Genomic DNA, 57671 nt, shown 5'->3' with positions numbered 1-57671 from the left:
GAGAGGTAATATTATTAGACCCGGAGGAAGTACCTGACGATGCATTGGTTGTCCCATCATCAATGATGGGTGCACCCACTGTTATGTTAGAAAAAGCACCAAGTGGTGAGGAAGCTATTCGTGCTTTTAATCAATTAGAGGAATATTTAGGTGAAAAGATATACGGGACTTTTCCTATTGAAGCGGGTGGTGTAAATAGTATGTTACCTTTTGCATTAGCTGCAAGATTAGGAATTCCAGTAATAGATGCTGATGGGATGGGACGAGCATTTCCAGAACTCCAAATGGTAACCTTTTATTTAGACGGGATATCAGCAACTCCTGCAATAATAGCTGATGAAAAGGGAAATACAGCGCTATTGTCTACAATTGATAATGTATGGACAGAGAGGATTGCTAGATCTGCAACTATACAAATGGGTGGTTCTGTCATGTGTGCGATGTATTCAATGACAGCTAAAGACCTTAAGAAAAGTGGGATTACAAATATTCTTAAGCTTGAAGAGGAAATTGGGAAAAGTATTAGATTAGCCAAAATAAATAATGTGAATCCTATAGAAAAAATTTTAGAAACAGTCAATGGCTTTGAGTTATTTAAAGGGAAAGTCATTGATATAGATAGGAAAACTGAATCAGGTTTTGCAAAGGGTGTCGCTACTTTTGAGGGGCTTGAACAAAATAAAGGTGAAAATTTAAAACTCCGCTTTCAAAATGAACATCTTATTGCTCAAACGAATGAAAAGGTTTTATGTATGACGCCGGATTTAATAGCTGTACTCGATTCAGAAACAGGTTTACCTATAACAACAGAAGGCATACGCTATGGATCTAGATGTGTTGTAATTGGCATCCCTTGTCATCCAAAATGGAGAACAGAAAAAGGCATAGCAACAGTAGGGCCAAACTACTTTGGCTATGATATGGCATATACACCTGTAGAGGAACTTGTAAAAAAAGGAGTGACACAATGATGGCAACATATAGAATTGGAATTGATGTAGGTGGTACTCATACTGACGCGGTCTTGTTAAATGACAAGAATGAAGTCATATCAGAAACAAAAGCTTCAACTACTGAAGATGTAGCTAGAGGCATATATCATGCAATGCACAAAATTGTTTCTCATGCGAATGTGCCAAAAGAAAATATAAAATATGCAATGTTAGGAACAACTCATTGCACGAATGCGATTGTTGAAAGAAAGAGACTAAATCAAGTGGCGGTAGTACGAATTGGTGCGCCAGCGACACTGGCAGTCAAACCTTTAATAGGTGTCCCAAACGACCTTAGAGAATTACTAGGTGAACATGTCTTCTTAGTGCGAGGGGGTCATGAATTTGATGGAAGAGAAATAGTTGAACTTGATGAAAATCACTTATATGAAATCGCAAATGAATTAAAGGAAAAAGTGGATTCCATAGCAATTACTTCTGTTTTCTCTCCGGTATCAAAGGCACACGAAGAAAGAGCAGCCGAGATTTTTCAAGAAGTATTGGGAGACTCTATCGCATTATCGTTATCTTCTGAGATTGGTTCTGTAGGGCTATTAGAAAGGGAGAATGCGACCATATTAAACGCTTCAGTTATTAATGTCGCAAAGATGGCTGCAGAAGGGTTTATCGATGCATTAAAAAATGAAGGGATTCAAGCGAAAGTATTCTTTGGACAAAATGACGGAACATTGATGTCTGTAAAATATGCAATGAAATACCCTATTTTCACAGTAGCATGCGGACCTACTAATTCTTTGAGAGGTGCTTCATATTTAAGTGAATTATCTGATGCCATAGTCGTAGATGTAGGAGGAACAACATCTGATGTAGGTGTGTTAGTGCAATCATTTCCACGAGAATCTTCTCTTGCAGTTGAGATTGGTGGAGCAAGAACGAACTTCCGTATGCCGGATTTAGTTTCTATAGGCTTAGGGGGAGGAACAATTATAAAAATAGAAGACGAACATTCTTTTACAATCGGTCCTGAAAGTGTGGGGTATCGATTACCAGAGAAAGGATTGGTCTTCGGTGGAGATACATTAACTACTACTGATGTTGTTGTGGCACTTGGGAAAAGTAATTTAGGAGACGTTAAAAAAGTGTCACATCTTGATAAAAATTTATTAGATAAAATATACGTAAGAATGGTTGAGATGGTCGAAGAAGCAATAGACAGAATGAAAACAAGTGCTGATCCAGTTCCCGTTATTCTTGTTGGAGGAGGTAGTATTTTACTACCAGAAACCCTTAAAGGCGCCTCTCATGTTATCCGCCCGAACCATTCAGGTGTAGCAAATGCCATTGGCTCAGCCATTGCTCAAGTAAGCGGGCAAGTGGAAAAGATATTTGTACTAGATGAGATTGGCAGAGCTGCTGCGTTACAAAGCGCAAAAGAACAAGCAATAAAAGAAGCTGTGGAAGCTGGGGCTGAACCAAGTAGTGTAGAAATTGTAGATATTGAGGATGTCCCATTGGCCTACTTGCCAGGAAATGCAACTAGAGTAAGGGTGAAAGCGGCAGGGGACTTAAAATATCAAAGCGAGGTTGCTATCCATTAATAGCAAAAGGTACAAATAGTAGGTAAAACACAGACTGATGCTTTTAACAGAGTCAAATTCAAAACCAGTCATCTATAGTGTTGATGACTGGTTTTGTTGATTCTTACTACCGTAATGAGATATGAACTGCAAGTCCCGCTCTAATAGAGCTGAAGTATAATAGTTAAATTCATTGCGGTAAAAAAATTGAGATGATTTAGCTATGCTACCTAATGACTTACTGGATAATAGGGGATTCTTAAATGCATTAAGTGAAGTAACCTCAACTACTTTTGTTGTTTCGCTTCTACCACAGAACGCTTATTACCTTTAAATATGAAATATAAGGCTATTAACATAAATAAAAGAGCAAACCATCGTTTAGTATCCAGTGGAATAATTAAACTATTAAACCATCCAAAGTGATCAATTACAACACTAATGACTAATTGCCCGATTATCACCGTAATACTAGTAGCTATAACGCCAATTTTTGTAACAGCAAAAACATTAAAGAGCAAAAATATAACTCCTAAGAAAACTGCACTTAGTTGCCAAAGAGGTGCGTCAAATATGGCAAATATATTTCCTTGACCAAAGAATAATATGATAAGGGCCAATAACATACTGCCTGTTATAAATGTTAAAAACGTAGTTTCGATTGTACCTGCTCTACGGCTGAATGATCCATTTATTGCTGATTGTGCACTTAATGTTATGCCACCAATTAAAGTAAACAAAATCATAATAATTCCCATAATAAAAACCTCTCCTAGTTAACTAATATGAGTGCTATCATCATTGAAATGACAGCTAAAACTTTCTCTCTATTAATTTTCACTTTATTTGTTCCTAACCATCCAAAATGCTCAATTACCATACTCATAATCAATTGGCCAAGGATTACAGCAACCATAGTGATCCCAACTCCAACAAATGGGATACTAATTACTATTGCTGTTAAGTAAACAACACCTAATACTCCTCCTAAAAGGGACCATTTAGGTGCTTTAACTGCGTATGATAAATTACCTTTTCCAAAAAATAACCATAATAGACCAAGAATGATTGCACCTACAATAAAGTTATAAAAACTAGTCTCTAATTTTCCAATATTTTTACCTAGTTCACCGTAAATAGCTCCTTCAAAACTAAGTGCCATTCCAGCCAATAATGCAAAAATATATGCAATAAACCGCATGATTAAATCCTCCTGTCTTAAATTTAAATATCTAGAATTATCGATATATGCATTAAAAAAAATACGAAAATCATAAAAACTTAGATTTCCGTTTTAAAATATTCAGCAAATTGACTAATAGCTTCCTCATTTCTTCGATAATAAGTCCATTGACCATAACGAACAGATTCTAATAATCCTGCTTTCTGCATCATATTTAAGTAGTGTGACACTGTAGATTGGGAAACTTTAGCCTTTTCTTGTATATCTCCAACACATACTCCGCCTTTGTAACTCACTTCCTTAGGTAGGTGAGCACCCTGTTTAGGAAAGTGCTTCTCTGGATCTTTTAACCACAGTAAGATATTTAGCCTCGTTTCATTAGATAATGCTTTAAAAATATCGATAGGTTCCATATTGCTATTATATCGATATTTCTATATATGTCAAATTGATGTATTAAACGTTGTTAGTAAAGGCAGAAGAAGGGAGGGAGAATTTACATAAAATTAAAGATATGCAAAATTTACTCTATTAGAAAAATCACCAGCTGTGTATAAACATATTAACTATAAGTGGGGGAAGAATATAGTACACTATTAGTTAATCTCATGTTCTTATATTTAACTATTTAAGCCCAGCGTTCTTAAATGAATGAAAATCTTTTTAAAGTAGCATTCGAGCAATACTTATTATGTAAACTGAGGAATGAATTTTATCATGAATGACAAAAAAATATCCAATACTCAGCATAATTAAATCAACGTCAAAGTTAATGGGAAGGTACCACGGTATCCGAAAACAAATCATTAGTTTATCATCCTGACCATTCGAAAGAATAAGGATTATGAAAGGTTAAAGAACTTTGGCATAGAAAAATGAACATAGTTGCTATTTTTGCATAGATCGAAGTGAAGACGTAAGCGGGAAATCGCAATGAAATGAAAGTAACTACTTTTCTTATCATTTTTATCTAGTTTACATAATATATATTATAGGAAGTTAAGTAATTTTAATCATTTCTGTCTCAATATCTAAGTATACTTAAAACATTGAGACAGAATAAAATTTTATGATTCCTGATCTTATTTTTGTGATAAATTGTTTTCCATTGTAATCAAAAATTGCAAATCTATATGTAATCCTATTTAATAACTTTAACAAAATGATTGATTCGCATATGATTCAAGTTTTAGTGTATCAATCAATCTATTATCCAATTAAAAAAAATCGCAGTTAACTCAATGATTTTATTTACGTTCTTGCTCTATCTAAGTTGTATCCGATTAAAATACCGTATTAACTCTTTCTTAGCTACCTTTTCTATTCTTGCTTCAGCATTGCCAGCTGCTGAACGCTCATAACTAAGTTTAGATGTAACAGAAAATAGCTTTATCCATTATCATGTTTTTCTGCATGATATAAAAATTACTCCTTAATCACTAAGGTCATTCACAATTTTAATTAACTGCTAGATATTTTTAATTGGAAAAAGTTATAAACCATGCTTCGATTTATAACTTTTAGTTTACATAATAATATTATTGTCTTTGTAAAGCTTTGCTTAAAAACTGTCTTACATTTCCATAATATTGTATCTTATTAAACGCAGGATAATCAGATTGAAACTGTACGTAGATTGGTGAATCGAGTAACCATGGATAATGCTGTAAAAAATGTTGATCCCCATAAACCAGCGCTGTTAACCAAGTATTGATTTCTCTTTCATAAATAAGATATCGTATCTTAGCATACGGTTCAGTATACTCTCCTTTGCTAATTTGAAATCGGCAGAACAATACATATTGCCCCATTTGCGGTATCCACTGTGCCTGAAGCGCGTCAGAATGAGTGTTCTCATTGCTTTTTACGTTCTCAATAGAAATGCTTAAATAAGCTTGTTCATCTCCATAAGGCTGTCGAAAGTAATAATTTCTATATTCAACTGGCTTAACATTTGTTGCAGGAGCAAGAATATCAACCTTTAATTTTGTTAAATCTAATTCTTGATTCATTGAATCCTTCCCCTTCATTAAAAGATTGTTACTTCTATACATCATATGCCCATTAGCTAAAGTTGTGCTAGCTAGAGATTTGTACCCCATTCTCTACCCATATCATAAAAAATGCTTATAGTTTATCTTTAAAGAAGATAAACTATAAGCTATTTAGCCATAACCGCTTATTTGTTTCTTACATCCAAAATTTCTACGTTCACTAATTGCCATTTTTCATTTTCTCTTTTCCAAAAAGATTGCAAATAAGCTATAGTATCATTTTGGTCTATACCTGTGACCCTTTGCATTCCCTTCAAGCCCTTTTCTCCCTTTGTATTTTCAAAAGGAGTAAGCATATTGTATGAGTTAACAGTTAGTTCAAATGGTTCGTTTAATTTCCCTTTATGATATATACCGAGTTTTTCATATGCTTTTGCATTCCCAGCCAAATCAAAAGTTACTTCCCTATTTTCATTTTCTACTGCAATAACAGCTTCGTAATTATCCTCTAATTGCGCAGTAGAAATGACTGGGTCAGGTACACCTAAGTTAATTAGTTTTCCATCTTGATAACTATAAAGATAGAATGAAGCATTTTCTCCACTATCTTCGCTGTTGATTTTCACTAGCAATTCCTTTTCACCATCATCATTAAAATCAATTATCTTTAATCGTGGGTCAAACCCCGGTTCTAAATCTACTTTGACAGTTTTTTTAAGATCATCTTCTACTTCTAATGATAATTCTTTAAAAAAACCAGCTTCCTCTTCATAACGGATACCTTTAATTTTTATCGTCTCTTTTAACTCTTTTCCAGAAAGCTCTGCTTCTTGGGTAATGATTGTTTTTTGCTCTTCATTCTTGTCTACACCGGCATATACAGCGGTCATCGTGGATAAACTCATCAAGAAAAAGGCAGTTAATGCGACAAGCACTTCTTTCTTCATTATAAAGACCCTCCTAACATTATTACAAGGATGCCCTTTATTGGAAGAATAATGCAAAAAGAGACTTGAAAAATTTATTTTCTTTTTATTGGTCCGTAATGATCACTCATGGCCTGATTTAGCAGTCCTAAACAACGGTCAAGCTCCACTTTCATTTGCTTTCTATATAGTTCGTATTCTTGCTTCCCCTTATCCGTAAGATGATAAATAATAATTTCTTGAAAATCTACTCCAGGTTCACCAAGTAACTTTTTTTCTCTTCTCACCCATCCCTCTCTCGTTAACTCATGTAATGTTTTATAGATTTCGGAATGAGTAGGATGATATCCATATGGTTTAAATTCGGTTCTCAGATCATCTAAAAACTGAGTACCATAACGTTTATTCGCTTCAATCATTTTTAGTAAATACAACTTCAAAAATGCTCTTTGTCTTACAAGAAAGCCCCTCTTTAATTCAGATTCCATTGTTCTCCCCTACCTTTGCTATGAAGAATCCTGTTATTTTTTTATCATTGATTGAATATACCGTTTATTTGCTTTATAACTAAAGAATAAATAGGATAGAACAGATAGTGGAATGAATGTCCAAGCTGCCCCTCTTAACAAGGCAAAAGGTGTCTCAAAAATGAACGAAAACCAAAATGAGGTTCCACTTTTGTCCCATAGCCCCGGCGTTAAGTAAAGTTCACTTGGTCGAATGAAATAGACTGGATCAATAATGTCTGTAAAATAAAGAAAGATTATTAGTGGGAAGTTACCAATGGCAAGCATGAGAGAAGAATGAGCGTAGCGCTGATACCTTTTTGCCTTTGAAACATTATCAGAAAAAATGTCATCTATGGCTTGGTCATCGATTTTCTCAAAATATTGAATCCCTGAATATTTTGATCCCGCTATATGTCTCCACCCACTATCCTCAAACAGTGTAATATAATCCAAAAAGTCTGCTGATTGCTTGAACTTTCTGAAATCTATTTTAATTTTTTTCTCTTTTGGATCAACTAACCGAAATTTGTAGCCGAAATAAGTGCTTTCTAATTGGTATCCTTCACTCGCCATTCTCTCTAACCATTGTTCCTCTTTATCAAAGTCATTAAAAACCTTGAATTTGCGCATCTTCTCCCCTCCACTACTTATCTGTATTAGAGAATAAGTTATTAGTAATGCGAATCATATGGCTCATCCTCTTATAATCTTGTCTTAGTACCTCAATTCCTTTCTCTGTGATCACATACGTTTTTCTACGTTTATCATCACTTTGCACAGATTGTATTAACCGTTGTTTCACTAAATTTTCTATTGCTCCGTACATCGTTCCTGCCGCTATTTTCACTTTGTTGTCACTTAATTCCTCCACTTTTTGCATCATCACATATCCATGGGAAGGTTCAATTAATGATAATAAAATGTAATAGGTTGTTTCGGTTAATGGAGAATATTTATTTATGTCCATGGAATCACCCCGACACTATATATACAGTTAAACTATATAGTTCAATTATATACAGTCTAACTGTATATTGCAATAAAACATTTTTCAACTTTCGCCCTTTTCTTACTTAATTGCATTTTTTGTTTTTTCTCTATCTATTGAATATTTGGAACATAGTTCTGTTAGAATTATTTTCGTTAATTTTTGTATGCTTATAAATTCGGACATTAAAAAAGCCACCTAAAAGGTGGCTAAAAGATTCATTGTTCACGTAAATTGTTTGCTATAAGCGAACAAGTCTTCTTGTGCTTGTTTATATTCCTGTTTTAGTTTATTGACATAATTAGCGGTAGTTGTCACCGCGGAAATGGCAGCAATCCCTTGTCCACTTCCCCAAACATCTTTCCATGCTTTTACTCGATTTTCCCCAAAATTCATTTTGCTTGGATCACTATCTGGTAGATTATCAGGATCCAAACCAGCCGCTTTTATGGATGGTTTTAAATAGTTACCATGAACCCCAGTAAATAGATTACTATAAACAATATCATCGGACGAACCATCAACAATAGCTTGTTTATACTCTTCTGAGGCTCTAGCTTCCTCTGTAGCGATAAATGGCGAGCCGATATAGGCTAAGTCTGCTCCCATCGCTTGCGCAGCTAAAATGGCTTGTCCGTTCGCAATAGAGCCCGATAGCGCTAATGTTCCATCAAACCATTGTCTAATTTCTTGAATGAGCGCAAACGGACTTTTATCACCAGCATGGCCACCCGCTCCTGCAGCAACAGCAATTAAACCATCTGCCCCTTTTTCTATCGCTTTATGTGCAAAAGTGTTATTGATTACATCATGGAGTGCAATACCCCCATAACTATGAGTAGCGGAGAATACTTCCTCTCTCGCTCCTAGAGAGGTAATTATAATTGGCACTTTATATTTCACGCATAGCTCCATATCTTTTTCTAATCTTTGATTTGATTTATGTACGATTTGATTAATTGCAAAGGGTGCAGCCGGTTTATCCGGGTTTTGTGCATTATAATCAGCAAGCTCTTCTGTAATTTGCGCTAACCATTCATCTAACTGAGAAGAAGGTCTGGCATTTAATGCTGGCATTGATCCAACGATACCAGCTTTACATTGTTCAATAACTAGCTTTGGGTTACTAATAATAAAAAGTGGTGATCCAATGACCGGTAACTGTAATTGCTGAAATTGTTTTGGTAAACGAGACATTTTCTTTTCTCCCTTCAAAGAACGAATGAAAACGGTAACACTTATTTCATCTGTTTTCTATATGTCCAATTTAACCCATATTTCTGTTACCCGTCAATTAAATATCAGATATTTCTAAATTAACAATATTATTTTCTGTAAAAATGAGCTGCGATTCAATCTCGCAGCTCATTCTTTTATTTCATGATTTTAACTTTTGGGTTAAGCGCTTTCTTTAATGCTTGAATATAGTTTTGAATTGCTGCACTACCCAAATCAGAAGTTGGATTTAATAATTCAAAGGCATGATAAGCGCCAGGATAAATATGAAACTCTACATCGACTCCGTCTTTCGCAAGTCGCGAGACATATTCAATTGTTTCATCTCTAAATGGATCCAATTGACCCACACATGTATAGGTTGGTGGTAGGCCAGAATAATTTTTTGCTCTTGCCGGCGCAGCATACGGTGAAATCTCGCCATTGATATTTTTACCTAAATACATCCTCCATGCTGCTAGGTTATTGCCACGATTCCATATCGCTTTTTCATCGGTGATTTCATAGCTTGATGCACTCGTATTACGATCATCTATCATTGGATAAAGTGGCATTTGAAAGGCTATTTTCGGACCGCTTCTATCTCGTGCTAACAATGAGAGGGCAGCTGTTAATCCTCCGCCCGCACTCTGACCAGCTACTGCGATTCTACTCCTATCAATCTTTAATTCTTCACAGCTCTCATGCATCCATAACAAGGCAGCATAGCAATCTTCTATTGCACAAGGATAGCGATGCTCTGGAGCTAACCGATAATCCACTGACACAACCACACATTCAGCTTCTTTTACAAACGCTTGACAAATAGCATCACTACCATCTGGATGACCAGTTACATAACCTCCACCATGTATGAAAAGAACAGCTGGAAGTGCCTCTTCATTTCTATTAGAAGGTTCATAAATCTTCACTAACATTCTTTGTTTATCTCCACCTTGAATAGATAATTGATTGATTCTTACATAAGGGGATGTTTCGACTGGGACGAATGCAGCCTGCCTTGCTGCTTCTAATCCCTCTGGTAACTTAAATGGTGGGAAAACCTCACAGATTTCTCTTATTTCTTCTGCTACTCTACTCATAAAATCCATTAATAGCACTCCTTTACATACTTTTTGTGATGGAGGAATGTTGGTCAAATCCACTATACTCACTAGTAGCACAGTTCTCGAGGATTTTCCCGTATTGTCCTAGTCCACCCAGATAAATTAAAAATGCTTCAGGCTTTCCTTCTACATTTGCTCCAGAATACCAAGAAGGGGTTTTGCTATATAATGTTTGTCTATATACTTCTTCACAGTGGATACGCCATGTTTCTTCTTGTTGCGCATTAGCTTCTACCATTTCGAGCCCCTCTGCCTCTATATAAGCAATAAAACGGTCAATCCAATCCACATGCTGTTCAATACTTGTCGGCATATTTGTTGCTACAGATGGACTTTGTGGTCCAGTAATCATAAACATATTCGGGAAGAGGTTAGTGGCCACACCTAAATAAGTTGATACATTAGCTCCATGTTCCCATTTCTCCTTAAGTGATTCTCCTCCACGTCCTTTAATATCCATCGTTAATAATGGTCCGGTCATTCCATCATAACCTGTAGCGAACACAACCATATCTAAGGGATACTCTCTGCCTGTTGTGCAAATACCCTTTTCACTGAATTGTGTTATAGGCGCAGCTTTTACATCGACAAAATGAACATGTGGTAAATTAAATGATTCATAATAATTTGTATCAAGAACTAGACGTTTAGTGGCAATTGGGTAAGTGGGTAACAATTTTTCTGCTAACGATTGATCCTTAACAACTTGTTTTATCTTATCTCGAACAAATTGACTAAGTGTTTCATTAGAGGTTTCATTTATTAATAAATCATTATAAGTGGCACTTATCTCAAAGCCGCCTTTCTTCCATGCTGTTTCATAAACTTCCTGCCGTTTATATTGATTTTCCTCTAAGGCAGAAAACGGTCGTGAAAAAAAGGGATAACCAGTATGAGATTGAAACATTTTCTTTCTTGTATCTAATCGATTTGCTTTATATTCATTGATTTCTTCTTCTGTGTAAGGGTGATTTTGTGCGGGAATCGCATATTGAGGAGTTCTTTGGAAGCTATATACTTCCGCTGCTGTTTCTGCAATAACCGGTAAACTTTGAATTCCACTTGAGCCATTACCAATAATCCCTACTTTCTTGCCATGAAAATCTACTTCGTGATGTGGCCAAGTACCTGTGTGATAGCTTTCACCTTTATACTGGCTATAACCTGCTATTTTCGGTATATTCTTCGCATGTGCTGATAGACAACCGACAGCTGTAATGAAATATTTACATATCAATTGTCGACCATCTTGTAAAAACACTCTCCATTGTGTAATTTCTTCATCAAAATGAGCGGCTCTTATTTCTGTTTCTAACTCAATATCCTCTCTCAGTTGTAAGCGATCTGCTACAAAGTTTAAGTATTCGAGAATTTCTGGTTGTGTCGGATAACGAGAACGCCAAGACCATTCTTCATATAACGTTTCAGAAAAGGTAAAATTATACGTATGGCTTTCTGAGTCACACCTCGCACCAGGATAGCGGCTCCAATACCAAGCTCCCCCTACACCAGCACCTTTTTCAAACACCCGTACCTTCAAGCCACGTTCACGTAATCTGTAGAGCATATACATGCCAGAAAACCCAGCACCAACAATAATTGCATCATAGGAAGGGAAATCTTGATGATTGTGATTGTCCATCAATTACTCACACCTTTCTACTTGAATGATTGCGCTTACATTTCATAGGTTTTGTTGAAAATATTCTGACTATTAATAGTATTAGACCTCCTATTGTAAAATTCCTCTCTCCTTAATTAAATTTTTTCTCACTATAATAGCTCAGTAAAAGGAAGCCCATTAATTTTAGAAGTAACAGCATTACTTATGAAATATATTCAGTAAGATCTATTATTTTAAATAAATTTGTTTAATACAATTAAACTCGTTACAATCAAATGCTATAATTTGCGTAAAAAACAAGGGTGGGGGATGATGATGCTAAAGAGGAAGTTCGGAGATCGTTCAGATTGGAAAAGAAATGATAAAAGGAAATATTCACAGGCTTTCCTCAATACCAAAAACTTTAAGGGACACATAACTTTATTACATACACTTTCCGTTACATCTCCATTATGTGTAAGTTATGGTAGAAAGAAATTATGTATAGTGGATGATGGATATATGTGGCTTCAACAATTTCCTTTAAGAAAAAACCATACAGTAACTACGATGTTCGATTCTAAAGGGAATATCATTCAGTGGTATATAGACATATGCCTCCATTATGGAATAGACAATACTATTCCATGGATAGACGATTTATTCTTAGATATTGTTATACTACCAACCGGGGAATTATATGTTTTGGATGACGACGAACTTGAAGATGCTCTAAAAAATAATATTATTAATCAATCTCTATATGATTTAGCTTGGAAAGAAGTAAAAATCATTAAAAGTTTAGCTAGAGCTGGAAACTTTAATTTGTTAAAATTGTCAAACGCCCATAAAAATTTTCTATCTAAAATTTTGAAGTAACTAAGATTAAATGAACAGAAGTTCTGTCTATTTCCGTAGATGAAAATTAGTTAACTAGAAGACTTAACATTAATATAAAAAAATGATTTACTAACACAGTAATCTTCCCTGTTGACCAAGAAGCGTTAGAAGGACACCTTCAGAGTTTTTAAAAAAAAGATCAACTAAGAGAAGGATAATGACACATAAAAAAAGTACATCACTTTTATGAGTGTGTACTTTTTTTATGTGTCATTTAAGTTAAATACAACCTTTCAACTTTTGGAAGAAGCCATTTATGTTTGTTCCTTTTTCTCAGTCCATAAATGAATAATTGTACCATTTTCTTCTTCATCCAAAATGAACGATCCGTTGGAGTAGCGATCATTGTATCTAAGTTCATTCATTGCTATGGACTCGATTGTCCCTTTTTCACTTTCAACAAATGCCGTTTCATGGTTATTTGTTATAACCATACCGACAATGCGATGCGGATGTTTTTTCAATTCGCGTAACATCACTACACCTCGTTTTGCCCTTGATGTTTGTTCAAACTCTTGCAGTTTCATCTTTTTCACTGCCCCGCGTTGCGTCGCAATAACAACTGCTTCTTCTTTCTCATTACTAATCATTTTTCCAGAAACAACATAATCATCATCTTTTAGATTGATTCCTTTTACACCCGCAGCTCTTGGACCTACTAAGTTTACTTCTGTCTCATGGAACCTGAGACCATAACCTAAATGACTTGTGAGAAACACATCATGCTCGCCATGTGTTAGGTGAACATCGACAACCTCATCATCACCTTTTAGGTTAAGAGCAACGAGCGCTTTTGAAAAGCGTTGAGCTTTATATGATTTTAATTCGGTTTTCTTCACCATACCGTTTTTCGTAATAAATAATAATGTCGCATTCTCTTGTTCAAAATCAGTAATAGGGATTGCGTGAATGATACATTCATCACGATCGATGGCAATGATATTGGCAATATGTTGACCCATGTCCTTCCAGCGGATATCAGGTAATTGGTGCACAGGACAATATAAGTAGCTGCCTTTATTCGTAAATAGAAGTAGAACATCCGTTGTATTCATCTCTAGCTTTGTTAATAAACGGTCGGATTCCTTCATCGCTAAATCTTGTCCATTTGAAGCTGAATAAGAACGCTGGCTTGTCCGTTTAATATACCCATCTCTTGTGACAGTAACAATCACATCTTCATTTGCTACAAGAACTTCTAGGTTAATTTTAATTTCTTCTATCTCTGCTTGAATTACTGTTCTTCTATTGTCTTCAAATCGCTTCTTCACTTCACGAAGTTCTTTTTTTATCACTGATGCGAGTTTCTTGTCACTGGCAAGAATCGATGTGAGTTCCTCTACTTTGGCCGCTAGTTCTTCTGCTTCTGCACGCAATGCTGTGATATCCGTATTCGTCAAACGATAAAGTTGTAATGAGACGATCGCTTCTGCTTGAGGCTCTGTAAATTGATACTCTCTCATCAAATTCTCTTTCGCGTCACGCTTATCTTTTGAAGCACGAATCGTCGCAATGACTTCATCTAATATAGATAACGCCTTAATTAGTCCTTCAACGATATGCTGACGTGTTTGTGCCTTTTCTAAATCGAATTGCGTTCTACGTGTGACAACCTCTTTTCGATGGTCAATATAGGCATCTAATAAGGGAACTAACCCCATCGTTTTCGGATGACGGTTATGAATAGCCACCATATTAAAGTTATATGGGATTTGCAGATCAGTATATTTATATAAATAGTGTAAAACACCTTGTGGGTCAGCATCTTTCTTTAATTCAACGACAATTCTTAACCCTGTACGATCCGTTTCATCACGGACTTCGGCGATTCCTTCAATTTTACGATCGAAGCGAAATTCATCCATTTTCTTCACTAAGTTTGCTTTATTTACTTCATAAGGGATTTCAGTAATGACTATTTGCTTTCTACCACCACGAATATCCTCGAAATCTACTTTACCACGGATAATAATTTTACCTTTGCCCGTTTCATAGGCTTTCTTAATGCCTTCCACACCTTGTATGATTCCACCGGTAGGAAAATCAGGTCCTTTTATATACTGCATTAAGTCATCGACAGTACTTTGTGGACGATCCATACGATGAATAACAGCATCAATAACTTCTCCAAGGTGATGAGGTGGAATTTCCGTTGCATACCCGGCAGAAATCCCTGTTGATCCATTTACAAGTAAGTTAGGATAACTAGCCGGTAAAACGGTTGGTTCATTCGAAGTATCATCAAAGTTCGGAATAAAATCAACCGTTCTTTTTTCAATATCATTTAAGAGTGCAGAAGAAATAGAAGATAATCTCGCCTCTGTATACCTCATTGCAGCAGGTGGATCATTATCGATACTACCATTATTGCCGTGCATTTCAATAAGAAGCTTGCGCAACTTCCAATCTTGACTCATACGCACCATGGCATCATATACAGACGAGTCACCATGTGGGTGAAAATTACCAATCACGTTACCGACCGTTTTTGCCGATTTTCTAAAACCTTTATCATGCGTATTTCCTTCAACATGCATGGCATATAAGATACGACGCTGTACGGGCTTTAGCCCGTCTCGCGCATCAGGTAATGCTCTATCTTGTATAATATATTTACTATATCTGCCAAATCGGTCACCAAGGACATCTTCTAACGGCAGATCACGAAATTGTTCTGCTTTGTTCATGAATCTAACTCCTCAAGCGTCGAAATGTTTTCATTTTCTAAAATGCTGCCATCTTCTTCTAACCCAAATGCGACATTGGTTTCAATCCATTTCCTCCGCGGTTCAACTTTATCACCCATTAAAGTGGTAATTCTACGTTCCGCTCTCGCAGCGTCATCAATTTTTACACGGATGAGCGTTCTCGTTTCTGGATCCATTGTTGTTTCCCATAATTGGTCAGCATTCATCTCACCAAGTCCTTTATAACGCTGAATAATATAGCCTTTACCGACCTTTTTAATCGTATCAGGAAGCTCTTCATCACTCCATGCATACTCTATTACTTCTTTCTTTCCTGAACCTTTACTCACTTTATACAATGGTGGTAAAGCAATATAGACTCTACCAGCTTCGAGTAACGGCTTCATATAGCGGTAGAAGAAGGTCAGTAAGAGCACTTGAATATGGGCTCCATCGGTATCAGCATCCGTCATAATAATCACTTTATCGTAATTAATATCTTCAATCGTAAAGTCACCACCGACACCCGCTCCAACAGCGTGTATAATCGTGTTTATCTCTTCATTTTTAAAGATATCTGCGAGCTTTGCCTTTTCAGTATTTATTACCTTACCTCTTAATGGCAATACCGCTTGAAACCTTCTATCGCGCCCCTGCTTTGCTGAACCACCTGCAGAGTCACCCTCTACTAAATATAATTCGTTTCTTTCTGGGTTACGTGATTGAGCAGGTGTCAATTTCCCTGACAGAACCGCTTCAGCCCGTTTCTTCTTCTTCCCGCCTCTAGCGTCTTCCCTCGCTTTACGTGCTGCTTCTCTTGCTTGAAAAGCTCTAATTGCTTTCTTAATTAATAAAGAGCTTGTATCTGGATTTTCTTCAAGGAAGTAAGAGAGATGCTCTGATACAACGGCATCGACAGCTGAACGCGCTTCACTTGTTCCGAGCTTGCCCTTTGTTTGTCCTTCAAATTGTAACAGCTCTTCAGGTACACGTACTGAGACAATCGCCGCAAAACCTTCTCGTAAATCAGTTCCTTCTAAGTTCTTATCTTTCTCTTTTAGAAGCTGAACTTTACGGGCATATTCATTGAACACCCTAGTCATCGCTGTTTTAGCTCCAGCTTCATGTGTCCCTCCATCTTTCGTACGAACATTATTGACAAAAGAAAGGACATTTTCTGAAAAGCCATCATTAAATTGGAAGGCAAAATCAACTTCAATACCGTTATGCTCCCCTTCAAAACTAACTACTGGATGGAGCGTATCTTTTTCTTCATTTAGGTACTGAACGAATGCTTCAATCCCATTTTCATAATGATAAATCTCTTTAAGATCATGACGTTCATCCGTTATTTCGATTTTCATTCCTTTTAAGAGAAAAGCGGATTCACGTAATCGTTCACTTAGAACTTCAAAATTATATGTAGTTGTTGAGAAAATTGTCGGATCTGGTTTAAAGTGGATCGTTGTCCCTACTTGATTCGTTTTACCAACCTTCTCAAGTGTGGTTACTGGCTTTCCACCGTTTTCAAATCGCTGTTCATAAACAAGTCCATCGCGTTTAATTTTAACGACTAACCATTGTGATAAGGCGTTAACAACTGAAGCACCCACACCATGAAGTCCACCACTTGTTTTGTATCCACCTTGGCCAAACTTTCCTCCAGCGTGCAACACAGTCAATATGACTTCGGTTGTAGGTTTGCCCATTTTGTGCATTCCGGTCGGCATTCCTCGACCTTTATCTTGAACACTAATTGAATTGTCTTTATGTATTTTGACAATGATATGATCGCCGAAACCTGCAAGTGCTTCATCTACAGCGTTATCGACTATTTCGTATACAAGATGGTGTAACCCTCTTGCATCCGTACTTCCAATGTACATTCCGGGACGTTTTCTAACAGCTTCTAATCCCTCAAGTACTTGTATGGCATCATCATTATAGTCAAATACTTCCTGATTTTTTGCCACAAGCATTCCCCTTTCATCTCTTCAAAAACCATCTATTGTCTATCAATCCGAGTCGGCAATAGAGTTTGATTATATCATAACCGCGCCTTTATGCACCTCTCTACAATAGATATCGGTTTATTATTCCATTCTTATTCACTATATTCCTTCTTATCATGCGAGCCGTATGCATATATGTTCCCCATTGTAACATGCATTAAGATCATGTATATACTGTTGCAAGAGGCAAACAAGAACAAACGTTCTAATCATTATATCATATTTTCACTTCTAAACCGCATATGAAAGAAAAAGCATGAAATCAATGTCATGATCCCATGCTACAAATGTTATTTTGTTAGCGCATGCTCTACTTTAATGCATCGATCCATGATTACGGTATAACCAGCATCGCTTAACTGCTGAAATACGTCTTCATCTACAACACCTAGCTGAGTCCAAAAAATGGGACAATCAATATTTTGAAATTCATTCGCAAGACTTGGCAAATATTCCGACCGTCTAAAGACATTAACAATATCCACTTCGCCTTCTATTTCAGCTAATGATGCAACCGCTTTTACACCTAATACTTCCTTAACTTTGGGATTAACAGGGATAATTCCATAACCACTTTTTTGCATTGCTTCACTTACCATATAGGATGTACGATTAGGGTTATCACTTAAACCTACGACGGCAATCCTCTTTGCTTGTTTTAACATCTTTCCGATTTCAGTTCTTGATGGGTTTTCTATACTCAATACATTCACCTCTTATTTTGAACTCTACACTATTTTATCTGAATTAAAGTATAAATGCGAATGGATCGCAATACTGTTCTTTCTATCTTTTATTATAAAGCTTTCCTTTTAGCTAAATATCACGTAATACCTCTTAACAAAAAGTTCTTTTCTACTAATTTTAATCATATATCTATTTAACATTCGTTTCATATAGCGTAATCTTTGCAATAAAAAAGATAATTTAAAAGCAACATAGTACATTCACTTATTTACGTGGTACAATATAAGAACTGTATTTTTATTCCGTGGGGGAGAGTTTATGACATTTGAAGTAATTATCGTTTTTCTTATTGCTTATTTAATTGGTTCCATTCCATCTGGATTAATCATTGGTAAAGTGTTTTATGGCATTGATATTCGTGAGCATGGTAGTGGTAATCTTGGTGGGACAAACACTTTCCGAACGCTAGGAAAAAAAGCAGGTTTTACCGTTACACTGGCCGATATCCTGAAAGGTACCATAGCTGCTGGATTATTACCAATCTTCTTTGATATAGATATACATACAGTGATTATAGGAATTTTTGCTGTTATTGGCCATATGTACCCGATATTTGCAGGATTCAAAGGTGGTAAAGCTGTTGCTACATCTGCAGGCGTTGTGCTGGCGTTCGTGCCCGTCATGTTTGTGGTCATATTAGCTGTTTTTTTCATCTCACTTCTCACTTCTAAATATGTTTCATTATCATCAATGATTGCTGGTATTGCAGGATTGATTTATTCACTCATTCTTGGTGATCCAATTTTAATCATAGTGATTGCCCTAATGACATTGTTCATCATTTATCGACATCGTACAAATATTAAAAGGATTATCAATAAAACCGAACCAAAAGTCAATTTATTTAAAAAGAAAAGATAACATTCAAAAGACAGCGTTAGAGCATGCTGTCTTTTTTTATCTATTCATTTCTATACTAGGTAAATCGAAGCTATACTTTTTTCTAGTAATCTATCATTTTTTAACAATTCCTAAAAAATTCCTTTATCGAATGAAAACGGTGATTGAAAGCCATTGAATGACTTTGGTATGATAAGATTAATAATTCCAACATTGCGGTTTAATTAAAAATATGACATTTTAACTCATATACATAACAAGATATGTAGAGATGATTCGTGTTTTATTCTCAATATACATGTTTTTCTAACATATATTGCAATTTCTTCTAATAGAATAAAAGAGAATGACATTAGATACTACTTCCACATGACAAACAATGGTAAGGATGATAAGAAATGAAATTAACTGAGATTGTCTTAAAAGAACTACCATTTCCATACTTCTTAATTGACAACAATAATCACGTGGTTTCAACATCTATAGTTAATCAGCATACAATCATTGGTACCCCATTCACACAATTAATGAATTACGAAGATGTCGAACAATTTAATGAAATACGGAAGAAAAAAGCAGTTCTTAATTTACAGCTATTTTTCGGTAACGGTTATCACAATTATCGCGTCTATACGATTCCTGAGGAAGAATCATGTCATTTATTTTGCTACCCTTTATTTCATTCATTAACTGCTGACTATAATTATCAAACACAACAATTAGAACAGAAACTCCTCAGATTTAGCTTAGAACTAAATGAAAAAAAGAAAATCATTCATGAAACTGCGTCTCAGATTAATGAAGCAAATTTTACAAATGAGTACGCCCAAAATTTAAGTACACTTGCAGCATCGATGGCACACGAAATACGTAATCCGCTTACAACAGTTAAAGGTTTTTTACAATTGTTAAAACCCTATCTCAACGAGTCAGGAAAAAATCAATATGTTGATATTGCTCTAGATGAGATTAATCGTGCCAATGATATTATTCATGAGTTCCTAAATGCAGCAAAGCCAACGGACAAAATAAAAGAAGGTATTTCTATTAATAAACTTGTTCACGATACTTTCCTGTTGTTTCAGAGTGAAGCGATTTTAAAGAATACTGCACTCTCCTTCCAATTATCAAAAGACGACCCATATATTTATGGAAATGCCAAACAATTAAAACAAGTACTAGTCAACTTAATTAAAAATGCACTGGAATCATTTGATACACAAGAGCAGCATCAAGATAATACGATTAATATCTCTGTTAGAAGTACAGCTGAAACATGTTTAATCGTTATAAAGGACACGGGTTTCGGAATGAATGAAGAGACATTAGAAAAGCTTTTTCAACCTTTTTATTCTACTAAAACGACGGGCACAGGCATTGGGTTATCCATTTGTAAAAGAATTATCGAACAACATAATGGCTGGATTAACATTTCATCTGAAATGAATGTAGGTACAACGATTAAGATTACTTTACCGCTCGATAAAGAAAATACATACAGCAATTGAGAGATTAACTTCACATCCGAATAATTGGCATCGTTTTATAGCAAAAAAAAGCCTCCGTTTTAGTCGGAGGCTTTTTTTTTCTTATTATATTAATTGTTCTTTTTCATCCTCAACCTTTTTATTTTGAAATAAACCAATGATTATTCCTAGAACCGCTCCTAAAAATGCAGGTACTAACCAACCTAACCCTACATCATATAATGGAAGAATACTAGTGAATAGATTATCTACTGAGGCAATCGTATATCCTGCTGCTTTAAAGCCATCAAAGATACCAATAATAAACGTAAATAACATACTCATTTGATAAACAGTTTTCTTACCATTAAATAATGGGTGTAAAAACGTAAGGATTAATAATACAATCGCTAATGGATAAATAGCTGTTAATACCGGTACTGAAATAGCGATCAATTGAGTTAATCCAAAGTTAGCAATCGCTGCACTAAATACTGAGAAAACAATAACAAACGAATTATAGGAGACTTTAGGCATGATTTTACTAAAATAAGCTGCACATGAAGAGATTAAGCCAATACTAGTCGTTAAGCATGCCGCAATGACAATCACACTTAGAATAACTCCTCCAAATGAGCCGAAATAATGCCCGGAAACTTGAGATAAAACTGCACCACCGTTTCCTAATATACCCAATTGAGAAACACTACTAGCACCAATATAAGAAAGTGAGCCATAAATCACGGCAAGCAAACCGGCTGAAATTAATCCTGCTTTAATCACTGAAAGCATCACTACTTTAGTTGATTGAACGCCTTTAGAACGAATGGCATCAATTACGATAATTCCGAATACGAAAGCAGCAAGGGCATCCATTGTTAAATAACCTTCAGTAAAGCCGTTAAAGAAAGAGTTAACAGTATATGCCTCACTTGGTGCTTGTAGAGATCCTAGTGGATTAACAAATGCTACTACAATTAAAATTAAAATAAATAATAGTAGAATAGGTGTTAAAACTTTACCAACAATATCAACAATTTTCGATGCATTCAGAGAGAAGAATGCGGTAATTCCAAAGAAGATGATAGAGAAGATAACTAATCCAATCGTACTCCATTCATCAGAAATGAATGGTCTAATACCAATTTCATAAGAGACCGTACCAGTTCTTGGTATCGCAAATAATGGTCCGATAGATAAATATAATACAACTGTAAAAAGTAGACCAAAGAGTGGACTTACACGACTTGCAAGCGATTGCAAGTCACTTTTACCAGAATAACCTAGAGCGATTACACCCAATAAAGGAAGACCAACACCTGTTATAATAAAGCCCGCTACTGCGGCCCATACGTTCGTTCCTGCTTCTTGACCCATCATTACTGGAAAAATTAAGTTCCCAGCACCGAAAAATAATGAAAATAACATAAAACCTACTGCAATAATATAAGAAGATGGAACCTTTTGATTCATATCTTCTACCCCCTTCTGCCTCTACTGTTGTAGTTAACAATCATCAAATACTATAATTTACTAATTCTTCAGAAAATTCATATTTAAATATAATATTGTATGAATTACAATCTCTGAAAAAATTCAAGCAATATATTGCATTATTAAAGTAACATATCCATGTAATGAATGCAATATATTATTTTAAAAAAATATAGTCATATGTAATATATTAATAGAATGATTCTTACTTATATTACTAGTATGGACATCGATAATTTTTACGTTCTTAATTAGAATGACTAAGGATAATCCTTCTAGATATCAAAAAAATAGTGAATATTATTGGTTACATAAAAAAAACCCTTACAAAAGGAAAATCTTTTGTAAGGGTAAAAAAACAGTTAAATTACTTCTTCATTCTCTTTTATCTTTGTCTCTCTTTTAAACAGATCTATAACAATACCTAAAATCACACCAATAATAGCTGGTACAATCCAACCTAATCCCACTTCATACAACGGAAGAATGTTTGCGAATAAATGATAAACAGGCTCTATTTGAACTCCTGCCTCTTTTAAACCATCAAAAACACTAACAATAAACGTTAAAATCATACTCACTTGATAGACAGACTTCTTCCCATTAAAGAACTGATGGAAAAATGTTAAAATTAATAATAAAATCGCCAAAGGATAAATCGCTGTAAGTACTGGAACAGAAATAGCTATTAACTCTGTTAAACCAAAGTTCGCAACTGCAGTACTGAAAATTGCAAATGCAATTACATATGTCTTATAGGAAAATTTAGGCATGATCTTATTAAAATAGCTAGCACATGAACTGATCAAACCTACACTTGTTGTCATACAGGCAATAATCATAACAGCACTTAGAACGATTCCTCCATAAGAGCCAAAATAGGCATAGGCTACACCCGAGAGAACAGCTCCACCATTTTCAAGGATACCTAATTCCGCAACACTACTAGCACCCATATAAGCCATCGCACTATAAAAGAATGCTAATAAAACCGCAGCAATCAAACCAGCCTTCATCGTAGCAAACATAATAGAGCGATTTGACTCTATACCTTTTGCCCGAAGTGCATTAATAACAATTACACCAAAAACAAAAGCAGCCAGTACATCCATAGTTAAATAGCCTTCTGAGAAGCCATTAAAGAATGAGTGTTGTGAATAAGCTTCTGTTGGCTCCCCAAAAGATCCTAGAGGATTAAAAACAGCAACAAGAATTAATAGTAGTATAAAGCTAATTTTAATAGGCGTTAAATATTTACCAACAATATCAACAATCTTTGATGAATTTAATGATAATATCGTCGCAACACCAAAGAAGCAGATTGAGAATATTAATAAACCAATCGTCAGTGAAGATTCTGGCAATAATGGTCGGATGCCAATTTCAAATGAAACACTTCCTGCTCTCGGAATGGCAAATAATGGACCAATAGCTAAATACAATATAATAGCGAAAATCAGTCCAAATGTTGGATTCACTCGACTTGCAAGCGATTGCAAATCACTTTTACCTGAAAAGCCAAGAGCAACAACAGCTAATAATGGCAGTCCGACACCAGTTATAATAAACCCAGCTGTTGCTGCCCAAACATTTGTACCCGCTTCTTGACCCATCATAATCGGGAATATTAAATTACCCGCTCCAAAGAACAAAGAGAATAACATTAAACCTAATACAACCACATAAGAATTTGAAGATTTTTGATTCATATTTACAAGTTTACCCCTCTCAATTACAACTAGCAGATGATGTTCTCACCGCTAGTATTTTTCAGAATATTTATTCTTCATAAAATTAAATATTCTGAAATAATTTTAAAAAATTCTGTCTTTTATCTAATTCCAGTTAATATATTGCATTAATAAGATAACATATCACTATAATGAACACAATAAATTATCTTAAGAAACTAACGGACGAGGTGATATATTGCATTAAAAACTATATTATTATATAATTTTTTCTATATATTACTAATATGGATAGAATATTTCCGTATTTATTTCAGCAAGTTTGAAAAATCACACTATACTAACAGAGTAATTTACAGATATTTGATACGCAAAGGTGGTTTATTATGCCAATTCCAAGTAATTTTTCAACTCCACAACGACTTTCAGCCAAAAAACGAGCTTTCTTGCAAATTCAAGAATGGATTATTGATGGCACGTTAAAACCAAAAGAAAAGTTGAATGATGCTGATCTTGCGGAAGCTTTAGGAGTCAGCAGAACACCCATTAGAGAAGCATTACAATTATTAAATTCCCAAGGATTTGTAGAAATGTATCCTGGTGTCGGGACACAAGTTACGGCAGTAAATCACGAAGATATAACGAAAATCCTTCCTCCATTAAGTGTCCTGCAAGCATTGTCTTCTGAATTAGTAGCAGGCAATCTGGGGCAAGAGGTGATTAATCGTTTAAAAGGAATTAATCAGAAATTTGCTGAAGCTATTAATACTGAGGATTCATTCTCTGCTCTTAAATATGACGAAGAGTTCCATCAATTAATAGTAGATGAAACAAACAATCCTTATATAACTCAGGCAATTGAAGGTCTCCAACCTCACGTTATGAGACTTTACTATTACAAAGCCATTATCTTAACAGAATCATCTATCGACGAGCATGAACGGATCATTCAAGCGCTAGAAGCAGGTGACAAACAAACAGCCTCTGATGTAACAAGAATCAATTGGATTCGTGCCATCAATGAATATTTTTCTGAGCATAAATAAGGTTCCCTTCTCTTTCCAATCAAAATCTTAGCAGTGTGTTTCGCTTTCGTATACAATAGGCTTATAAAGGTAAAAGGAGTGGGGACCTTGGACATTCGATTGAGTGAGAAAGCCATTAATTGGTTTAAAGATGAGATGCTTTTAACTGCTGGAGATTACGTTCGTTTTTTTGCCCGTTATGGAGGTTCAAGCCCGATACAACAAGGTTTTTCTTTAGGTATTTCTAATGAAGAACCGGTCAATCCTATCGTTACGAAAGAATCTGAAGGTATCCAGTTTTTCATCGAGGAAAAAGACTTATGGTACTTCGATGATCATCATTTGATTGTGCATTATGATGAGGACTTAAACGAACCGCAGTATAAATATGAAAAATAAACATCACCCCTAGCTCTTAAAACTAGGGGTGATGTTTATTATCTCCAAATATGCTCTTCTTTTCCCTCTAACTTCATAATTTCGATTTGTTTATCTCCTAATAAATCAAAATGAGAGTATCCATCCTTACGATGATGAATCCACTCCGGCTTCAATCCGTATTGCTTCCCCCATAAAATGAGCTGATTCAAATCGGACGCTCCCACTTTTGTGACCGTCTTACACGTGGGGAAACGATCATCAAGCCAATAATGAGTAAGAAAGGCGATCTTTCCAGCATCTATATCAGCTTTCCACTTTCTCACATCCACCCTAGTAATACCGAACGCCATTTTTAAGCCTTCTTTCTTTATTTCTTTGCATTTTCGTATGCTTCATGCCAATCTGGAAACTTCCTTCGAAGTGAAATCGGTCGAAAACTATCCTTCTTCACACAAGTGTGTAAGGAAGACCCACTAACAGCGAGAATGCCTTCTTGGTTATATATTTCATATCCATAAGTTGTCCTTAAACCATCATAAGCTTCTACCCAGGTCTTGACTGTAGCTGTCTCCCCATAATGGAGAGGTTTTTTATAAGATGCTTGTATATCGAGTACAGGTGATAATACACCTTGTTCTTCTAATGCCGCATAATTAAAACCTAGGTCTTTTACGAATTGCGTTCGACCTAGTTCCATCCAAATAATATAATTGGCATGATAGACCACACCCATTTGATCTGTTTCCGCATATCTAACTTCTATCTCTTTCGTTGAAACTAGCACTAGTCTTGTCTTCCTTTCTATTGCCGCCTATTGTATTCATAAAATCTCTCTCTGTTAATGTGGATAACGATGACTCACTTGTATGTGAATCTTCCATAATTCTTCTTGCTTGATTCTGAATGGCCCCTTCAGCAAGATTCACAACTAAACGACCATTGCCTTCTGTTACTGTATTCGTAAAATACTCTATCAGTAATTGTTCGGCCGCCTTTGTTAAACTCATTTCATATCTTGCTAAAAATGCTTTCATCATCTTCAGCATCTCTTCAGCAGTATAGTCCGGAAAATGTAAAAACTTTTTAAACCGCGACCTTAGTCCAGGATTACTTGCCAATAGCTTTTCCATTTCCATTGGATACCCTGCTAATATCACAACCAAGTTTTCATTATGTTTAGTCATTTCATCCACAAGCGTATCTATCACTTCTTTTCCGAAATCCGTAGTGATATCTGATAAAAGAGAATACGCTTCATCAATAAACAAAACACCACCTAATGCTTGGCGAATAAGTTTTCTTGTTTTTAATGCTGTCTGGCCAATATAACCAGCAACAAAGTCAGCTCTACTCGAAACAATAAGATGGCCCCGTTTGAGCAAGCCACATTCTTTTAATAATTGTGCGAAAATTTTCGCTATCGTCGTTTTTCCAGTACCTGGATTTCCTGTAAAAACTGAGTGTAGCTGCACAGGAATGGCCGATAATCCTTGTTGCCCTCGCATATGCTGTACTTGTACAAATGACACTAAAGTCTTTACTTCTTCTTTAACATGCTCCAATCCAATCATTTCATCCAGTTGTTTCTGCGGTTGATTAATAGACTCTTCCTCATCGATGGTAAAATCATCTTCTTCTAATATGGTTAGTTCTCTAATATCTGCTTGATCACCCTTAATACCTTTAGAAAATATCGCATCGAGAATGACATCATGTACAGCTCTTGCGTTACCAAAGGTGTCATCAACACGCTCTCTTTCTATTCTCTTTAACAACGCCCTTTCTCCTGAACTAGTTAGCACATAATCATTATTTAAAGCGATCCGCTTCCCTATCTCTAACAACTCGTAGTCATTGTAATCTTGAAGATGGAGATGATTTGCTTGTGGGAAACGACTGCGTAATCCCGGATTTACTTCAAGAAACTGTCGCATTTCATCAGGGTAGCCTGCCATTATTACTGCCAACCGTCCACTATACTTTTCACTTGTCATTAACGAAACAAGCGTATCAATTGCTACTTGTCCATAATCGTCCTTTGACTGATCTGATCGATTCAATGTATAAGCCTCATCTATGAATAATACTCCACCTAGCGCTTTTTCGACTAATTGTCCAACATTCTCTTCGGTTTGCCCAACATATGCACCGACTAATTGTGAACGATTAGTTTCTATAACATTCTCCCTTGGTAAGACACCTAGATGATGGTATATACGCGCAAGTGTTCTCGCTAAAGTTGTTTTACCTGTTCCAGGATTCCCTGTGATCACCATATTGAGACTCATTTGATCTCGCAGGTTAAAACCTAAAGTACGACGTCTATGTTGATACTGTAAAAATTGATAATAAGCTTTAATTCTCTTCTTTACATTAATCATACCAACCATTTCATCAAGTTCATTTAAAGGAGTCACATGTTGCTTTTTCTGTATTTCGTAGGCTTCAATTCTTTGTTGCCACTTTTCTTTCACTTTCAAAAGTTGCTCAATTTTTCTCTTTACTTCATCATAATGTATTGCTGTATGAAATACGCCGGATATTGATTGCTCATATGCTTCAGCAACCTCAACTAATTCATCGCCAATGAATAGAGCGTCTTCGAGGATAGCAGATAAATCGTCTACAAAAGGACTCAGTTGATCATTTTTATACTTACTTAGTTCCTCTTTTTGACCTTTTAAATGTTCTTTTGCTTTAAGAGTTTCTTGCATAAAACGGTTTGTGATGGCTATCATTTCTTCTGCAGCATATTTTTTTGTTGCACGATTATCAGTTTCACGAATAATAGGATATTGTAGTTGATCCATGAATTCTTTGTTAATCATCCATTTTGTTTCTGCAAGCGCTTCTTTTGCTCTGAGATTCTGCGGTGATAATTCAATCGCCTTTTGTAACCATGCAACTGGCAATTGAACATCTGTTTTGTCCCTTATAGCAGACAATTGCGCAGCTTCTGTTAGCAACTTTGATAATTGTTCAGCATCCGTTTTTTCATCTAAACGAGAGATTTGTTCAAATATATTTCTTTTAGTATGTACTTGCTGGGAACCATTTTTGTCAATTTCTGTTTTCTTTTGTTTCATTCTATTCACATCACTTTATTCAATGGTTTAAACTAACTATACCATATTTTTTTCTTCATATTGAAGTAAAGCCGCTTACATACAAAAGGATGCTTAGGTACGGCCTACCTAAGCATCCTTTTGACATTTATTCACCTTTTGTTTGAATCACATCAGGTTGTTTGCCTGTTTTATCCTGCATTTGTTTCCCTTTATTGCCACCAAAACCTCTTGATTGTGTACCAAGGTGATTGGGGACAAAAGCTTTACTGTTCTTTTTTGGATTACCCATCACTTATCCCTCCTTCATTTTATTATGTTCGGAAGTTAAGTGAAATAGTCAGGTAAAAATCTACTCTGCCTTCAGGTGACTAGCATGTTTTTCTTCTAATCGCATTTCTATTTTATCCATTGCAGATTGATCTTTCATTAATTGAAGCTTATTCTCCAATACCAGATCAGCAAACGTTCTTCTTTTAGGTTTTCTCATAAAATTCTTCACCCACCATTTCTTTCTATTTTATTAGCAGTATGCCCATTCAATAGAAAGTTATTACAAATTTTAGAAAATTTAATAATGGATTTAGCTATTGGAATCAAATAAGTATAAAAGAGATATATTAAAACTGCTTTAACTTTTCTTTAATTAATGATAAAGGCATAGCACTATAGTATTTATCCCTTATAACGCCCTTTTCATCAATGAAATAAGTTGTTGGTATTACCAGCACTTGATAAACCTCATTTACGTGATCATTCTCGTCTAATAAAACCGGAAAAGTAATACCTAAACGCTCAACATATTTGCTGACATTACTTTTTGTATCAATGTTAATGGCAATGATCTCTATATTAGTATCCTTTTTATTTTGATAAAATGATTGGAAATCACGCATTTCTTGTTTACATGGCGCACACCAAGTAGCCCAAAAGTTGAGCATCACTTTTTTTCCGCGAAATTCCGTTAAACTGACATTTTTACCTTCAATAGTCTGAAGCTTAAAGTCGGGTGCTTCTGTGCCGATCTTCAAACCTGGTAATTGATCTTCTGCTGCAGTTTCTAGCGGGATAAATAGGAAAAGGCAACAAAGGAATAATAAGATTTTTTTCAACTAGAACACTCCTTCCTTTCATTATTGTTCCTAATAGAAAAGAAAATATAGTGTTCTGATCATCCAAAATGAAAGAAAATATGTAAATAAATAAACGAAAGCGGTACGCATCCATTGAATCATAGAGAAATGCGAGCGATAGGCTTTTATAAATAAATAAATGACCATGATAACTAAAGCGAAAAATAGACCTTTCAGCCCACTACTTGAATAAACAATTATAAAGGGGTTCTTTATTACATCTGCAAATCTCGTTATGAGTGGCAACCCTTTATAACATAGGAGAAAAATAATTAGACCAGTCACCAGACTAGAACTAACTTCATCTTTTATCTTCCCTTCAACTTTAAACAAAGTTTTTTTAAAAAAATAGGTGATTACAAACGCTAATGCAAGACTTAACTGATTTACAGTAATTAAAAACGGACCAATCATCCATGCTTTCAATTGTTATCTCCTTTTGTTTTACTATGCTCAATCATTTTAACTCATTTCATTTAATCCTAAGCTTTTTTAAAAACTTTACATCGTGATTCAATGAGTATTGAATGGAGGCAAATTCCTTCCTAAAAGGGGTGAAGTTTGTTGAAGTTTGGAAACTAAAAACCCTCTACACATCTAGATGTGTAGAGGGCAGGATTGCTACAATTATTTCTGCAATCGATTACGAAGTACCATTTGCAAGATACCACCATGACGATAGTAATCAATTTCCACTTCAGAGTCGAAACGAACAAGTGCTTCAAAAGTAGTTACAGTGCCATCTTCTGCAATTGCTGTCACTTTTACAAAGTCGCGAGGTCTCACGTCTTCTCCAATTTCAACACTAATTGTTTCCTTACCAGTTAATCCTAGTGTATCAGCACTTTCCCCAGCTTTAAATTGAAGTGGTAGAACGCCCATTAACACAAGGTTAGAACGGTGTATACGCTCATAGCTTTCAGCAATAACTGTTTTAATACCAAGTAAATTTGTTCCTTTTGCTGCCCAGTCACGAGATGATCCCATTCCGTAATCCTTACCAGCAAGTACAACTAATCCAGTTCCATCTTCTTTATATTGCATACATGCATCATAAATGGATGTCACTTCACCCGTTGGCCAGTACGTTGTGAATCCACCTTCAGTACCTGGTGCAATTTGGTTACGGATACGGATATTAGCAAATGTACCACGCATCATGACTTCATGGTTACCACGACGAGAACCATAAGAGTTAAAGTCACGAACTTCTACGCCATTTTCACGAAGGTATTTACCAGCTGGTGTATCTTTACCGATTGCACCTGCAGGAGAAATATGGTCAGTTGTAACAGAATCACCAAATTTACCAACTACACGTAAACCATTTAATGGTTTTACTTCTTCTGGATCTGGTTTTAAACCTTCAAAGAATGGTGGGTTTTGGATATAAGTAGATGACTCATCAAAAGTATATAATGGTTCATTACTTGTTTTAATTTCATTCCAACGCTCATTATCATCGAATACACGCTCATATTCATCACGGAATAAATCAGGTGTAACCGTTTGTTTAACGACTGCATTGATTTCCTCTGTTGTTGGCCAGATGTCTTTAAAGAATACATCGTTCCCATCTTTATCTTGACCAAGAACATCATGTTGAAGATCAACATCAACTGTTCCAGCTAGAGCGTATGCAACTACTAACGGTGGTGAAGCAAGGTAGTTACCTTTTACTAATGGATGGATACGACCTTCAAAGTTACGGTTACCAGAAAGAACAGAAGTAACAAGTAAATCACTATCAGCAATCGCTTCTTCAATTTCTTCTTTTAAAGGACCAGAGTTACCGATACATGTTGTACATCCATAACCTACTAGATTAAATCCTAATTGCTCTAAATAAGGAAGTAAACCAGAGTTATTTAAGTATCCAGTTACAACTTTTGAACCCGGTGCTAAAGATGTTTTTACATATTTAGGAACTTCCAAACCAAGTTCTACTGCTTTTTTCGCAACAAGACCTGCACCAACTAATACATAAGGATTAGATGTGTTTGTACAGCTAGTGATTGCAGCAATTGCAACTGCACCTGTTTTCATTGTCGTAGAATCGCCATTTTTGAAGTTAACTGTTGCTGTTTTATCAAACTCTTTCTCATCATAACCAAAACCTTGGTTACCTTGAGGAGCAGTAACAGCTTTATTAAATTCTTTTTTCATAGCAGAAAGCGGAATTAAATCTTGCGGACGTTTTGGACCGGAAAGGTTCGGTTCAATATCAGCTAAGTTAATTTCTACTACATCTGTATAAACTGGTTCTAATGAAGGATCGAAGAATAATCCATTTGCTTTAGAATAAGCTTCAACAACTTTAATTTGTTCTTCTTTACGTCCAGTTAGACGCATGTATTCTAAAGATTCACCATCAACAGGGAAGAATCCACATGTTGCACCATATTCAGGTGCCATGTTCGCAATTGTTGCACGATCAGCTAGTGGAAGTGCAGGAACACCTGGTCCGAAGAATTCCACAAATTTACCTACAACACCGTGTGTACGTAAAACTTGTGTTACTTTTAAGGCAAGGTCAGTAGCTGTTGCTCCATTAGGTAGCTCACCAACAAGTTTCACCCCAACCACTTCAGGAACTGGGAAATATGAAGGCTGTCCAAGCATACCAGCTTCCGCCTCAATACCACCAACACCCCAACCGAGTACACCGATACCATTAATCATCGTTGTATGAGAGTCAGTACCAACAAGTGTATCAGGGAATGCTTCAAAATCTCCTTCTGTTGTTTCATTTGCAATTACAACATCAGCAAGATATTCTAAGTTTACTTGGTGAACGATACCTGTCGCAGGTGGAACAGCACGATAGTTATCAAATGCTTTTTGTGCCCAACTTAAGAATTGGTAACGTTCTGCGTTTCTTTCAAATTCTAAAACCATATTTGCATCTAGTGCATCTGGTGTGCCATATTTATCAACTTGTACAGAGTGGTCAATAACAAGATCAACTGGTTTTTCAGGGTTGATCATATCTGGATCTCCACCCATATCAGCCATAGCTTTTCTTAAAGAAGCTAAGTCTACAACTGCTGGTACACCTGTAAAGTCTTGAAGGATAACACGTGAAGGTTTAAATGGTACATCCACTTCCTTCACATCTGCTGTTCCCCATTTTGCTAAGTTTTCAACATGCTCTTTTGTAATTACACGACCGTCATATTGACGTAGTACAGATTCAAGTAGGACTTTAATAGAATATGGTAATTTAGATACCTGTCCTATACCTGCATTTTCAAGTGCTGCTAAGTCATAGTAATGATAACGTTTCCCATCTACATCAAATGATTTACGGGAATTAAACACATCATTTTTCGCCATAGTATTACCCCCTAATTCGAACTACAAAGTACTATAATACCACTTAATGGTAATCAATCGAAAAGTTTGAATTTTTACCCATCCTCACTTTTCTCACAATTTCTATAATAATACAACATTCAACATAAGTAAATAACAAGAAAGTTATTGTTATTGATAAGTTTTTCTTATGGTATTTCTAATAAATGATATGATAAACATAAAAACACCGTAATTGAGAGAGGTTATCAATTACGGTGTGAAATAGACTTCATTTAATTATTATATTAAGAAAATAAACCAATCGTGTTTAATTGACTTTATTCGACTTTCTTAGCACTATTTTTTATTTTTCCGATTGCACTTGGCTTGTAATGGCATCCAAATCCGTTTGAAATTTAAGCAATTGCTCTTTTTGATGCTCTGATGCAACTTCTAAAGCATTTTGAATTTGTTCATAAGTTTCTGCTATTTCTTGAGACAGATGTTTGAGTTGTTGGCCATACGTACTCGCATGTTTATCTATTACATGATACTGTTCTTCTACATCTTCCATACTTTGTTGGGCTGCTTGAAATGCTTGCTGTTTATTTTTATGATAAGGCATAACTTGTTTTCACCTCTTTTGCTTTTCTTACAATTAAATTGTTCAGTGTGATGATAAAATATACCGTATAAAAAATGGGGATTCTTTCATCCTATAAACAAAAGGAGGGAAATAAAAAAATGAATAAAAATGATGGTAAAGATATGAGAAAAAACGCTCCAAAAGGGGATAATCCAGGACAACCTGAGCCTTTAAGTGGCTCTAAGAAAGTAAAGAATAGAAATCATTCAAGACAAAAGAATCACTCTCATCATGATATGTAGAAGTTTGTTCGATACAATTGCATAAGTGATCAAAATAAAACCTTAATGAAATAACTTTGCATTCTTGAAATGGGTTCGGTAGTGTACCGGACTCATTTTACCTTATACCCGGACTGTTCCTAATAAAAATAATTCATCATTAATTTGGAAGAGAATATAATTTTCCCCATTAACATTAAAAAAATCCGTGGTACGATTCACATTATTTATGTATACGCATACATTATCATACTGGGGTGATATGTATGAATATGGAGTGGCAGAGTTGGTTTGAAAGCATGTTTCTTGATCCGTTAACATCTTTTTTAGACGAGTCTATCTTTCGTATCGATGTATTTGATACAGAATCAGCTTTTATTATTGAAGCCTTAATTGAAGAAGATCGTTATCATCATGTGCAAGTAATACCAACAGGAGATGAGCTTATTATCAGTGCTGTCGCAAAAAGTGATGGTGCAACATATAGCAGAAAACTTATGCTTCCTCATATTACAACTCCACTACGAATCGTGCACCAGCATTCTATTTTGGAAATTTTCATAGACAAATAACGATAACGATGAAACATTTAGTTGACATAATATATTTATGTAAACCTTTTATCGTCTCAGGATTCGAACTAAAATGAACAAATTTACGATACGATAAATCCTCCTTAGCATGGATATACTAAAAATCTATTTTAACTCAAAGAAAAACGCCCGCTTATCAAAAGGGCGTTTTTCTATATCATTATTTTAGTTTATTTAACATATCCTCAGTCATTCTTGCAAGATCATACTCTGCTTTAAATCCCCATTCTTCTTTTGCGGCTGAAGCGTCAATGGCATTTGGCCAACTGTCAGCAATCGATTGGCGAACTGGATCGACATCATACGTTAAGGTGAATTCTGGTATATGCTTACGGATTTCAGCAGCGATTTGCTCCGGTTCAAAACTCATTGCTGTCACATTAAATGAATTACGATGTAATAATTTTGCTGGATCAGCCTCCATAAGGTTGACTATCGCATTTAAGGCATCAGGCATATACATCATATCCATATAGGTGCCTTCTGCAATATAAGAAGTATATGCTTTGTTTTTCATCGCTTCGTAATAAATCTCCACAGCATAATCGGTCGTTCCGCCCCCTGGAGGTGTTACGTAAGAAACTAATCCTGGGAATCGTAAACCGCGCGTATCCACACCGAATTTATGATAGTAATAATCTGAAAGAAGCTCTCCAGACACTTTATTGACACCGTACATTGTTGTTGGTCGGCAAATCGTATCTTGTGGTGTAAGGTCTTTTGGTGTAGAAGGTCCAAAAGCGCCAATGGAACTTGGCGTAAAGAATTGCGCACCCGTTTCTCTTGCTGCTTCAAGTGCGTTCATCAATCCACCCATATTTAAATTCCAAGCAAACACTGGATTTGCTTCAGCTGTTGCTGATAATAAGGCAGCCATATGAATAATAGAATCAACTTGATGCTTTTTCGCCACTTCTAACATCGTTTTTCCATCTGTAACGTCTACCATTTCAAAAGGACCTGATGTAGCTGCCTCTGAGTCATTGCTTCTAATATCTGTTGCAATGACATGGTCCGTTCCATAGATTTCTCTCAATTTCAGTGTTAACTCTGAGCCAATCTGGCCAAGTGCACCAGTAATCATAATTTTTTTCATTTTTTCTCCTACCCTTTTCAACCCTCTCTAAAGGGGTGATTTTATATAATCTCTAGTTCTTTTCCTACCGTTTCATATATAGTTAACGCTTGATCTAGCATTTCTTTCGTATGTGCAGCAGATGGCATATTACGTACACGACCAGTTCCTCTTGGTACCGTTGGGAATACGATGGACTTTGCATACACTCCAGCTTCATTAAGTTTCTTACTAAATTCTTGCGTTTTCACTTCATCCCCAATGATACAAGGTGTAATCGGTGTTTCACTTTCACCGATATTAAATCCTAATTTCTTTAAGCCTGCTTTTAAGTATTCACTGTTTTCCCATAACTTTTCATTGAGCGCTGTGCTCTCCATTAACTTCTCAATCGCTTTTTTACTTGCAGCGGCATCAGCAGGTGTAACAGATGTAGAAAATAAGAAAGGTCTACTTCTCACCTTTAACCAATCGATTAATTGTTGTTTACCAGCTACATAACCACCAACTACTCCGATTGCCTTCGATAATGTACCAATTTGGAAATCCACTTTATCAGAAAGACCAAAATGTTTTACCGTACCAGCACCCTTACCTAATACACCAGAACCGTGAGCATCATCTACATATGTTATTAGATCAAACTCTTCAGCGATTTTAACGATTTCTGGTAATTTAGCAATATCACCATCCATTGAAAATACACCATCTGTAATGACCATTACTTTATTGTATTGCCCAGATTCTGTTGCTTCCTTTGCTTTTGCTCTAAGATCGTCCATATCAGAATGAGTAAATCGAATAATCTTTGCTTTGGATAAACGGCAACCGTCAATAATAGAAGCATGATTAAGCTCATCTGAAAGGATGGCATCATTTTTATCCATAACTGCAGAAATCGCCGCCATATTACAATTGAATCCAGATTGATAAGCAATTGCTGCCTCTGTATGCTTGAATTTTGCAAGTGTTTCTTCAAGCTCTACATGAATTTGCAACGTACCATTAATCGTCCTAACTGCTCCTGCACCAACACCATATTTATCAATCGCTTCTTTAGCAATTGTCTTTAACGTATCATTTGTTGCTAAACCTAAATAATTGTTAGAAGATAAGTTGATTAACTCTTTCCCGTTAATTTTAATGATTGGACCATTCGCACTTTCTAACGGGTCAATTTCGTTATATAATCCTTTATCTTTTAAATCCTCAAGATTTTCACTTAAAAATTGATTAAGAATATTGCTTGACATATTTCTTTTCCTCCTAGGGTTTCATCTTCATTTTCTTTTCAAAATAGACAACTGTCCTCTGGAAAAATACAACTATTTTCTAGTTATACATTTGCTATGTATAGGTTTTACAAATTATACTTTACCACATTTTAAATAATTGTACACATATAGAGGACATATTTTCAAAAGAACTTTATTAGTTAATTTACCCATTTTACTTAAAAAATGTTCCTTTAATTGAAACGATTAGATTTTCTGAGCATTTATAACAGATTTCAAATAGGTCTATGCTATGATGGAAACATTAATTATTACATAATGGAGGCGTTTATATGAAAATTGCTGCATTTGTTGGAAGCAATCGTAAAGAATCAATAAATAAAAAGTTAGCCTTATTAATGAAAGATCGTTATCAAGAAGAGCTCGAGATAGATATCCTCCCTCTTGAAAGATTACCGATGTATAATCAAGATGATGAACTTACACCACCAGCGGCCGTTTTAGAAATTCGCCAAAGAATTAAAGATAGTGATGGGTTATTATTCTTAACACCTGAATATAATCACTCCATTCCTGCATTTTTAAAGAACGCCATTGATTGGTTTTCAAGAGTGGAAAAAGTTATGGTCAATAAACCTGCGATGATTGTTGGGGCAACGCCTGGTGCAATGGGAACAGTAAAAGCGCAAATGCACTTGCGTCAAATACTCAACTCAGCTGGAGTCGGCGCTGTCACACTTCCAGGAAATGAAGTTTTTATCGGTACCGTGCTTGATAAAGTAAATGAACAAGGAGAACTTGTACACGAACAAACTCTAGATTTCTTAGATCAGGTTGTAAACAATTTTATGAACTGGGCAGAAAAAGTAAAATAACCTTCACTTCCATTATTAAGATTAAACATATAAAAATCCGTAATGTTCCAAAAAACGATAATGTTTTATGGAACATTACGGATTTTATATTTGTACAAAATTCGAACTCTTTTATCAACTAGAATCCCCATTCAAAGTGTAATTGATAATCCCCTTCCGTCTTCAATATTCTTTCACACATTCATGTCATGTAACATATTAGTATATTGGTGATTAAAAAAACTAAAATTATTACACACTCAACGAGGATATATTACAGGTAATGTCGAAACTATATTTATACACAGTCCTTATTTATAATTATTATAAAAAAGTATTGATTTTCGAATGAGAAGTGTTATTATTAATATATATCGTTAATATGTTAGTCATTCTCATATTTCGTTATTTTTCACTTTTTCTCATTTGCCTTTAAGTTCTACTTAAAGGCATTCTCAACAATTACATCATTATAAATGAGGGTTATAGCATGAATAAAGACCAAATAGAAAGCTTAATTCCCTTATTAAAAGAAAAAAATTTAAGGGTTACACCACAAAGAATACAAATTTTAACGACACTGATTGACATGAATGGACATCCAACAGCTGAAGACATTCAAAAAAGAATCCCTATCATTAGTCTCGCTACCATTTACAATAACTTAAAACTATTTGTTGAATTAGGAATCATTAATGAGCTTCCTTATGGCAATGGATTAAGTCGCTTTGAATTTAGTCAGTCCAATCATTATCACGTTATCTGTGAATCATGTGGAAAAATTGCAGATATTAACTATCCGGAACTTACAGAAATTGAAGAAATGGTAGCTAATCTTACAGGTTTTTCCGTCAATAATCACAATATGGAAGTGTATGGGAAATGCCAAGAATGCATAGAGAAAGGATGATTCCGATGAAAAAAGAAGATAAAATTTGCCCAGTATGTAAAACAAAATTAATTAAGTTAAAGCATAGTACAATTTGCGCTTGTGGTAATAAGATTATGAAAGATAAAATTCCATCATAAAAAAAGCCATCATATATTATAGATGACTTTTCTCTATGACGACTATAATCTCGGGTCGACTTCATCTCCTTCGAGGGCAAGTATAGCGACAATACATTCATGAATTCGACCTATTTCTTCTTGCTTTACAAAGCGGTTTAACGCCTCTATCCCTAAGAAAAATTCTTGCAACGCTAGTTTTTGTTTACGTTTCGTGTTTCTTCTCTTCAACCGCTCTAAGTACTTCTCTTCTAAATAATCCATGCCATATATGATTTGTAAATACTTTCTTCCCCTTACCTTTAAAGCTGGTTGTAACAGCTTCCCTTTTTCCCATACGGTAAACTGGTTAGGTTTAACAACCATTCCTTCATGCCCTTCTTCTGTTATTTCTTTCCACCAATTAATTACTTGCTTCCAATCCGATTCATCTTCAATAAGTAAATATTCAGTACGTCTAAAAATACTACATATATTGGATAGTTCTTCTACATGAGTCATATGCCACGTATGGGGATTTTCGTGATATACTCTTCCACTATGTGCTAGGATATGAAATGGAGCAATCACAATGCGATCTATGTCAGAAACTTCCCAGCAATACTTTTCATACACTTTTTGAAAACTTTCTGCACGTTCTAACTTTTCCTCATTTTCCTTTAACCACTGGTTCTCAACCATTGATTCATTTAGTGCTTGATCCAAGATTTTTCGATCTAAGATCGCACTTTCAGCTACAAGTTCATATTGTTTATTGATTAAATCTTGTGCCTTTAAATTCCATGGCATGATCTCACAATCCAGTAATACAAAGTCTGTTTCGTACTTATCAAAATAGTCATTTTCCTTTAAACTAGATTGGATAACCGTTAATATTCGCTCTTCTATATCCTTCTTAAAAAAGCGCTTCCCACTTCTTGAATATATCGCACCTAAATTACTAATCCCAGTATAGTTTAACGCTACTTCCTCATTCTTAAAGATGAGTAAAATACCCCGTGAACCCATATGCTTTTTCTCAACAATCAGTTGATTAACACCATTATCCTGATAATATTTAAAAGCCTCTATTGGATGTTCTAAATAATCTGGCAACTGACTCGGAATAGGAACAGGGCTCATAGTTGGAGGGAGATAAACCAGTTGACCAAAATGGGTATCGGCTGTAGATAACGAGCCAATGACTGGTTTTACATACTTACCTTTCACACTTACATCTTCGAATTCTTCCATTTGTATGCGGAAACCTTCAATAAGCGCTTGTATATTTGGGGGTAGCAATCTCTTGCTCTTCCATTCTATTATTGGGTTATGCTCTACACCGTTATAATTTTTGAGGGCATCAACTGCGACAAATGACTTCTCGGGATATCGATAGGCTGTTAATTTCCCTCCAAATACTACACCTTGATCAATATTAATCGTAGAGTTGATAGTAGTCGGATATGGTCTCGGATCATGCCCCCATATAATGGTCATATGACCTGTATGATGATGATACCATTCATCTCTAATGGGAATACCATCTTTCATGCGACTTGATGATTCACCGTATCGACAATAATCCGATATTTGTTGGGATTTCTTGCCTATATACTCATCTTTAATCCCTGCATGTGTGCATACAAGCATCGGCACGCCTTTATCCTCGATTATATAATGTGCCGGAGCATCTCCTAAAAACTGAATGAACTCATCCTTCAGGCGCTTTTGCTCTTCTTCTGAATAGGTAGCTAACCATTGATTGATTTCTTTAGCTGTCAGTTCGTCACCATGTTGTAAAGTAACTTGATTTCCTTTTAACCATCTGTAGATTTTCCAACCATGATTACTATCAATCATATAAGCTAAGTTATTATTAACATGATTTTTAAAAAATAAAAGCGTTTCTAAAGAGCGCGGTCCCCGACTCATAATATCTCCTAATGATAAAAACTTCCTCCCAAGGGGATGAGTATAGAGCCCTTGTTCATTTTCTTCATATCCTAACTTCTCTAATAATTGTAATAGCTCAGTATAACAACCATGAATATCACCAATGATATCAATTCCTGCTCCCACATCAATAGGAGGAACTTCATCCATTCGTTCTATTTCAACAGAGTGATTCAATTCTTTTATCATATAAAGTTGATGATAACGTTCTGTCTTTAAATAACGCTTATGATATTGGAACCTTTTCATTTGTTGTTTAATGCGCTTTGAACCCCTTGGGAATACTCGTTCGTTATCTCTCATTAATAATGTATCTAAATCGATATCTAGCACAATTGCGCTTATCGGTAAATGATGGCGATGTGCAATGGAAATCAATTTTTTACGATCATCACTATTTATATTAGTCGCATCAATGAAACTACATTTATTTAAGCGACATCTTGCTTCTAGGGTCAATTCTAGCAGTTCAAATGCCTCTTTAGAAATCCTTTGATACTGTTCAAATAAGATTTGCGCCATCTTATTATCAGTGCTTTCAACTGAGTTGTACTCTTGATCTGCAACTATTTTTCTATATTTATCTGAACTTAAAATTTCTGAGTCTTTTATTTGTCCGCTATCGACCAAGTTCTGCAATAATGTTGTTTTACCGCTACCAGAAGGCCCAACAAGTAAAACGACACCAGCGTTAGGAAGTGTGATTCTCCTCCTCATACCATCACCTCTTTTTCAAATACGACTATCTGAGTCGGTGAACCTCGTTCATGATCTACCTCACCTATACTAGAAATGCTAGCTTTATAAGCATACATATCAGTCATCTTCTCAACCCATGCTAGTAATTCTGCTCTTGTCCATTCAAAGCGATGATCATAATGACGCATTGATTCCCCAAGTTGATAAAGTGTATTATATTCTTTATTCGGTGTTGTAATAATACAAACCGCAGGCTTATACTCTTGAAAAATCAGTTGCATGGCCGTATGCAATTTTTCCTCGGCAATATGTTCGATCACTTCACATAAAATAAAGACGTCTTTATTCTTTAGTCCATCATCATAATAAAATACCGAACCCCATTTTTGCATTGGCATTAAGAAGCCCGGATTTTCGGCAGCTTTTGCATATCTTTTTTTCGCCTTTAACGTTTCTCGTTCACTTGGTTCAACTGCGATTATTTCACTCACATTTGGTAAAAAGCCTAATCTAGTACTAAGCTTTCCTTCTCCACTCCCCATATCTATTATCTTTCTAAGATGAGGTTTAGATTGAATGATTTCGATTATCTTTTCATAACGTAGTTGGTTTAGTCCTTTTTGCTTCTTTTCCTTTTCAACCTTTATGTGTTCGGTTATATGGTCGTCTAACAGCCCTTTATACTTTAAGGCACGTTTATAAATCCATTCTTTTTGAGGATGATCATCTAGCCAACCTTCTCCGAACCGCTGAAGCTTTTCCGCCTCTTTTTCATCAATAAAATAGTGCTTATAATTATCAATAACTGGAATGAGAATAAATAACTGCCTTAACCCCTTTTGTAACGTTGTCTCACCTGTAACAGTTACATAAAGAGGACTGTTTTTCGTTTCAGATTGCACAGATAAGGTAAATCCAAGCGGTGAAAACAACTCCCGAAGATTCTCTACAGAAAGGTCTGTATTTACTGGACCAAATGAATAAGAAAATTGAAATACCTGCCGTACATATGGTAAATATTCTTCCTTAGGTAAGCCATTTAGGGCTGTCGCAAGAGAAGAGCGTATGAGTGATAAAAACAAACTACTAACTGCAAATTCACGGTCATTAATATAATGTGTAATATCTAATTTCTCTCCACTATCCCTTACTAAACTTATAGCATCCAAAACGACGTATATCGTTACTTTCACCTCATTAGGAGTAAAGGTTTGATAAAAGAGACGTACTTTATGCCCTTTATGTTCTTTTTCATAAAGACGTTCAGGGTGTTTCGCCAATAAAAAAGAAAGGATATTCGCGCCTTCTCCTTTTGCATGGATCGTTAATTGCATAACAATCCCCCTTTTATATGTATTTAAACCATATTATACCACCATCCATTCTTCATAAGGAATTTTTCTTTTATAGATAAATATCGCCTCTCCCCTAGTTAAACATCGAGAAATCTAGTATGATTATTAAATGATTATGAAGAAATGAGGATTACAAAATGAGTTTACTTACAGTTGATCATCTTAGTCATACTTTTGGCGATCGAACATTATTTAAGGACGTGTCTTTTCGTTTATTAGCAGAAGATCACGTAGGGTTAGTTGGAGCAAACGGGGTAGGTAAATCTACTTTAATGAATATTATTACAGGGCAGCTTATTCACGATGGGGGCAAAGTGGAATGGACACCTAATGTACAATATGGGTATCTGGATCAACATACTGTTTTAACCCCTGGAAAAACGATGCGCGATGCATTAAGAGATGCCTTTCTACCATTATATAAAAAAGAAGAAGAATTAAATGAAGTCACAGCGAAGATGGCAGATGCCACACCAGAAGAATTAGAAGTTTTGCTTGAGAAAATGGGTGAAATTCAAGATACACTAGAAGCAGGCGGATTTTATTCAATCGATTTAAAAATAGACGATGCAGCAAGAGGGTTGGGATTAGATGCAATAGGTTTGGATAGAGATGTCGCAGCACTTAGCGGGGGGCAAAGAACAAAAGTCTTACTTGCTAAACTATTGCTTGAGCAACCTCAAGTTTTACTCTTAGATGAACCAACAAACTATTTAGATGTTGAACATATAGACTGGTTATCCCACTATTTAAAAGAATATCCGTATGCATTCATTTTAATCTCGCATGATACTGAATTTATGAACGGAGTCTCAAATGTTATTTTTCATCTAGAATTCTCTAAACTTACTCGCTATACGGCTAGTTATGAAAAATTCTTAGAACTGGCAGAAATCAATAAAAATCAACATATCCACGCATATGAAAAGCAACAAGAATTCATCAAGAAACAAGAAGATTTTATCGCAAAAAACAAGGCGAGATATTCAACAACAGGTCGTGCAAAAAGTAGGCAAAAGCAATTAAACCGGATGGAGAGAATTGATCGTCCTGAAACTGCCGCTAAACCTACTTTCGAATTTAAAGAGTCGAGGGCTAGTAGCCGTTATGTGTTTGAAGGCGAGAATTTTGAAATTGGTTATACACATGCCCTATTGCCAAAAATGTCAATTACGATTGAAAAAGGGGATCGCATTGCCATTGTTGGATGTAACGGTGTCGGAAAATCTACCCTCTTAAAAACGATGCTTGGAAAAATCCCAGCGATTAGCGGGAAAATTGAAAGAGGTGACTTCCTCTACCCTTCCTATTTCGAACAGGAAGTGAAAGGCGAGCAAATTACACCCATAGATGATGTATGGAACGAGTTCCCGGCGATGGATCAGCATCAGGTTCGTGCAGCTCTCGCTAAATGCGGGCTAAAAAATGAACATATTTCAAGACCAATGAACCAACTAAGTGGGGGAGAACAAGCGAAAGTACGTCTTTGCAAGTTAATGATGAACGAAAGCAATTGGCTACTGTTTGACGAACCAACAAATCATTTAGATATTACGGCGAAAGAAGAATTAAAAAGAGCCTTAAAAGCATATAAAGGCACCATTGTCCTCGTTTGCCATGAACCCGACTTTTACGAAGATTGGGTCACAAAAGTGTGGAATGTAGAAGAGTGGTCAGACGCAATGAAATAGAAATATAAACAAGCAAGGTTCCTTTACTCTTACTAGGGGAACCTTGCTTTTTATCTTTTATTTATTCTTCATATATCATTTTCTTCGTCATACCACCATCTACAGTAATATTCTCTCCGTTCACAAAGTTATTTTCCGGATCTGTTAAGTAAAGACAAGCTTTAGCTACATCAGCTACCGTCCCGACTCTCCTTGAAGGGTGCTGATGATGATCTACTTCTCGCAGTTCCGCCTTCTCATTCGTAACAATCCACCCTGGCGAAATACAATTAACCGTAATGTGATAATCAGCTAGGGAAAGAGCTAATGCATGAGTTAAACTAACTATGCCACCTTTTGAAGCGGCATAGGCTTCTGAATTGACCTCAGACATCATCGAACGAGTAGAAGCCATATTAACAATCGCTCCACCCGATTCGTTATTTTTCATATATTTTGCCGCTTCTTTCGTGGCTAGAAATACGCTTCTTACATTTGTATTGATGACACGATCCCATTCATCTAATGTTAATTCGAACAAAGGTTTAAAGACAGATACACCAGCATTATTAATGAGAATATCTACTTGTCCATATTTCTCGATCGTTTGTTCTAATAATCGTTGAATGTCTGCTTCTTCTTGGACATTTATCTGAAGGCAATCAAGCCCCTTTGCTTCAAGCGCAGCAAAGTTCGAATCATCCCAATCAGCCACTACTACGTTGGCACCTTCCCGTTTATATGCGAGTGCAACCCCTTGACCAATGCCATTTCCTGCACCAGTGACAATAACTGTTTTATTTATAAACTTCATTCACATCTCACCCCATCTATTTCAATTGACTTGCCTTTATTTTAGTTAAAAAGAAAAAGAGATGCCAGTATCAGCACCTCACACACCGATCAAACGATAAATGAAACTCTACTATTGTACATAAAACGAGCGAATAACTGTTCTTTCATAAGGGGCCCCTTGAAGTGTTTTACCTTTTATATCAATAGTCATATTATAAACACCACTACTTAACTTAGCATTAAATTGTCCAATTGACCCATTACGCGAAGTGTTTTGTACATTTAAAGGTGCCACTACTGTATTGCCATTCTTATCCACTAATTTCGTATTCATTGTGATAGATTGTATATTGTTGTTTGATTGTAGGGAGAAAGCAACTGGATCCTTTGAGAAAAGTGGATTCATCTTTAGTTCTAGATTATTTTTCCCTTCATGGGTAACATTCATCACATAGGCATTATCCTTCTTGCTAGATGTTAGTTGCACTTGCCAACGACCTGTTTCAGATATAATGCCAGTAAAACTATGTGCTGCTGCCCCATTAAATATTTCTGCACTTTTAGGTGATGAAGTGTAACTTTGATACTCTTTCCCAGTTGGCGAAATTAATTTAACTTTAACATCCTTCGTTGATGTCCAGATTTGTATGTTTTTAAGTTGTTCATCCACATGAAAGGATTGATTATAAGAGGCATACCCTTGCCATTCGCCACCGTGGGTATAGGAGGAAATATCTTTAGACATTAATGTATCGCTACTTTTTACATCATCCGTTGTCAATCCGGTTACAGATGATGAACGCAAATATGGTTCAATTCTAGAAAATACAGCGGAGCCCATACGAATTTTATCATGATCGAGAGAGGTGTCATTAAAGAGATGTGTACCATATGGTAACCTTGTACTCCAATCATTAACTAAACCATCATTTTCACCTTCAGAGGATAAGTATTGGCCACCCATCCATAAAGCGGACATTGACGGCCCCTTATTTGTCCCGGAAACAGTGTAGTACTTATTCTTCGTTGCATGAGAATGATGATCAGTTATTGAGCGAAAGTGAGCCATTTCACCTACCTGCAAAGAAAAGGTACCATCATCCTTTTGCCCTAATAAAGTACCTAACCACCCTGCCCACCAACTATAAGCAAGGTCGGCCAAATGGGAACCATGATGCGGGGAACCTAATGTAATGACTCGACCGACATATGCGTGTGCACCATAATGAATGAGCGCCGCTTGTGTATCTGGTCCACCTTTACTGTGAGCGACAATATTTAATTTTCTCCCTTGGAAATGCGCGGAAATATCAGCAAGCATCGAAGCGAGAAGTTCACCGTTATCCAATTGGCTTGCCGAACCTTCTCCTGCTGCATCATGCAATTGTACAAACACAGTTTGATAACCAGATTCATACGCTTTTGTATACATATCATTTACACCATGATATTCCGTTTCTTCATACCAACTAGTTGAACTACCATTTTTTCCTTGAACAAAGACAATCGGGGGTTTACTTGTATCTAAATTCGGTGGTACACTTCCGAGAAACCACTCTCCCGGCGTGAATACTTCCCCTGGTGGCTTAAGCTTTCCTTGAGGCGTAATCGTTTTAGCAGCAAATGCTTGAGAGGTTGTTAACATAAATAGCGTGACGATGGCAATACAAGCGACCATTTTTTTCACTTCACATTCCTCCCTCTATTCAGGTTGAAAGCAAAAATTGCTCCCTTAAAAGGGTTATGCAAGAAATCCCCTTTTCCTCCTTTAATATGTAAAAACACATCAAAAGATATAAAAAAAAGTATGCAAGATACGAATAATATCCTACATACCTAAAACAATCATTACGATATATATTCATATGTGTGCACATCTGCTCCATTTATAAACGGATTCGTTTGTGATTTTTGCAGGATGACTAATTGATGCATTGCCCGCGTACACACTGTATAGAATAAAAAGCGGTCCCTCTCTTTTTTATATTGTTCACCATCGGGGATAACAACAGCATCAAATTCAATCCCCTTTGCTAAATAAGATGGAATAATGGTAATTCCTTTTTGAAATTCCGTTGTTTTTTGATGGATAAGGTTCACATTGTTAAGATGAGGCAATAATTGACGGTACCACTCCTCACTCTGACTCGCACTCCTAGCAATGATCGCAATGGTTTCATGACCTAGCGAGACGGATCGACGAACGACATCTATGAGTATCGTTAGCGCTTCTTCCTCATCCACATTTTTGATAATGGGCTTTTCGCCACTTCGGTTAAAAGGAATAATATCTTCATTATTTAAAAGCAGACTTGATGTAAATGTCGTAATCTCTTTCGTTGAACGATAACTTTGTCTTAATTGATAGATTGTTGCTTTTTCATTACTAAAAAGGACAGACTGATTGTCAGCGTGATAGTGGATAGTTTGATTCACATCTCCCAATAACGTCCACTTACTATGCGGGAATAACTCTTTTAAATAGGCAAAGTGAAAGGGTGAATAATCCTGTGCTTCGTCAATAAAAATATGACGTACAGACGTATGACCATCTTCCTTTAATAATTGTTGTTTTAAATATAAATAAGGAACCACATCTTCATACAACATATCACCAGATACAATTGCCTCTAATCCCGAATCATCTTTGTTACTTGTACGTAAAAACTCATCGTACATTGCAAGTATATCAACAAAATAGAAAGATTTGATTTGTTTCCGAAGTGGCTTAAGTCTCCTTTTCACAACCATTTTCATCAAATACGCTTGCTCAACTTCTGGTTGCATGAAGCCATCATCATCTATTTGCTGTGCCTTTTTATATGCTTGTAAATAATCTTCTTTATCAAGTAATTCTACTTCATTCTCAACCCAAGCCTTCTTCCGTTCTGCTTTCTCCTTTTTCTTTATAATAGAAAGGATCCATTCTTGTATAAGTTGCAGTCTGTTCGCGATTGAAATGTTACTTTCATAAGAATAAAACTTCTCACCGATTTCATCGACAGTCAGCCATTTTTCATTATGAAAGGTGAGATCACGGAAAATCATCCCTTCTATTAATAAATGGTTAATATATTGATCCATAGAAGATTGATAGGATAAAGAGGACTTATATTCAATTTCCTGAACTCTTTTTTCACTTGAATCATTTTCTTGAAGAAGAAATTCTAATTGATCAAGCGGTGTTTCTATCGTAAGCTTTGCATCAAACTTACTTTGAATGAAGTGCCAAAAAGTATCCTGCTTCATATTTTTCTCACCCAATTCTGGTAACACTTGAGAAACATAACTATTAAATAGCGGGTTTGGCGAGAAAAGAATTATATTTTCCGCATGTAATGATTTCCTATAATGATATAGAAGGTAAGCGATTCTTTGTAATGCTGCTGATGTTTTCCCACTACCTGCCACTCCTTGAACAATAATTAAATCGTCTTTCACATTGCGAATAATTGCATTTTGTTGCTTCTGAATCGTAGCAACAATACTTTTCATCTGTGCATTTGCGTGACCACCTAACACTTCCTGCAGCACACTATCACCAATCGTTAAACCCGTATCAAATAACCCTTCAATATTCCCCTTTTTTATAATAAATTGACGCTTTAATAACATTTCTCCCATAATTGTTTCATATGGGGTGTCATACTTTGCTTTTCCAGGTGTGTAATCGTAATACATACTCGCAACAGGTGACCGCCAATCATAAATAAGAAACTGCTCATCGTTTTCATCCATTAATGAGGCAACACCAATATATATGGATTCCTTTTCTTCCCCATCTTCCCTAAAATCAATTCTGCCAAAATAGGGTGAGTCTTTTTGTTTCGACAATATGTTGACATATTGATCGAGCATTCCCATTCGCCGTTCTCTTTCCCCTAATAATTCTGCTTGCTGCTTTACACTTTGAAATGTCTCAATCACATCGTCCATTTCCTCTAGGTTGACTGTCACATCATCCCAAAATCCTGTTTTTAATTGTTTTACATCCTTCTGTACGTGGTCGCGATTTTCTATATAAGCGACTTGCTTCTTATTCACTTCATGTATTATTCTATCTACCCTTTTTTGCTCTTCTTGTCGCTCTTGCATAGAATCACTCCTCGATAAAAAATTAGTTGACACATCTTAATATTTTTGTTATTATTATATTGGATACTTTTATACAATAATAATAAATAGCCATGCCTATGTATCATAGCATAGTTTTAAAGTAAGTATCAATAGCTAAAAAATATTCATAATATTCAAATTATTTATAAAAGGTGGACATAATGAAATCAGATATTAGTGTATTACGTATACCTATTCCTACTCCCACTCTTTGGCCATATACAACAACAAATAGCTACATCATCGGTAATAAAGAGGAAACTCTAATCATTGACACTGGTTATAATCAACCCATTACAAGAGAAACACTACATACAGCACTAAAAAAACATGAGCTTCCCATTCCGAAAGCGATTCTTCTCACCCATGGACATAAAGATCATTCACCTGGAGTGAAACAACTTCTTGATTGGCAAATACCTATATTTGCTCATCCACTTGAGGAGCCCGAAATCAGAAGGAATGTTCAAATTGATAACCTCCATTACCTTTCAGATCACGAAGAAATATCTATAGGCGATAAATCTCTGATAGCATTACATCTCCCAGGGCATTCTTCAGGTCATTTAAGCTTTTATTTACCTTCTAAGAAGATTTTACTGGCAGGTGATAATTTAATAGAAAAGGGAACTTCTTGGATTGGTACACCCGATGGGAATATGAAAGATTATTTCATCACATTAGAAAAAATAAAATCATTATCCTTAACAATGGTTGGTCCTGGTCATGGCGATTGGATTAATAATCCATACGAACATATTGATTATGTACTGAATAGAAGAATGCAGAGAGAAGAACAAATTTTACATATTTTAAAAGAGAATGAGCCCCTGTTATTACACGAAATTACGAATAAGATATACGCTGGTCATATTCACCCTTCAAACAAAGTAGTAGCAGAAAAAACAACAGAAGCTCATTTAATTAAGTTGATAGAAGAAAGAAAGGTTATACAGAACAGAAATGCTTACTCAAGTTATTCATGAAGTTGCATCTAACCAACAAATTGCTTTTTCAAGTGAACGGATAGTCGGGTTTATGAGTTTAATTTCACCCTTCTCATATGCATGCAAAGCATCTTTTGGATAAATCCACCTGGCTTCTGCAACTTCATAAGGATCAGGAATTGGTTGTTGCCGTTTTGGGAGACGTGTAATAAAGAAACGTGTATCAAAACGTATTGGACTTTTTGCTGGTGTCGTTTTATGGCCGATATATGTGAAGCAGCGACAATCAAGCGCGGCTTCTTTTTCTTTTAATAACTCGATAAAACTTATTTCCTTTTTTAAGAGCCTTTTCCTATCGTTCAAACTTTCTTCTTTTTGAAATGAGAGCGGCTCTCCTGTTCTATCACAACCAAGGAAAACTCCAATTTCTTCATAGACTTCTCTTGCGGCAGCAACATAATAAGCTAAAGGGATATTTTCCTGATCTGTTGGAGCAATTAATCTATTAGATAGCAGCGAGTCTTTCTCATCCACTGCGCCACCAGGAAAAACATAATGCCCAGCAAGAAATTTCATTGTTGCTGGGCGTTTCGTCATATATACTTGTCCTTGTGGATTGATTAATAAGACTGTCGCCGCTGGCTTAGGAATAGTTTCCATGTATAAGTCACACCTTTTTAGAAGAATATCATCTTATTCATTTATACTTCTCTAACGCTAGCAAAATTCCTTTAACTTTTAGCTAACAATTATTCTCTTATTTGTCCATTACCTTCAATAAAATATTTACTTGATGTTAGTGCTTTTAATCCCAATGGTCCACGCACATGCATTTTTTGTGTGCTAATGCCAATCTCAGCGCCAAAACCAAATTCAAATCCATCTGTAAATCTTGTTGAAGCATTATGATAAACAGCAGCAGCATCTACATGATTCATAAAGGTTTCTGCTCGACTATTATTTTCCGTTATAATTGCTTCTGAATGCTTTGTCCCATACTGACGAATATGAGTAATGGCGTCTTCAACAGAGGCAACTGTTTTAACGCTCATTTTTAAGCATAGAAACTCACTGTGAAAATCTTCTGTAGTGGCTAATTCGATGTGAGGAAGAAAGTCTTTCACATATTGATCTCCAACCATTTCAATTCCCTCGTTCTCCATGTAAGCTAAAAATTCTCCCCCGTATTTTTCCAACCAATGAGTATGAATCAAAAGAGATTCGATACTATTGCAAACAGAAGGTCTTTGTTTCTTCGCATTTAATACTACTTTCTTCGCCATTTCTAATTCCGCAAACTCATCAATATACATATGGCAATTACCTGCACCTGTTTCAATAACCGGCACGGATGCCTCACGTACAACAGTATCAATCAATCCTTTGCCACCTCTGGGGATAAGCACATCGAGAAATGTATGAAGATGAAATAATTCTTTGGCAGCTTCTCTACTCGTATCTTCAATTAATAAGACACTATCAATTGGTAGCTCCGTCGATTGTAATGCGCGATGAACAGTTTGGACAAGCGCACGATTACTATGTAGTGCCGTTTTACTCCCTCGTAAAATTACACAATTATTTGTCTTTAAAGCTAGTGAAGCAGCATCAATGGTTACGTTAGGTCTTGCCTCGTAAATCATACCTATAACACCAAGTGGGACTGACTTTTGTTGAATAAGTAGGCCATTTTCTTTTTTTATTGTCTGCAATACACGATGTATAGGATCGTCAAGTTGTGCGATATCAGTGACCGCTTGTGCCATTGCTCTTATTCTAGACTCATCTAACATAAGACGATCAATCATACTGTCACTCATGTGGCCACGCGCCATCCTTATATCTTTTTCATTGGCTAAACGGATTTCCTCTTGATCTTCTATTAATTGATTGGCAATGGCGTTTAATGCTTGATTTTTTTCCGCTGTCGTAGCGCCACTTAAACGATAGCTCGCTTTTTTTGCTAATTTACCTTTTTCATATACTTCACTTGTCATTTCCCTTCACTCCTATTCGATTCTAAAACTAATTTATCACGATGAATCACTTCTTTAATTCGTTTTTTCTCATGTGATGTTTGCGTGAGATATTGACTAGAACAACTTACTTCTCCCCTAGCAATTAGTTGATTTTCAAACCTCACTTCAACAACCTCACCCGAAAGAAAACTTCCATCAATTTTAACAATTCCAGGTGATAATAGACTTCCACCACCATGTACAAGTGCTTGTTCGGCTCCTTTATCCACATAGATTTTTCCTTTGACCGTCGAATGAAGGGCAATCCATTGCCGTTTTGTATTAATATTTTTCATTTGCTGATTAGAAAGATATGTACCGTCTCCATTTCCATTAAGGATGCTTATAAGTTTGTCTTCACCTTTACCAGTACCGATAAAAACCGGGACGTTTAATTCCATAGCTGTTTTAGCAGCATTCAACTTTGAGTACATGCCGCCAGTTCCAACTTTAGAGCCCGCACCATCTGTCGCTTTCATTTGCACATCAGTAATTTCATTTAAGAAGTCAATTCGGCTGGCATTTGGATACTTAAACGGGTTTTGATCATATAAGCCATTAATATCTGTTAAAATCACAAGTAAATCAGCATGAACAAGCCCGCTAACGAGTGCTGATAACATATCATTATCCCCGAAAGTCAATTCCTCAATAGAAACAGTGTCATTTTCGTTAATAATCGGTATGACTTTACGATCTAACAGTTCCATAATCGTATCGTACGCATTTCTAAAGCGCACTTGATTGTTAAAGTCGGATCGAGTCAGTAAAATTTGCGCTGCCAGGGTGTCAAATTTTAATAAGGCTTCCATGTAACTTTGAATTAATAATCCTTGACCGATAGCAGCCGCAGCTTGTTTCCCTTTTAATGTAATGGGACGGGAAGAATAACCTAGTTTTCTAAAACCTGCTGCTACTGCTCCCGAGGATACGACAATCACTTCATGGCCCATTTTCTGTATTTTTGCAAGTGCTAATATATGATCGGTAAATTTATAGCGGTCAATCTCTCCCCTTTCATTCGTTAATGAACTGCTGCCAATTTTAACGATCATTCTTTTCTTCCCCATATGATTCATTCCTTTTAAGAGCACGAACACCCATGTAGTGATGTCTCAGTCTAGTTTTTTAAAAAATAAAAAACCTAACTCAAGCCTTAATACATAAGGACGAGTTAGGTTTCGCGGTACCACCTTAATTGAATGCTCTCTTTTAAACATTCCACTTTCATGAGTTAACGTCTCAATCACCGCTGATGGTTTTCACCAGACTAAAGAGGCAGGTTCAATAGGTTGAATCATGGTGGAATCTTTCAGCTGATAAATTCCACTCTCTTTCATGCCAATCCCTATTTACTAGCCCTCTTTCAATCGTTCATTTATAATTTTGACTCTTTCTTCAATTAAAACGTTTCAGTATTACAACTATTATAGCAGATATCTTTCTCATGAAAAGAATTATTTATCGTAGTTGATGAAAATATCCCCACTTCATATGTAATATTCATCAAACAAATCTTTTCTTCAACTTTTTGATATTGTAGATGAAAAACAGTTGTACTATTTACGCGTTAGTTGAACCACAAGAAAAGCTCTCCTATAAATGTCTTACCACAATAATAGAAGAGCTCATAAATGGTTTATCTGTTTTTCAGTTTTTTTTCATAAGCCCCAATAACTTGGCTAGTTGAAAGCTCTGCTATTCTTTCTTGCGTATAGCCTAATGATTGTAGGACACAATCAGTATTTTCCCCTAGTTTTGGCGATGCCATTTTCACCTCAGGTGTAGATTTACTTAGATGAAAAGGTAGTCTTGGTAGACGTAAATCTTCAATTGTATCATGTGTTACTTGTTGCCACATGCCAAGGGCTTCTGTCTGTTTTGCATCAATGACTTCCGATATTTTTTTTACTTTGGAACTTGGGATCCCTGCCGCGCTTAATTCCGTCACCCAATAATCAGCCGTTTCCCTTTGAAGTATCAGTTCTATGTTTTCTTTTAAGATGTATTGGTTTTCCACACGATTTTTATTATCTAAAAATCGCTGATCTGATAGCCACTCCATACTATTTAAAACCCGACATAATCTTTCAAATAGCGATTGATTGGAAATGCCAATCATGATATACGTATCACTTGCCAAGTAAGCACCATAAGGAGCAAATGCCGTGTGACCAGAGCCGTTTTTCTGTGGTTCTTCTCCTGTCGCTAAAAAGGAAAGCATATGATAACTACTCCAAAATAAACCGGTTTCATATAAAGAAGTAGAAACAAATTGCCCTTCACCTGTATGATTTCGATGCAAAAGTGCAGATAGAATACCAATTGCCCCCCACATTGCACTTCCTTGATCTAAAATAGAGACAGGTACTCTCGCTAATTCAGCGTCTTTGGCTCCATTGATGCCCATGATACCTGTTTCAGCTTGAGCAATAGCATCATAGCCCGGTTGCAATTTTTGCGGTCCACTTTGGCCATATGCTGATAATGAGCAATAGATGATTTGATTGTTTATTGCTTTCAATTTAGCATAACCTAATCCCATTTGCTCTGCTTTTCCCTGCCGGAAGTTCTCAACGAATATATCTGCCGATTTGACAAGATCATATACGATTTGTTTCCCATCTTGTTTCTTAAGGTCGATGACAACCGACTCTTTATTGCGATTAATATGAAGAAAATATACGCCTTCACCACTCATAAATGGCCCCATCCCCCTGGCGTCATCTCCCGTACCCGGACGTTCAATTTTAATAATTTCTGCACCTAAGTCCGCTAGAATCATTGTTAAAGTTGGACCGGAAATATTGGTTGTGACATCAATGACTCTCATGCCTGCTAAAGGTCCCGTCATCCTTATCCCTCCCTGTAGTAAAAGAAATGGTACAAGTTAATAAGACCTTGGTAATCCTAATACATGCTGTCCGACAAAGCTTAATACTAAATTATTGGCAATTGGGGCAACCTTAAATAATCTCGCTTCTCTAAATTTCCGTTCAATATTATATTCTTTAGCAAAACCATAGCCACCGTAAGTATCCATTGCCGCATTTGCTGCATTCCATGTCGCTTCGGAAGTAAGGTATTTAGCCATATTTGCTTCTGCACCGCAATTGACTCCCTCATCAAATAAATCAGCCGCCCTATCTCTCATTAGCTTTGCGGCTTCTATTTCCATAAATGCCTTAGCAATCGGAAATTGTACACCTTGATTCTTTCCAATAGGACGATTGAATACTACACGTTCATTAGCATACTGTACTGAGCGATCTATAAAGTATAAGCCATCTCCAACAGATTCTGAGGCAATTAATATTCTCTCCGCATTCATTCCACTAAGAACATATTTAAACCCTTTACCTTCTTCGCCAATTAAGTTTTCTACTGGAATTTCCGCATTTTCAAAGAATACTTCTGTTGTTGCATGATTAATCATTGTATCAATCGGACGAATGGTTATTTTATCGTGTTGTTCTTTCATATCTAGTATGAATAAACTTAAGCCATCAGTTTTCTTCGCTACAGCTTCTTTTGGTGTTGTTCTTGCTAGAAGTAGCATCAAATCAGAATGCTCAGCTCTAGATGTCCAAATTTTTTGTCCGTTAACTATATATTTATCTCCCTCTTTGTGGGCAAAAGTTTCAATACTAGTTGTATCACTGCCAGCTGTTGGTTCCGTAATTCCAAATGCCTGGAGTCTTGCTTCACCACTGGCTATTTTTGGGAGAAATCTCTGTTTTTGTTCTTCACTACCATGCCTTAATATTGCACCCATTGTATACATCTGTGCGTGGCAAGCACCCGCATTCCCGCCTGAGCGATTAATTTCTTCTAATACAATACTCGCTTCTGTCATTCCCAAACCAGCTCCGCCATATTGTTCTGGAATAAGAACTGAAAGCCACCCCTCATCTGTTAAGGCTTGAACGAAACTTGTTGGATATTCTTCCCTTTCATCCGTTTCTTGCCAATACGTTTCCGGAAATCTCTCACATAAACTTTTCACACTTTTTCTAATCATGTCATGTTCAGTATTGACTTTCGTCTGTGCCATTTTTACCCTCCTTTATTTTCCTTGCCATTGTGGTTTTCTTTTTTCATTAAAAGCATAAATTCCTTCTAAACGATCGTTAGAATTAGCACAACGATAATATGCTTCTAATTCTAGTGCGATTCCCGTAGATAAATCGCAATCTGCTCCTTTATTAACAACTTTCTTTAATGCCTTTAATGAAAGTGGCGCGTTCTCTGCAATTTCTGATGCCAACTTAATTGTCTCTTCTAATAAGCTTTCTTCTCTACAAACTTTATTCACGAGTCCATATGTCTCAGCTTCTGTAGCACTGATTCTTTTACCTGTAAATAAAATTTCTTTAGCTATTGCAAGTGGTAATACTCTTATGGCCATTTGTGTACCACCTATCCCTGGTATGAGACCGAGTTTCGCTTCAGGTAAACCGAATGAAGCGTTTTCATTTGCCGTGCGCATATCACAGCTTAATGCAATCTCCATACCACCGCCTAGCGCATAACCATTTACAGCACAAATAATAGGAAAAGGAAACTCACGAATTAATTCAGTCACTCTTTCAAAAATATCATGTTGTTTTTTCCAGTCACTTTGGCTCATTCCGTTTCGCTCTTTTAAATCAGCTCCAACACAAAAGCTTTTATCCCCCTCTGCAGTTAAAATAATGACTCGTAAATCTGGATCATATTTTAAGATTTCTAAACTTGATACGATTTCACTCGCCATTTTGGTGTTCAATGCATTCATTGATTGTGGACGGTTTAAACGTAAGATAGCAATTTGATTATGATGAGTTTTTTTTAGGTCAATCGTTTCATATGTCTCAACTTTCATTTATATCCTCCTTTTTTGCTGTAAAAAGAGCATTTAATTCATACTCAATCATTGACATAGTTGCCCTTAATATTCTTGTTGGTTTAGTATGATTCATTAAAGAAATGGAGACGAATACCTGCTCATTTTTCGCCAAATGTTCGTAGATGTTCTTTGTGGAAATGCATAGTAACATGTTCCTTTAAGTGATGTTTTTAATGGTTTGCTAGGGGGGAAAACAACGAAGCTTCTCGTTTTTTCTCACAAGTTGTCGTTCGTCTTCACCCTACTTATAAAAATGGTTATCTATAGGATACTGTATCCAATTTTCAATTGCAATATTTTTTAGAATTTTCTATTTACTTAATTGCTCATTAAAATGAGAGATCGCTGATTTGGGGATAGTCACCCAATTGATAACATCTTCTCCCCATTGCCATACACTTTGGTGAAAACACCGACTTTTACTATTTTGGATATGCAGATGATAATAATAACAAGCATTAAAATATTTTCTATAACTGCTTGTTTCCTTTGTTTCAATTTCAGCTTCTTTCAACAATAAGCAATTCGCTAATAAATAATAAATGCGATGCATGATAGAAATAGCTTCCATTTCTACTTCTGTAGGGCTAACTTGCCCTATTAGATTAAGATCTTCCTCTAATAGATGCATATTAGTTAATAACTTCTTTCTCAATGGGGTAAAATCAACAAACGTCACTTCATTTAAAATCGTTTTCATTGTTTGTATTAACACAGTATTTGCCTTATTTTTTGTAATTGCTCTTAAAACATCCAGCGCAACAATATTCGTCGTACCTTCCCATATTGACCCTAAATGAGCA

52 protein-coding genes (2 of these 52 running past the window's edge) are annotated in these 57671 nt (G+C 35.9%); 13 read left to right on the top strand and 39 right to left on the bottom strand.

Annotated elements, in window-relative coordinates; genetic code table 11:
• On the top strand, positions 1–971 hold the 3' portion of the coding sequence (locus LG276_RS11705; RefSeq protein WP_224936426.1) for a DUF917 domain-containing protein. The gene continues 124 nt to the left of window position 1, outside the view; 971 of the gene's 1095 nt are visible here — the last part of the coding sequence; its start codon lies off the left edge, out of view; it ends in the stop codon at positions 969–971.
• Positions 971–2551 carry a hydantoinase/oxoprolinase family protein gene (locus tag LG276_RS11700; protein WP_251161592.1) on the top strand — a complete coding sequence of 527 codons (1581 nt, stop codon included), beginning with the start codon at positions 971–973 and terminating at the stop codon, positions 2549–2551. Before LG276_RS11705 ends, LG276_RS11700 begins: the two co-directional genes overlap by 1 nt.
• Before the next feature lie 266 nt (positions 2552–2817).
• On the opposite strand, the gene LG276_RS11695 is transcribed toward LG276_RS11700, so the two are convergent.
• The 11 genes from LG276_RS11695 to LG276_RS11645 all read right to left on the bottom strand — a co-directional run bounded on the left by LG276_RS11695 (position 2818) and on the right by LG276_RS11645 (position 12114).
• The gene (locus LG276_RS11695) at positions 2818–3288 is read right to left on the bottom strand and encodes a DMT family transporter (protein WP_224936424.1); all 471 of its coding nucleotides are present in this window, start codon (positions 3286–3288) and stop codon (positions 2818–2820) included.
• Positions 3289–3302: 14 nt separating this feature from the next.
• On the bottom strand, positions 3303–3731 hold the full coding sequence (locus LG276_RS11690) for a DMT family transporter (RefSeq protein ID WP_251161591.1): 429 nt from the start codon (positions 3729–3731) through the stop codon (positions 3303–3305).
• Between the two features lie 80 nt (positions 3732–3811).
• Positions 3812–4126 carry a helix-turn-helix transcriptional regulator gene (locus LG276_RS11685; RefSeq protein WP_191811650.1) on the bottom strand — a complete coding sequence of 105 codons (315 nt, stop codon included), beginning with the start codon at positions 4124–4126 and terminating at the stop codon, positions 3812–3814.
• Between the two features lie 1125 nt (positions 4127–5251).
• Complete coding sequence (locus LG276_RS11680; RefSeq protein ID WP_224936422.1) at positions 5252–5725, bottom strand: staygreen family protein; 474 nt, start codon at positions 5723–5725, stop codon at positions 5252–5254.
• Between the two features lie 167 nt (positions 5726–5892).
• Positions 5893–6654 (bottom strand): hypothetical protein, encoded by a 762-nt coding sequence (locus LG276_RS11675; RefSeq protein WP_251161589.1) that lies wholly within the window; start codon positions 6652–6654, stop codon positions 5893–5895.
• Positions 6655–6728: 74 nt separating this feature from the next.
• Complete coding sequence (locus tag LG276_RS11670) at positions 6729–7121, bottom strand: helix-turn-helix transcriptional regulator (RefSeq protein WP_224936420.1); 393 nt, start codon at positions 7119–7121, stop codon at positions 6729–6731.
• A gap of 33 nt (positions 7122–7154) precedes the next feature.
• On the bottom strand, positions 7155–7772 hold the full coding sequence (locus tag LG276_RS11665; RefSeq protein WP_251161588.1) for a DUF2812 domain-containing protein: 618 nt from the start codon (positions 7770–7772) through the stop codon (positions 7155–7157).
• Positions 7773–7785: 13 nt separating this feature from the next.
• Positions 7786–8109, bottom strand: coding sequence for a PadR family transcriptional regulator (locus LG276_RS11660; RefSeq protein WP_224936418.1), 324 nt, complete (start codon positions 8107–8109; stop codon positions 7786–7788).
• Between the two features lie 246 nt (positions 8110–8355).
• Complete coding sequence (locus LG276_RS11655; RefSeq protein WP_095373318.1) at positions 8356–9327, bottom strand: nitronate monooxygenase family protein; 972 nt, start codon at positions 9325–9327, stop codon at positions 8356–8358.
• Between the two features lie 176 nt (positions 9328–9503).
• Positions 9504–10457: an alpha/beta hydrolase gene (locus tag LG276_RS11650; RefSeq protein WP_251161587.1), complete on the bottom strand. Its 954-nt coding sequence runs from the start codon at positions 10455–10457 to the stop codon at positions 9504–9506.
• Between the two features lie 13 nt (positions 10458–10470).
• Positions 10471–12114, bottom strand: a complete 1644-nt coding sequence (locus LG276_RS11645; RefSeq protein ID WP_281202491.1) for an NAD(P)/FAD-dependent oxidoreductase — start codon at positions 12112–12114, stop codon at positions 10471–10473.
• A 297-nt stretch (positions 12115–12411) separates the two neighbouring features.
• Between LG276_RS11645 and LG276_RS11640 the strand changes: the two genes are divergently transcribed.
• Positions 12412–12954 carry a DUF402 domain-containing protein gene (locus tag LG276_RS11640; RefSeq protein ID WP_251161585.1) on the top strand — a complete coding sequence of 181 codons (543 nt, stop codon included), beginning with the start codon at positions 12412–12414 and terminating at the stop codon, positions 12952–12954.
• 275 nt (positions 12955–13229) lie between these two features.
• Here the strand turns inward: LG276_RS11640 and parC are convergent, their stop codons facing one another.
• From parC to LG276_RS11625, 3 genes are all read right to left on the bottom strand, one after another.
• Positions 13230–15662: a DNA topoisomerase IV subunit A gene (gene parC, locus LG276_RS11635; RefSeq protein ID WP_251161584.1), complete on the bottom strand. Its 2433-nt coding sequence runs from the start codon at positions 15660–15662 to the stop codon at positions 13230–13232.
• Complete coding sequence (gene parE, locus LG276_RS11630; protein WP_281202489.1) at positions 15659–17635, bottom strand: DNA topoisomerase IV subunit B; 1977 nt, start codon at positions 17633–17635, stop codon at positions 15659–15661. Before parE ends, parC begins: the two co-directional genes overlap by 4 nt.
• Positions 17636–17964: 329 nt before the next feature.
• Positions 17965–18378, bottom strand: a complete 414-nt coding sequence (locus tag LG276_RS11625; protein ID WP_404294323.1) for a CoA-binding protein — start codon at positions 18376–18378, stop codon at positions 17965–17967.
• A 301-nt stretch (positions 18379–18679) separates the two neighbouring features.
• On the opposite strand from LG276_RS11625, the gene plsY reads away from it, so the two are divergent.
• Both plsY and LG276_RS11615 read left to right on the top strand, forming a co-directional pair.
• On the top strand, positions 18680–19282 hold the full coding sequence (gene plsY, locus LG276_RS11620; RefSeq protein WP_251161582.1) for a glycerol-3-phosphate 1-O-acyltransferase PlsY: 603 nt from the start codon (positions 18680–18682) through the stop codon (positions 19280–19282).
• A gap of 377 nt (positions 19283–19659) precedes the next feature.
• Positions 19660–20769 carry a HAMP domain-containing sensor histidine kinase gene (locus LG276_RS11615; RefSeq protein ID WP_224936410.1) on the top strand — a complete coding sequence of 370 codons (1110 nt, stop codon included), beginning with the start codon at positions 19660–19662 and terminating at the stop codon, positions 20767–20769.
• An 84-nt stretch (positions 20770–20853) separates the two neighbouring features.
• On the opposite strand, the gene brnQ (LG276_RS11610) is transcribed toward LG276_RS11615, so the two are convergent.
• Complete coding sequence (brnQ, locus tag LG276_RS11610; RefSeq protein ID WP_251161581.1) at positions 20854–22200, bottom strand: branched-chain amino acid transport system II carrier protein; 1347 nt, start codon at positions 22198–22200, stop codon at positions 20854–20856.
• 383 nt (positions 22201–22583) lie between these two features.
• Positions 22584–23930, bottom strand: a complete 1347-nt coding sequence (gene brnQ, locus LG276_RS11605; protein WP_224936408.1) for a branched-chain amino acid transport system II carrier protein — start codon at positions 23928–23930, stop codon at positions 22584–22586.
• A gap of 368 nt (positions 23931–24298) precedes the next feature.
• Between brnQ (LG276_RS11605) and LG276_RS11600 the strand changes: the two genes are divergently transcribed.
• Both LG276_RS11600 and LG276_RS11595 read left to right on the top strand, forming a co-directional pair.
• On the top strand, positions 24299–24958 hold the full coding sequence (locus LG276_RS11600) for a GntR family transcriptional regulator (protein WP_224936407.1): 660 nt from the start codon (positions 24299–24301) through the stop codon (positions 24956–24958).
• Positions 24959–25036: 78 nt separating this feature from the next.
• Positions 25037–25336, top strand: coding sequence for a HesB/YadR/YfhF family protein (locus LG276_RS11595; protein WP_318247532.1), 300 nt, complete (start codon positions 25037–25039; stop codon positions 25334–25336).
• 38 nt (positions 25337–25374) lie between these two features.
• Here the strand turns inward: LG276_RS11595 and LG276_RS11590 are convergent, their stop codons facing one another.
• The 9 genes from LG276_RS11590 to LG276_RS11550 all read right to left on the bottom strand — a co-directional run bounded on the left by LG276_RS11590 (position 25375) and on the right by LG276_RS11550 (position 33438).
• Entirely contained in the window at positions 25375–25668 is a 294-nt protein-coding gene (locus LG276_RS11590; protein ID WP_251161580.1) for a hypothetical protein, read from the bottom strand.
• 17 nt (positions 25669–25685) lie between these two features.
• On the bottom strand, positions 25686–26102 hold the full coding sequence (locus LG276_RS11585; RefSeq protein ID WP_191811710.1) for a thioesterase family protein: 417 nt from the start codon (positions 26100–26102) through the stop codon (positions 25686–25688).
• Positions 26071–28404 carry an AAA family ATPase gene (locus LG276_RS11580; protein WP_251161579.1) on the bottom strand — a complete coding sequence of 778 codons (2334 nt, stop codon included), beginning with the start codon at positions 28402–28404 and terminating at the stop codon, positions 26071–26073. Before LG276_RS11580 ends, LG276_RS11585 begins: the two co-directional genes overlap by 32 nt.
• A 127-nt stretch (positions 28405–28531) precedes the next feature.
• Positions 28532–28675 carry an acid-soluble spore protein N gene (locus LG276_RS11575; RefSeq protein WP_095373331.1) on the bottom strand — a complete coding sequence of 48 codons (144 nt, stop codon included), beginning with the start codon at positions 28673–28675 and terminating at the stop codon, positions 28532–28534.
• Positions 28676–28735: 60 nt separating this feature from the next.
• A complete protein-coding gene (locus LG276_RS11570) occupies positions 28736–28873 on the bottom strand; it encodes an FbpB family small basic protein (RefSeq protein ID WP_095373332.1) in 138 nt (45 codons plus the stop codon).
• Positions 28874–29003: 130 nt separating this feature from the next.
• A complete protein-coding gene (locus tag LG276_RS11565) occupies positions 29004–29495 on the bottom strand; it encodes a peroxiredoxin (RefSeq protein WP_251161578.1) in 492 nt (163 codons plus the stop codon).
• Between the two features lie 30 nt (positions 29496–29525).
• Positions 29526–29942, bottom strand: coding sequence for a hypothetical protein (locus tag LG276_RS11560; RefSeq protein WP_251161577.1), 417 nt, complete (start codon positions 29940–29942; stop codon positions 29526–29528).
• 201 nt (positions 29943–30143) lie between these two features.
• Positions 30144–32852: an aconitate hydratase AcnA gene (gene acnA, locus LG276_RS11555; protein WP_251161576.1), complete on the bottom strand. Its 2709-nt coding sequence runs from the start codon at positions 32850–32852 to the stop codon at positions 30144–30146.
• A gap of 325 nt (positions 32853–33177) precedes the next feature.
• A complete protein-coding gene (locus tag LG276_RS11550; protein ID WP_095373336.1) occupies positions 33178–33438 on the bottom strand; it encodes a hypothetical protein in 261 nt (86 codons plus the stop codon).
• Positions 33439–33557: 119 nt separating this feature from the next.
• Here LG276_RS11550 and LG276_RS11545 point away from each other — a divergent pair, with 119 nt between their 5' ends.
• A complete protein-coding gene (locus LG276_RS11545; RefSeq protein ID WP_224936401.1) occupies positions 33558–33701 on the top strand; it encodes a small acid-soluble spore protein P in 144 nt (47 codons plus the stop codon).
• A gap of 245 nt (positions 33702–33946) precedes the next feature.
• Positions 33947–34252 (top strand): Hsp20/alpha crystallin family protein, encoded by a 306-nt coding sequence (locus LG276_RS11540; RefSeq protein ID WP_251161575.1) that lies wholly within the window; start codon positions 33947–33949, stop codon positions 34250–34252.
• 181 nt (positions 34253–34433) lie between these two features.
• Here the strand turns inward: LG276_RS11540 and LG276_RS11535 are convergent, their stop codons facing one another.
• Both LG276_RS11535 and LG276_RS11530 read right to left on the bottom strand, forming a co-directional pair.
• Complete coding sequence (locus LG276_RS11535) at positions 34434–35369, bottom strand: L-threonine 3-dehydrogenase (RefSeq protein ID WP_224936399.1); 936 nt, start codon at positions 35367–35369, stop codon at positions 34434–34436.
• Between the two features lie 41 nt (positions 35370–35410).
• On the bottom strand, positions 35411–36601 hold the full coding sequence (locus tag LG276_RS11530; RefSeq protein ID WP_251161574.1) for a glycine C-acetyltransferase: 1191 nt from the start codon (positions 36599–36601) through the stop codon (positions 35411–35413).
• A 314-nt stretch (positions 36602–36915) separates the two neighbouring features.
• Between LG276_RS11530 and LG276_RS11525 the strand changes: the two genes are divergently transcribed.
• Complete coding sequence (locus tag LG276_RS11525; RefSeq protein WP_224936397.1) at positions 36916–37458, top strand: NADPH-dependent FMN reductase; 543 nt, start codon at positions 36916–36918, stop codon at positions 37456–37458.
• A 469-nt stretch (positions 37459–37927) separates the two neighbouring features.
• Positions 37928–38347, top strand: a complete 420-nt coding sequence (locus LG276_RS11520; protein WP_191811732.1) for a Fur family transcriptional regulator — start codon at positions 37928–37930, stop codon at positions 38345–38347.
• Positions 38348–38508: 161 nt separating this feature from the next.
• Here the strand turns inward: LG276_RS11520 and LG276_RS11515 are convergent, their stop codons facing one another.
• Both LG276_RS11515 and LG276_RS11510 read right to left on the bottom strand, forming a co-directional pair.
• The gene (locus tag LG276_RS11515; RefSeq protein ID WP_251161573.1) at positions 38509–41097 is read right to left on the bottom strand and encodes an AAA family ATPase; all 2589 of its coding nucleotides are present in this window, start codon (positions 41095–41097) and stop codon (positions 38509–38511) included.
• Positions 41094–42413 carry a 3' terminal RNA ribose 2'-O-methyltransferase Hen1 gene (locus LG276_RS11510; protein WP_251161572.1) on the bottom strand — a complete coding sequence of 440 codons (1320 nt, stop codon included), beginning with the start codon at positions 42411–42413 and terminating at the stop codon, positions 41094–41096. Before LG276_RS11510 ends, LG276_RS11515 begins: the two co-directional genes overlap by 4 nt.
• A gap of 158 nt (positions 42414–42571) precedes the next feature.
• On the opposite strand from LG276_RS11510, the gene LG276_RS11505 reads away from it, so the two are divergent.
• Positions 42572–44125, top strand: coding sequence for an ABC-F family ATP-binding cassette domain-containing protein (locus tag LG276_RS11505; RefSeq protein WP_224936394.1), 1554 nt, complete (start codon positions 42572–42574; stop codon positions 44123–44125).
• 61 nt (positions 44126–44186) lie between these two features.
• Here LG276_RS11505 and LG276_RS11500 read toward each other — a convergent pair whose 3' ends face one another.
• From LG276_RS11500 to helD, 3 genes are all read right to left on the bottom strand, one after another.
• Positions 44187–44918, bottom strand: a complete 732-nt coding sequence (locus tag LG276_RS11500) for an SDR family NAD(P)-dependent oxidoreductase (RefSeq protein WP_251161571.1) — start codon at positions 44916–44918, stop codon at positions 44187–44189.
• A gap of 111 nt (positions 44919–45029) precedes the next feature.
• Positions 45030–46577 (bottom strand): triacylglycerol lipase, encoded by a 1548-nt coding sequence (locus LG276_RS11495; RefSeq protein WP_251162010.1) that lies wholly within the window; start codon positions 46575–46577, stop codon positions 45030–45032.
• Between the two features lie 170 nt (positions 46578–46747).
• Positions 46748–48994, bottom strand: a complete 2247-nt coding sequence (helD, locus tag LG276_RS11490; protein ID WP_251161570.1) for an RNA polymerase recycling motor HelD — start codon at positions 48992–48994, stop codon at positions 46748–46750.
• A gap of 182 nt (positions 48995–49176) precedes the next feature.
• Here helD and LG276_RS11485 point away from each other — a divergent pair, with 182 nt between their 5' ends.
• Positions 49177–50001 (top strand): MBL fold metallo-hydrolase, encoded by an 825-nt coding sequence (locus LG276_RS11485; RefSeq protein ID WP_251161569.1) that lies wholly within the window; start codon positions 49177–49179, stop codon positions 49999–50001.
• On the opposite strand, the gene LG276_RS11480 is transcribed toward LG276_RS11485, so the two are convergent.
• The 7 genes from LG276_RS11480 to LG276_RS11450 form a co-directional block, all read right to left on the bottom strand.
• The gene (locus LG276_RS11480; protein WP_224936390.1) at positions 49996–50622 is read right to left on the bottom strand and encodes an NUDIX hydrolase; all 627 of its coding nucleotides are present in this window, start codon (positions 50620–50622) and stop codon (positions 49996–49998) included. The two genes, LG276_RS11485 and LG276_RS11480, sit on opposite strands and share 6 nt — an antisense overlap.
• Before the next feature lie 89 nt (positions 50623–50711).
• The gene (locus LG276_RS11475) at positions 50712–51959 is read right to left on the bottom strand and encodes a glutamate-5-semialdehyde dehydrogenase (protein WP_251161568.1); all 1248 of its coding nucleotides are present in this window, start codon (positions 51957–51959) and stop codon (positions 50712–50714) included.
• Entirely contained in the window at positions 51956–53050 is a 1095-nt protein-coding gene (gene proB / locus LG276_RS11470) for a glutamate 5-kinase (protein WP_251161567.1), read from the bottom strand. The genes LG276_RS11475 and proB overlap by 4 nt, the downstream gene beginning before the upstream one ends.
• A gap of 569 nt (positions 53051–53619) precedes the next feature.
• Positions 53620–54834, bottom strand: coding sequence for a CaiB/BaiF CoA-transferase family protein (locus LG276_RS11465; RefSeq protein WP_251161566.1), 1215 nt, complete (start codon positions 54832–54834; stop codon positions 53620–53622).
• A 36-nt stretch (positions 54835–54870) separates the two neighbouring features.
• Complete coding sequence (locus LG276_RS11460) at positions 54871–56034, bottom strand: acyl-CoA dehydrogenase family protein (protein ID WP_251161565.1); 1164 nt, start codon at positions 56032–56034, stop codon at positions 54871–54873.
• A 12-nt stretch (positions 56035–56046) separates the two neighbouring features.
• Positions 56047–56844: an enoyl-CoA hydratase/isomerase family protein gene (locus LG276_RS11455; protein WP_095373352.1), complete on the bottom strand. Its 798-nt coding sequence runs from the start codon at positions 56842–56844 to the stop codon at positions 56047–56049.
• 334 nt (positions 56845–57178) lie between these two features.
• On the bottom strand, positions 57179–57671 hold the end of the coding sequence (locus LG276_RS11450; RefSeq protein ID WP_251161564.1) for an acyl-CoA dehydrogenase family protein. Its footprint extends 1283 nt past the window's final position; 493 of the gene's 1776 nt are visible here — the last part of the coding sequence; the start codon falls outside the window, past its right edge; its stop codon occupies positions 57179–57181.

Origin of the sequence: Cytobacillus kochii, from assembly GCF_044790165.1 — a bacterium.
Classification (GTDB): domain Bacteria; phylum Bacillota; class Bacilli; order Bacillales; family Cytobacillaceae; genus Cytobacillus; species Cytobacillus kochii.
This window is presented reverse-complemented; position numbering and strand designations above follow the sequence as displayed.

Excerpts from the sequence above, each read along its gene's own strand:
- LG276_RS11700 (WP_251161592.1), top strand. The coding sequence starts at position 971 with ATGGCAACATATAGAATTGGAATTGATGTAGGTGGTACTCATACTGAC.
- LG276_RS11695 (WP_224936424.1), bottom strand. The coding sequence starts at position 3,288 with ATGGGAATTATTATGATTTTGTTTACTTTAATTGGTGGCATAACATTA.
- LG276_RS11690 (WP_251161591.1), bottom strand. The coding sequence starts at position 3,731 with ATGCGGTTTATTGCATATATTTTTGCATTATTGGCTGGAATGGCACTT.
- LG276_RS11685 (WP_191811650.1), bottom strand. The coding sequence starts at position 4,126 with ATGGAACCTATCGATATTTTTAAAGCATTATCTAATGAAACGAGGCTA.
- LG276_RS11680 (WP_224936422.1), bottom strand. The coding sequence starts at position 5,725 with ATGAATCAAGAATTAGATTTAACAAAATTAAAGGTTGATATTCTTGCT.
- LG276_RS11675 (WP_251161589.1), bottom strand. The coding sequence starts at position 6,654 with ATGAAGAAAGAAGTGCTTGTCGCATTAACTGCCTTTTTCTTGATGAGT.
- LG276_RS11670 (WP_224936420.1), bottom strand. The coding sequence starts at position 7,121 with ATGGAATCTGAATTAAAGAGGGGCTTTCTTGTAAGACAAAGAGCATTT.
- LG276_RS11665 (WP_251161588.1), bottom strand. The coding sequence starts at position 7,772 with ATGCGCAAATTCAAGGTTTTTAATGACTTTGATAAAGAGGAACAATGG.
- LG276_RS11660 (WP_224936418.1), bottom strand. The coding sequence starts at position 8,109 with ATGGACATAAATAAATATTCTCCATTAACCGAAACAACCTATTACATT.
- LG276_RS11655 (WP_095373318.1), bottom strand. The coding sequence starts at position 9,327 with ATGTCTCGTTTACCAAAACAATTTCAGCAATTACAGTTACCGGTCATT.
- LG276_RS11650 (WP_251161587.1), bottom strand. The coding sequence starts at position 10,457 with ATGGATTTTATGAGTAGAGTAGCAGAAGAAATAAGAGAAATCTGTGAG.
- LG276_RS11645 (WP_281202491.1), bottom strand. The coding sequence starts at position 12,114 with ATGGACAATCACAATCATCAAGATTTCCCTTCCTATGATGCAATTATT.
- LG276_RS11640 (WP_251161585.1), top strand. The coding sequence starts at position 12,412 with ATGCTAAAGAGGAAGTTCGGAGATCGTTCAGATTGGAAAAGAAATGAT.
- parC (WP_251161584.1), bottom strand. The coding sequence starts at position 15,662 with ATGAACAAAGCAGAACAATTTCGTGATCTGCCGTTAGAAGATGTCCTT.
- plsY (WP_251161582.1), top strand. The coding sequence starts at position 18,680 with ATGACATTTGAAGTAATTATCGTTTTTCTTATTGCTTATTTAATTGGT.
- LG276_RS11615 (WP_224936410.1), top strand. The coding sequence starts at position 19,660 with ATGAAATTAACTGAGATTGTCTTAAAAGAACTACCATTTCCATACTTC.
- brnQ (WP_251161581.1), bottom strand. The coding sequence starts at position 22,200 with ATGAATCAAAAGGTTCCATCTTCTTATATTATTGCAGTAGGTTTTATG.
- brnQ (WP_224936408.1), bottom strand. The coding sequence starts at position 23,930 with ATGAATCAAAAATCTTCAAATTCTTATGTGGTTGTATTAGGTTTAATG.
- LG276_RS11600 (WP_224936407.1), top strand. The coding sequence starts at position 24,299 with ATGCCAATTCCAAGTAATTTTTCAACTCCACAACGACTTTCAGCCAAA.
- LG276_RS11590 (WP_251161580.1), bottom strand. The coding sequence starts at position 25,668 with ATGGCGTTCGGTATTACTAGGGTGGATGTGAGAAAGTGGAAAGCTGAT.
- LG276_RS11580 (WP_251161579.1), bottom strand. The coding sequence starts at position 28,404 with ATGAAACAAAAGAAAACAGAAATTGACAAAAATGGTTCCCAGCAAGTA.
- LG276_RS11575 (WP_095373331.1), bottom strand. The coding sequence starts at position 28,675 with ATGGGTAATCCAAAAAAGAACAGTAAAGCTTTTGTCCCCAATCACCTT.
- LG276_RS11570 (WP_095373332.1), bottom strand. The coding sequence starts at position 28,873 with ATGAGAAAACCTAAAAGAAGAACGTTTGCTGATCTGGTATTGGAGAAT.
- acnA (WP_251161576.1), bottom strand. The coding sequence starts at position 32,852 with ATGGCGAAAAATGATGTGTTTAATTCCCGTAAATCATTTGATGTAGAT.
- LG276_RS11550 (WP_095373336.1), bottom strand. The coding sequence starts at position 33,438 with ATGCCTTATCATAAAAATAAACAGCAAGCATTTCAAGCAGCCCAACAA.
- LG276_RS11545 (WP_224936401.1), top strand. The coding sequence starts at position 33,558 with ATGAATAAAAATGATGGTAAAGATATGAGAAAAAACGCTCCAAAAGGG.
- LG276_RS11540 (WP_251161575.1), top strand. The coding sequence starts at position 33,947 with ATGAATATGGAGTGGCAGAGTTGGTTTGAAAGCATGTTTCTTGATCCG.
- LG276_RS11535 (WP_224936399.1), bottom strand. The coding sequence starts at position 35,369 with ATGAAAAAAATTATGATTACTGGTGCACTTGGCCAGATTGGCTCAGAG.
- LG276_RS11530 (WP_251161574.1), bottom strand. The coding sequence starts at position 36,601 with ATGTCAAGCAATATTCTTAATCAATTTTTAAGTGAAAATCTTGAGGAT.
- LG276_RS11525 (WP_224936397.1), top strand. The coding sequence starts at position 36,916 with ATGAAAATTGCTGCATTTGTTGGAAGCAATCGTAAAGAATCAATAAAT.
- LG276_RS11520 (WP_191811732.1), top strand. The coding sequence starts at position 37,928 with ATGAATAAAGACCAAATAGAAAGCTTAATTCCCTTATTAAAAGAAAAA.
- LG276_RS11515 (WP_251161573.1), bottom strand. The coding sequence starts at position 41,097 with ATGAGGAGGAGAATCACACTTCCTAACGCTGGTGTCGTTTTACTTGTT.
- LG276_RS11510 (WP_251161572.1), bottom strand. The coding sequence starts at position 42,413 with ATGCAATTAACGATCCATGCAAAAGGAGAAGGCGCGAATATCCTTTCT.
- LG276_RS11505 (WP_224936394.1), top strand. The coding sequence starts at position 42,572 with ATGAGTTTACTTACAGTTGATCATCTTAGTCATACTTTTGGCGATCGA.
- LG276_RS11500 (WP_251161571.1), bottom strand. The coding sequence starts at position 44,918 with ATGAAGTTTATAAATAAAACAGTTATTGTCACTGGTGCAGGAAATGGC.
- LG276_RS11495 (WP_251162010.1), bottom strand. The coding sequence starts at position 46,577 with ATGGTCGCTTGTATTGCCATCGTCACGCTATTTATGTTAACAACCTCT.
- helD (WP_251161570.1), bottom strand. The coding sequence starts at position 48,994 with ATGCAAGAGCGACAAGAAGAGCAAAAAAGGGTAGATAGAATAATACAT.
- LG276_RS11485 (WP_251161569.1), top strand. The coding sequence starts at position 49,177 with ATGAAATCAGATATTAGTGTATTACGTATACCTATTCCTACTCCCACT.
- LG276_RS11480 (WP_224936390.1), bottom strand. The coding sequence starts at position 50,622 with ATGGAAACTATTCCTAAGCCAGCGGCGACAGTCTTATTAATCAATCCA.
- LG276_RS11475 (WP_251161568.1), bottom strand. The coding sequence starts at position 51,959 with ATGACAAGTGAAGTATATGAAAAAGGTAAATTAGCAAAAAAAGCGAGC.
- proB (WP_251161567.1), bottom strand. The coding sequence starts at position 53,050 with ATGGGGAAGAAAAGAATGATCGTTAAAATTGGCAGCAGTTCATTAACG.
- LG276_RS11465 (WP_251161566.1), bottom strand. The coding sequence starts at position 54,834 with ATGACGGGACCTTTAGCAGGCATGAGAGTCATTGATGTCACAACCAAT.
- LG276_RS11460 (WP_251161565.1), bottom strand. The coding sequence starts at position 56,034 with ATGGCACAGACGAAAGTCAATACTGAACATGACATGATTAGAAAAAGT.
- LG276_RS11455 (WP_095373352.1), bottom strand. The coding sequence starts at position 56,844 with ATGAAAGTTGAGACATATGAAACGATTGACCTAAAAAAAACTCATCAT.